Here is a 56814-nt window from a genome sequence, read left to right on the forward strand (position 1 = left end):
ACCTTGGCGGCCTTCAGCTGTATCCGGCCGGAATCCGTCAATGATTACCCACCATGATTGGGGAAGAGCCACTTCACTAAACGGGATATACACTATGCAAGCTGGGCAGCGAAGCATGGTGAATCGCCTAAAGCACGCCTGTTACTGCTGATGTTCGCAATCGCGTGGATATTGTTGTACCCAGTGTCTCTGATCCGTTAGCGGGACGAAACACTTTGGTACAACTATCGCGCCCAGCTTAAAAATATGGCTCTTCAGGAAAATATTTGGGTAAAACACAGCCCGATGCGGGCTGAGATTGTGCTAAAAACGGGTTAATAGAAAAGGTGCATCCTGCCCGCCAACTCTGTAATGATGTAAGTGCGGCCAAATAATTTGGAGGTAGGGGAAGGGGGCAAGGGAGCGGGATCATATCTGAGGAAACAGTTAAGTGGGGTGTATATGATTGCGAATGCAGTGCTGATCGTAGGAGGTACAGATTTGTTGATCCTGGGCGCAACTACAATGACCTCAGAGGAGTTCAAACGACGCTCTATCCTCCCAGGCAAACATCGGCCCCGTTCACCATAAACTTAGGAAGTCGTTTCCATTGATGTCGCTATGAAACTTTTATTGAAGCGTTCATAAATAATTATCCAACTGTGCCGGATCATTTACGTCCACCAGACGGGGGCTGAATTCAGTGCGTTCACTCATGAGCAGGCCGCTATTATTCTGGTCTAACTATGCATTGGTATTGGTAGTGTTGACTGCTTTCGCTCTCTTTGGCGGCTACGGCAGATTTGGTCATTATGTATTAAGTTGGTCGATATGGTCAGATTTGTATCAGGACGTAGGAACAGTTGTCTCGCTATTCGTCATTCCGTTGGTGGCAATGCTCGGTTTAAATGTCATGGGGATACAATTTTCGTCAGACTTCGGTAATTATGTATATTCTGGGTCTGGAGCTGCCTTCACCTGTTGGATGCTTGTGAGCAGCGCAGAGAATCCGTTTGAGGAATCAGTTTACCTGATGTCTATAGGATTATTGTCACTTGTCGCCGCCCTGCAGATATTAGGGCACATGGCCTTCTACGCAGTTTGAAAGTGACGACTGGTATATTGATCGGTCTGGTGAGGGTCGTCCAGTGAAAATATTTTATGGAAAGAATGCTCGCGTTCTTTGGAATGCTGATGGAGAGATTACTTCGATAAACCCACTGGAGCGTGCGGGCGTTAGAGGTAACCTGGAATGAAATCACTTGAGATGGGTGGAGCTGAATTTGAAGAATTAATTTCTCTTCTTTCTAGAGATGTAAAACTTGCTGAAAAGGTTAGGGCAGCTTCGAGGAAAGAGTCTCATAGAGTGTACTTGTCATTAAGTGAAAGCTGCTCTGAGAAGGTCGTAGATTTTTTGACGGAGGAACTTGCATTGGTTGGTTTTGACAAAGATTACAACCTGGGTCCTGCTGGGGGTACGACATTGCTATATAAAACATAGCCAGTCAGGACGGCAGGCCAATGAGGAACTGCATTCCCTGCAGCCCCACACCGCAGTGATTGCGCAACGTCTGCAATCCATACCGCCTCGTTTCCGCAAAGTGGTGCCAGTGGCACCGGTCGGCACAGTGGCATACGATCGGGTCTGTCTATTCACCTCTTATTGAGCGCTTCCACCAAGGAAATGGAAAATGGAGTTGGCGAGGATTCAGGTACTTCGATCAGAGAACCCGATCTCAGGGAGGCCGGAGGCCTTATATCTTGGCGCCTCTGTTCCCGGTGCCATATTTAACCGGAAAGCGTCTCCGCGGAGCCGTCACTGGGTGCCATGGACAGGTCCCACCCAAGGAGTATGATTCAACAATGGATACAAATCTCACGAAACTACCCGTCGAAGAGCGTATTCGGATTGTCGAAGATTTATGGGACAGTATTGCCCGAGATCGGAAGACTTTGCCGCTGACAGCAGATCAGAAGGCGGAATAGAAGATGCAGAGTCTTGGTATGAATCGCAGAGGTCCGGGGCAGCAGCGCACATAACAAGACAAGTATTCCTGGGTGTGCTTATTGCGCAGTGATCCGGCGGGCTTAGCTGGTCGCCCGGCGCCAGGTATTGCGCCCTGCGGCCTTGGCTTCATACATGGCCGCGTCCGCGCGCTTCACCAGAGCTGCAGCCTCCTCTTCATCGCGATTGTGCACCGCGATGCCGATGCTGACGCCTACCTTGCCCCTGGCGCCATCGGCCAGGCGCAGCGGGTGGTTCAGGCTGGCAATGATCTTGTCGGCAATGGCTTCCAGCGCCCGGTCGTCTGTGCTGCCATCCAGAATGATCGCAAACTCATCTCCGCCGAGTCTCGCCAGGCAGTCGCTACTGCGCAAAAGTCGCTGCAGGCGTTCCGCCACCTGGATCAGGGCCTGGTCTCCGGCCTGGTGGCCATGGGTGTCGTTGAGTTCCTTGAAATGGTCCAGATCCAGCATCATCAGGGCGATGTCACTGTCGGTGCGGCGCCGGCCGGATTCGAACATGGCGGCCAGCCTGCGGTCAAAGGCCAGGCGGTTGCCGATGCCGGTGAGGCTGTCGGTCGTCGCGTTCTTCTCAGCATCCTCTTGCGCAAGCTTGTGCTCGGTAATGTCGTTGGCGATTCCCTGAACCTCATCGTCGCTAACCGGGTTCACTAGCACCTGGTACCAGCGTTTGCCGGTCGGCAGATCGACCTCCAGTTCGGCACTCTGGGTTCGGCCACTGCTGATGACAGCGTCTACAAGTTCCCGCATTGCCTCACCTGAGTCGCCGAGCAGGCGGTAAAGGGAGCCGAACTGACCGCTGGCCTCGGCAGTCGAATCCAACGCCAGCGTGCGCGCAAAAGCCAGATTGAATGACTTTAGCGCGCCGTTTGGGTGTGCCAGGAAAATGGGCGAACCGGCGTTGTCGAAGATCGCCCTGAAGCGGGCCTCTTCCCGTTCCCGCTGCAGGCGCAGATCACGCTCCGTCGCCACCAGCGCCACCATACGGTCGATAATGCGGTTGACGTCACCCACCAGTGTGCCTATTTCGTTGCTCTCGTGATGCCGCGGTATCGCTATATGCTCGCCACCGGTGACGTCAACGCGGTGCAGGCGTCGGGAAATGGTCTGTATCGGCCGGGTTACCTGCCGATAGAGCACCACCAGCAGGGTGGCCCCTGTAACCACCAGAAAAATCAGGAAGAACAGGATCGCCGGGCGTATGCGATTGATGACCTGCAGTTCCAACTGCCCCAGATCCGGCGTCAACTCCACGCTGCCGATGGTTTCCTCAGGCGTAAACGGTGAGTTGATTGCCCGGAGCACGGCCCCGGCGGCCTTGACCTGCCCCGGAACCGCCGGCGCGCTTCCGGCGATCACCTGGCCCTGGTCGTCGCGCATGATCACTGCCAGTACGCTGCTGTTCTGCTCCAGCCCGGCCACCACCTCGGCGGCCAACTGGCTGTCCTGCAGGAACATGGCAACCTCCGCTGTGCGTTCCACAGTGTTGATCAGGCCCTGAATGGCGCTGGACTGGCGGTCGCGTTCGTTCTCAGCCAGCAACAGGATACCGACGCACAGGAACACGAGGCCAAGGCCGACAAGCACCGCGAGGATCAGGGCGGCGCTGCGCAGGGTCAGGCGCATCTGCGGTACCCCCGGCGCCCGGGCTTTTTTCTCGTTGTTATTGTTCACGGGCTGAAAGCATAGACCACTGCGACCCGTGCATCGAGCACCGACCGTTCCACATACCCGATAAGCCCCGGGTTCTGGCTGACCAGTTCGAGCACCTCCGCGGAATCGGCGATTTGTTGCGGTGGCGAGCCCCGGCCGGAGAACACCAGGCGCGCCCAGTAGGAATTGATTTCCGGCAGGGTCTTGTCGACCAGCCCGCGATAGAATTCTTCGCGACAGCATTGGCTGTCCACCGGTACGACGGCCCCGCCGCCGGGCAGCCGGAAGTGTCGCCCCATGAAGATGTTGACGATGGCCTGCCGGTCGAGTCTGGGCGGGGCGCTGTCGGGGTGCATGATGACCACCAGCTCGGCCCTGGCGCTGGCGCCCAGCAGGCACACGAACAGGCACAGCCAGGGGCCTGGTGAGGCCGCCCGGTGCCTGCGGTGAGCTACCCGGCTCAAAGGATGAAATCCAGGGTCAGGCTGATGACGGTGGCGTCGCCATTCCAGCCCGGACGACTCTGGCGCAGCAGGGCGCCCTCCGGGATGGGGGCATCGACCCGGTCGAGCTGCAGGGTCAGTGCAGCCTTGTTGGCGAAGTCGTAGCGGGCTCCCAGCTGCCAGCTGCGCTGCTCGTAAAGCGCGCTGCGAAAAATGAATTCCACCGGTTCAGGAAGCTCAAAGCCATAATTCCGGCGGGAGGATTCGCTGTCGGCAGTAACGTAGCCGATGAAGGGCGTGACAGCGCCGAACCGATAGCCGGCCAGAGCGTACGCCGAGTAGCCGTCAGCCAGGCCACGGCTCTCGGCCCGGCGCCGGTTGTAATGCAGCTCGGTTTGCAGGGCGCCCCTGTTCCAGGCCAGCGAGGTGCTCCAGTTGCGAATCCAGGTATTCTCGAGGGCGAGGTCGCCCGCCAGCCTGTCTGCCTCCGCTGTGCCCAGCGCCGAGAGCCCCGCCAGCAGCGGCACCAGGGCGGAGTTCTCCTGCTGCAAGCGGATGGAGGATATGCCGCTGCGCAGCCGCAGTTCCCCCCACTGCTGCTGCAGGTAGCCGCCCACCACCCTGGAATCGTCCAGCGAGTAACGCTGCTGCTCGCGGTCGACAATCTTTTCACCGGCGACGCCCGCGTAGGCCTTGGCGGTCAGTATTCCTCCAGCAAGGCTGGTGTTGAGGGTGAAATCGGCGCCCTCAATCCAGGTCAGTTCCAGCAAGCCGTAGTGCTCGATCGGACGGCGCGCCGGCAGGTAGCTGAACCCGACGTTGCGGGTGTCTGAATCCAGATAGCTGTCGACACCGATGCGCCCGAGCCGGAGGCTGCCGAGGGGGCTGGGGGAATAGCCGACGTAGGCCCAGCTGACGGTTGGAGTGGCCTTCTCGCGATAGTCGTACTTGCTTATGGCCTGCAACACCAGCTCCCACTGCGGCGAGGGCCGGTATTTGAGCTGGGCGCCCAGTATTGTGTCGGGCAACAGGCTGAAGCCGTCGCGGGCGCCGTCGGGTTGCGACAGGTTGCGTACGAATTCCACATCCCGGCTGGCGTTGTAGGCAATGCCCAGGGTGCCAAAAGCGGCCCCAGACACGTGGTCCGAAAGCGGCCTGTCGGAGGTTTCGCCCGCTACTGCCATTGGAGCGCAGAAGAGCACTGCTGCCGCCAGCCCTAACATCCCCGATTTGAGCTGGATCTCTTGGGACCCTGCCTGCAATTTCACATCAAGTTCCTTTTGCGGTGTTTCGCCGGCCGCGCCTCTGTCGGGCCCTCACCGGTGGCCGGAGCATTGCATAAAAGCCGCCAGGTAGCGAGTGGCAACCCGCAGGGAGAGCGTTCATCTCGCGCCTGCCGCGGCCTTGAAATTGCCCGGAAATACTCTATACATAGTTGTGTTCCAGAGTTAACCGCAAATTCAATGGAGGTGTCTGATGTCCCTGATTCAACGCAACAATCCGTTTGATCTGGACCGGTTCTTTGATAATTTTCTCGCGCCGGCCGCCAGCGACAATGAAATGGGGTCGTTCTTCGCCCCCAGGGTAGACGTCCGCGACAAGGACGACCACTACGAGATAACCGCCGAACTGCCGGGCGTGGACAAGAAGGACATTCAGGTTCACGTCAAGGACGGGGTGCTGACCCTGGAGGCGGAGTCAAGCCAGAACCAGCAGGAGGAGAAGGACGGGAGGGTGATCCGTCAGGAGCGGCGCTATGGCCGCTACCTCAGGAGCTTCGATCTCGGTGGCGATGTCAAAGACGAGGACGTCAATGCCTCGTTCAAGGATGGCGTGTTGACGCTGACCGCGCCGAAGGTGAAACAGGAAGAGCCTCAGCCCCGACGCATTGAGATCCAGTAACGGCTCTGCGCCGCCAGGCTAGGGTATACCGGCGCAGGGGTCGCCCCGATCCTGGGCGGCGGTGAATAGGGTGAAGTCAGTCCATGTCGGGCGCGCGGTAGCGTAGGCCCCGGGCTCCCGCCGATCGGCGGCGAGTTCGGTCAGGGTGATAGAGACGATTTTTGCCTCCGGGCGCAGTTGTTGCAGAAATAGCGGCACTCCCCAGTCCCGGCGGGCATGCCCATTGCCGGTGATGACCACGGCGCGTTTGTCGCTGGTTGCAAGGCGCCAGGCCATATGGGCGTCGCGGGCGATCTGCACATCCACCATCGCAGCCATGTGCTCAGACGGTATACGGCCGCAGTGGGAGTCCGCCATCAGCGCCTGCATCTCAAGCCGCTGCTCGGGGCTGAACAGGGCGTCGGGCTGCAGTTGTTCGATGACGTCGGAGCGGAGTGCCGCGTCGATGCCGCCGCTGAACACGGCGCGCACGGTGGCGGCGGGGAACATCAGGTCCAGGGGGCGCCAGCCACGGGCCAGGACTGCTGCGAACACCGGTTCGTAAAGAGCCCAGTCCGGCCAGCCTGACTGCTCCCAGTCCAGCGCTGTGTCCAGCCCCGAGGTCCCGTCCGGTGCGGACTGCAGCCACGCCTCAAGGGCAGTTGCCTGTTCGGTGTGTATCTGCTCAAAGCCCGCCACCGCAGGATCCGGCCAGGCCAGTGAGGCGATGATCTGTGCCTGCAGCTTATGGTGCGCCGGGTTGTCGTGGTTTTCGCCGAGGAGAACATAGTCGGCGTTGGCCAGCGCGTGCCGCAGCTCATCCATACCGATAAAGCCCTGTGCTGCGGTGGACCAGATCTGGTCCAGCAGAGGGTGGGCCGCAGGTTCCGCTGCCGTCCGCTGTCGGGTATCGACGCAGCCTGCAAGCAGGTAGCTCAGCAGCAGCCAGGTGATGGGGTGGCGCAGTACGGTCATGAGAATCCGGTCCGGGTGGCAACTCTCCCATTGTAACCAATCCTCTCTGTCTGCCAGGCGTGCGCTCCAGGCCGACCAGCTAGGCAGAAGTCGCTGCGATGTGCCAGAATGGGGTCAAGCTAACAGGTATTAGTTTATGGCCACACACACTGCTTACACCCTCGCCCCCGACTGCGGGGACCTGGCGCATCTGCCCGGGGAATTCGGCTGGCCCCTGCTGGGAATTACGCCCGAACTGCTGCGCGACCAGCTGGGCCTGGCGCGACGCTTCTATCGCCAGTACGGCCCGGTGTCCCGGATCCAGATGGCGCGCCAGCGCGGGGTGCTGGCGCTGGGCCCGGACCTCGCCCAGACCATTCTGCTCGACAAGGAGCAGAATTTCTCCGCCAAGATGGGCTACCAGTGGTCTCTGACCCCCTACTTTGGGGAGCACTACCTGCTCGGCAACGACTTTGACGAGCACAAGTTCCAGCGTCGGATCATGCAGACCGGGTTCAAGACCGCCGCCATGCGCGGCTATGTGGAGCTGATGAACCCGATTCTGGAGCAGGGTATAGAGCATTGGGATCAGCTGCCGGACTTCCGGTTTTTCCCGCAGATCAAGGAATTGCTGCTGGCGATGGCGCTGAAGGTGTTCTACGGCGTGGAGGGCGGCAGCGCGGTGGCGGGGGAGCTTTCGCGGGCATTCATCGACATCACCGAGGGCATGCTGGGCCTGTTTCATGTCGACCTGCCCGGATTCCGCTTTCGCCGCGGCCAGCGTGGCCGGCACCTGATCGAGGCCTACCTGTCCAGCCTGCTGCCCGCGGCCCGGGAGGAGGAGCGCAGGGACATGCTCGCCTACATGGCCAAGGAAACCCGCCCGGACGGCGAACTGTTCTCGGATCAGGAGCTGGTGGACCACGCCAACTTCCTGCTGTTTGCCGCCCACGACACGACCACCAGCACCCTGACCCACATGATGTACTACCTGGCGCGCTACCCCGAGTGGCAGCAGCGCATCCGCGAAGAGGGCAGGGCGGTCAACCTGGCAGGCCCGCTGGACTACGACGACCTGCCGGCGCTGCCTCTGCTGGAAGCGGCGTTCTTCGAATCCCAGCGCCTGCATCCCTCGGTCGGTGTCATGGTCCGGCGGACCATCCGCGACTGCAAGCTCGGTGAGGTCGACGTCCTCGCCAATACCCAGGTTTTCCAGTTTCCCATGTTCACCAACCGCATGCAGGAGTACTGGCGCGACCCGGACAGCTTCGATCCCGACCGCTTCCTGCCGCCACGGCAGGAGCAGAAGGGCCACCCCTTCGCCTTCATGCCGTTCGGCGGCGGTGCACACAAGTGTATCGGCATGCACTTCGGCAATATGCAGGCGCGACTGTTCAGCCACCTGTTTCTGCAGCGCTATGAAATCAGCCTGCCGCCGGGGCACAAGGCCAGCTTCCAGACTGTGCCCCTGCCAAAACTCCGGGACGACCTGCCCCTGCGTCTGCGCCGGCTATAGCAGCGGTTTCTTGCATTTGACAGGGGCTGAGCTTGCAAATTGCGATGCGGGGTATCACCCTTGCAGCCTGTGAATGGCCGCCGCCTGCCGCGTCGGTCGCCCCTGGGTCACAGTCGGTGAGGTACGCCCCATTGCGGTATCGGGTAGTCTGTTTGGTCCTGTCGTTTCATGCTCTTTTCCCGGCCTTCCCGCTGCAGGCAGCGGACCTGCCCCTGGCGCGCGAGGGCTATAGCGACGCGGTCCGCGCCATCAGTCGTGGGCAGTGGACGGAGTACCAGCGGCTGCGTCCGGGGCTGGAGGAATACCCGTTGGCCATGTATCTCGACTACTACGAACTCAGCCGCAAAACCCGGCAGGTGCGCCCGGGAGATGCCAATCTGTTCCTGCAGCGCAGCGAGGGCTCGCCGCTGCCCAACCGCTTTCTAGCAGGCTACCTGTCCCAGGCGGGCCGGGATGGCCGTTGGCGGGACTTTCTCGCGGTAATGGCCGACGAGCCCAACAGCATTGACCTCAAGTGCTACTACTTTCGCGCCCGCCTGGCCGAGGGCGACCCGCTGGTAGCCTGGGAGGGCGCCGAGCGCCTGTGGGTGCACGGCGAGTCCCGCCCCAAAGCCTGTGATCCATTGTTTGCTGCCTGGCAGAAGGCCGGCCAGCTGAGTGATGACATCGTCTGGGCGCGCCTGCTCAAGGCCTTTGAAGCGCGCCAGCGCTCGCTGATGAGCTACGTTGCCCGCAAGGGCAGTGACAGTCTGCGTCCCTGGTCAGAACGCCTGCTCGAGGTTTACCGCAGCCCGGACCGCATGCGCAGTCTGGTCCCGGTAACGAATGATCCCCGCACCGCCGATATCGTCGCCTACGGTACCGCCTACTTCGCGCGCTACAAGCCGGTGCCGGCCCTGCAGCAGTGGTTGCAGTACAAGGGCCAGATGCAGTTCAGCGAGCCGCAGCTGGCGCTGGCGGAGGGCGCTCTGGCGCTGCGCAGCCTGTTTGCCAAGTCCCCGGAAAACCTGCCCTGGGTGGAGGAAGCGCTGGCCCGCCTCGGCGATGACAGTCTGGTGGAAATTCGCCTGCGCTGGGCCCTGCAGGAGCAGGAGTGGGCAGCAGTGGCAGCGAACCTGCAGAAGCTGTCGCCGAGCGCCCGTGGGGATGCGGGCTGGCGCTACTGGCAGGCGGTGGTGCACCAGCGGGCAGGCGAGCGAGAGCTGGCGGAAGCCCTGCTGCGGGGTGTGTCCCAGGAGCGCGACTACTACGGCTTCCTGGCGGCGGAACGGCTGGGGCTGCCGCCCACCTTCAATCACCGGGTAACGGCTCTGGCGCCCGGGCGGACGGAGCCTCTGCGGCAGCTTCCGGTGGTGCGCCGCATCGAGGAGCTGTACCACCACAAGGAGGAGAACCTGGCACACTCCGAGTGGTACCAGGTTTTGCAAAGAACCTCGCCGCAGGAGCAGCAGGAGCTGGCGACGCTGGCCTCCACGCTGGGCTGGCACCGCATGGCCATCGATGCGGCCAACAAGGCCGAGGCCTGGGATGCCCTGAGCCTGCGCTTTCCCACGCCCTACCAGGACACCTTCAGCCGTCACGCCAGTACGCGTCAGGTTGCGGTTACCGAACTGATGGCCATCGCCCGCCGCGAGAGCGCGTTCTACGCCGGTGCCCGTTCGCCGGTGGGAGCCCGCGGCCTGATGCAAGTGATGCCGGCCACGGGCAAGCAGGTGGCGACGCAGATCAAGGCCAACCACTCTGACCAGGCTCTGTATGACGTCGAACACAACGTGTTGCTGGGCAGCGCCTATTACCGGCAGCTATTGGATCGCTACGGCGATAACCGGGTCCTGGCGATGGCGGCTTACAATGCCGGCCCGCACCGGGTGGATCGCTGGCGCAACAAACCGGAAGAGACAGTACCGGTGGACGTCTGGATCGAAACCATCCCGTTTCGCGAGACCCGTAACTACGTCAAGGCGGTGCTCGCCTACAACCTGGTGTTCAAGTATCTGCTGGGACAGGAGGGCACGCTGCTCACCGAGCAGGAACGCAGGTTGACCTACTGAGCATGCGCCAACGGTGAGCGGGCCCAGCCTGAGTTTTGTCATCCCGGTACTCAACGAGGCGGGGCGTATCGTCGAGTTGCTGGCAATGCTGCAACGGGATTTCCCCGGTGCCCAGCGCATTGTGGTCGACGGCGGCAGCAGGGATGCCACAGTGGCTGCGGCCATGCCGGGAGCTACCCAGCTGTTGTTGGGGGAGGCGGGCCGGGCGGCGCAGATGAATCTCGGCGCTCGCGCTGCCAGCGGGGATTATCTGCTGTTTCTGCACGCGGACAGCCGGCCGCGGTTTACCACCGCTGCCCTGTCCCGGGTGCTGGCAGTAGCGCCTGAATGGGGTTTTTTTCCACTGCGCCTGGACAGCCGCAAAGCGGTATTCCGGCTGCTCGAACGCGCGATCAGCTTACGCTCGCGCTACAGCGGTATTGGCACCGGTGACCAGATGTTGTTTCTGCGCCGGGATCTGTTCCTGGCCTGCGGCGGCTTCGCCCCGATTCCCCTGATGGAAGACGTGGAACTCTGCAAGCGCCTGCGGCGAACGGCCGCGCCCCTGGTGCCGGACCTGGCGGTGGAAACCTCCAGTCGCCGCTGGGAGCAGCGGGGCGTGCTGCGCACCGTGCTGCAGATGTGGGGCCTGCGCCTTGCCTATGCCCTGGGTGTGGCCCCGGAACGGCTGCGGCGGATTTACTATGGCCCCCGTGGCTGAGCGCGTCATTCTGCAGCAGTTTGCCAAGGTCCCCGAGCCAGGCCGGGTGAAGACCCGCATGCTGGTGCAACTCTCGGCCGAGGATGCCTGCGCCCTGCATGAGGAACTGGTGCGCTGGACCTGCGAGACCCTGCACGAATCCGCGCTCGGTACGGTAGAGCTGTGGGTGGCGGGCGATGCCGGTCACCCGCTGCTCCGCGACTGCGCGTCCCTGGGGCAGCTTACCCTGCGGCGCCAGTCCGGGGCCGATCTGGGGGAGCGTATGCGCCTGGCGCTCAATGACGGCCTCGCCCGCGCCGATCGCGTACTGCTGGTGGGCAGCGACTGTCCGGCGTTGACCGGTTCCTATCTGCAGAAGGCGCTGGCGGCGCTGGATGACGCGGACCTGGTGCTGGGCCCCGCCCTGGATGGCGGCTATGTCTTGATCGGGGCGAGAAAGCCCGTGGATGCGGTTTTTGTCGATGTTGGCTGGGGCAGTTCCCGGGTGCTGACCGAAACCCGGGAGCGGGCGCGGGCGGCGGCAATCACGGTGACAGAGCTGCAACCGCTGCGAGATATAGACCGTCCCGAAGACCTGCCGCACTGGCAGGCCCTGCGACAGCGCGGCCGGGTCAGGCGGTAGCGGTGGCGACTGCTTCCCGTGCCGGGGTGTCGATGTCCGCGCGCGAGCGTTGGTACAGCAGCCAGGCTATGGCGGTGCAGTAGCTCAGGTTGGTCTGCAACTCGCTGTCCGGGTCGCTGAGGAATGCGCGCTGGCTGGCAAGACCTCGCACCCGGCTGGCCATCTCGGGCTTGAAGGCCAGATAGCGATCCCAGATGTCCCGGTGCTGTGCGGTGGTGATGTGGAACAGGCCGAGGCCGGTGTTGCGGGCCGAAAACAGTCCCAGTTCAGGTGCACAGACCGCTGACTGCAGCAGGAAATCCTCGCTGGCAGGGGTCCAGACACCCAGATAATTGAGGGTCGGCCGGATGACCTGTTCCCTCAGATGCTCCGCGGTGACATACATAGGCGGTTTCTCCTGATGATCCGCGCGGCGGGGTTTTTCTTGTCTGCACCCGGTTACGGCTTCCGGTGCCGGCAGTTCCCTCACTCACAAAACAGTTTTAGCATAGGAAATAAATAAAGCCAATTAAAATAACAGCTTGCAGCGTACTATTTACTAAATATCTGGAAAGTGGCTGTAACTGGGATTATTTGAGGTGCGATCGAATACATTGGCGCGGAGTAAAGGTAGCTAAAAACAGCGAATGAGCGGACATTTGGGTCTAAAATCTATAAAAAACTAGCCGCCGGCAATTTTCACCCGATAACCCTGGCGCTCCAGCTCTGGCTGCAATATCTGCCGCTGGTCGCCCTGGATTTCGATTTCTTCGCCCTTTACGGAGCCGCCGACGCCGCATTTTTGTTTCAGCACCTTGGCCAGCGCTTTCAATTCGGCGGGCGCCAGCGGCAGGCCCCGAACGATGGTGACCGCCTTGCCGCCGCGGCCCTTGGTTTCCCGGTACAGGCGCACAACGCCGTCGCCGGTCGCCGCCGGACGTGCGTTGCCGCAGACGCAGGCCGCCTCCGGTCGCTGGCACTGGGGGCAGAGGCGGCCGCCGTCAGTGGAGTAAACCAGGCGGGTGTTTGTGCGGTCACTTTTGGCCATGACGGTTCCAGAGGATTGAGCGATGCCGCGGAGTATATTAGCCTCCGCGCTGCATTTGAATCGCATGCCAGCCCCGGCCCCTGAAGAAGACAGCCCCGGATGAAGAAAAAAGAACTGCAAAACCTGCTCGAGGAACTGCAGAGTCAGGTGGCGTTCCAGGACGATGCGCTGCATGCACTGCAGTCAGCGCTGGCAAACCAGCAACAGGATCTGCTGACCCTGCAGCGCCAGCTCACACTGCTCAAGCAGCGCCAGGACGAGCAGGCGCAGCAAGCGGAAGAGGGGGCAACAACGCCCTCCCAGGAAGCACCACCCCACTATTGAGGCAAAAATAATGTCAGAGGAATCCGCCCGCAAGGACACGCCGGAACAGGCCGAATTTCGTACTTACTGCCGGCAATGGCTGCAGGCCAACAAGCCCGGCGAGCCGACGGTGCGCCTGCCCCAGTCGCCCCTGGAAATCATGACCCCCGAGCAGCTCAGCTACCTGCAGGCCTGGCAAAAATCGGCCTACGATGCCGGGCTCATCGGCTGCGACTATCCGGTCGAGGTCGGCGGCGGCGGGCGCAAGGACTGCCAGAAAGTGGCCAACGAAGAAATGCTGGCGGCGCGGACTCCCTTTCTGCCCAATGTCATCGGCCTGGGCATGGCGGCGCCGACCGTGTTCTATCACGCCCGGGAGGAGGTCAAGGCCGAGCTGCTGCCGCGCCTGTTTTCCGGTGAGGACATCTGGTGCCAGGGCTTCAGCGAGCCGGGTGCCGGTTCCGACCTCGCCAACGTGCAGACCTTTGCCGAGCGCAAGGGCGACAAGTGGGTGGTCAACGGCCACAAGGTCTGGACCTCCCTGGCGCACTTCGCCGAGTGGATGATCATCCTGCTGCGCACCGACAAGTCTCACAAGTACGACGGCCTGTCCTATTTCGTGGTGCCGATCCGCGCCGCCCTGGGCAAGGGCGTGACCGTGCGACCGCTGATCAAGATAACCGGTGAGACCGGTTTCAACGAAGTGATCTTCGACAATCTCGAAGTCGACGACCGCTACCGTCTCGACGAACTGGGCAAGGGCTGGCAGGTGGCCATGACCACGCTGCTGCACGAGCGCGGCGCCGGCGAGCTGCAGACACCCCGCGCCGGCGGCATGAAAAACAAGTCCAGCCACACCATCTCCTCCAGCGCGGTGATTGATCTGGCGAAGACCACCCGGCGCGGAGCAGGCGCCGCCGCGGACGACCCGATTCTGCGCGACAAAATGATGCAGCAGTTGATCCGGGAGGAAGGGCTGAAGCAGAACCAGCGCCGCTCCCGGGTACCGGCCCTGCTGGACCACCCCATGCGCCTGCTGCTGCAGAACAAGCTGCTGGCCAGCGAGATCGCCCAGTCCCTGGGCTCTCTGGCCCTGGAAGTGGAGGGCATGAGTTCATCGCTGTACCTGGCGGATCCTAACGCGCCCGCCGGCGGCCAGTGGCCGCTGGCGTACATGAACTCCTACGGCATGACCATTGCCGCGGGTACCAGCGAGGTACAGCGCAATATCCTGGGCGAGCGCGTGCTCGGCCTGCCGAAATCCAAATAAGCTGACGCCCGCACAACAGGAGCAAGAACATGGCACAACCCAACAATTACGGCTTCGGCGAAGAGGCGGCCCTGCTCAAGGAATCCGCGCGGAAGTTTTTCCGCGAGCATTTCCCTGCCGACAAACTGCACGCCCTGGTCGCCGCAGACCACAACCCGGACCGGCCGCCGGTCTGCCAGTGGGACCGCGAACTGTGGCAGCAGCTGGTGGATCTGGGCTGGACCATGCTGGCGGTGCCGGAATCCGCCGGTGGTGTCGGCATGCCGGTCGCCGCCGTGGCGGGCCTGGTGGAAGAACTGGGCCGCGCGGCGTTTCCCTGCCCGCTGCTGGGAACCCTGAGCGCAACCTATGCCCTGGTCGCCTGCGGCGCGGGCGGCGAAGCGGCGCTGGCGGATATTGCCGCCGGCGAGGCCGCCACCCTGGCCCTGACCAATCAGCACGGGGACTGGAACCCGGCCGCGACCGAAGTGGAATATCGCGACGGTGCCCTGCACGGCACTGCCTGGTTCGTGCAGGATGCTGCCAAGTGCGACAAGCTGCTGGTCTGCGCCAGCACCGCCAGCGGCTTTGGCCTGTTCTGGCTGCCGGCCGGGGCCCAGGGTGTGACCCTGGAGGCGGACGCCATTGTCGATTTGACCCGCGACCAGGCCCACATCCGCTTTGACGGCGCGGCGGCGACCGAGGTCAGCGGCAATGCGCTGACGGCGCTGGACAGTGCCTTCCCCGCGATCTGGACCCTGCTCGCAGCAGACATGGTTGGCGCGGCAGAGTGGCAGCTGCAAACCACGGTGGAATATGTCGGCACCCGCAAGCAGTTCGACCATCCGCTGGGTTTCTTCCAGGCGATCAAGCATCCGCTGGTGGAGGTGATGGTGCAGATTGATGCGGCCAAGTCCCTGGTCTACAACGCCGCCTGCGCCTGTGACACCGAACAGGAGAAGGCCGCCCAGTACGCGCACATGGCCAAGGCGGCCGCGAGCGACATGGCCGCCTACGCCTGCAGCCGCTCGGTGCAGAGCCACGGCGGTATCGGCTTTACCTGGGAGTGCCATGTGCACCTGTACTTCAAGCGCCAGAAGCACTCGCAGATGTTGTGGGGGGATGGCAGCTGGCACCGGGCGCGGCTGGCAGACATCGTGATTGGCGCTGCCGCATGAACTGGAAAACCTGGCTGGCGGTAGCGGTGGCTCTGGTCGCCGGCCTGGCCACGCTGTTCTCGATTGCCACCCGCCTGCCGGTAGCGCCCGAGCATCAGGTGTTCGTCAATGGAGAGGTGCTGACCATGGACGCGGACAACCGGGTGGTGCAGGCCCTGTCCGTGCGCTCGGATCGTATCCAGGCACTGGGCAGCAACGAGGAGATCATGGCACTGGTGACCGACCGCACCGAGATCATTGATCTCGGCGGGCGCACATTGCTGCCCGGATTCATCGATGCCCACGGCCACTTTCCGGCCTCCGGCCTGGATACGGTCGCGGCGGACCTGAACAGCCCGCCACTGGGCACAATCACCGATATCGACAGCCTGCTCGGCGCCCTGCGGGAGCGAGCGGCGGTAATGCAGGAGGGTGAGTGGGTCACCGGCTTCGGTTACGATGACACCCTGCTGGCGGAGGCGAGGCACCCCACCCGCGAGGAGCTGGATTCGGTGTCCGCGGAAAACCCGGTGGCGATCCTGCACATTTCCGGGCACATGGTGGTGGCCAATAGCGCGGCTCTGGCAGCTGCGGGCATCGACGCCGGGACGCCGGATCCCGAGGGCGGAGTAATCTCCCGCAGGCCCGGCTCCCGGGAGCCCAACGGCCTGCTGGAAGAGACGGCGCGCCTGCCGGTAGTGGCGAAGATGCTGGATCTGGGGGCGCTGGATTTCCTGGGCATGATCCGCTCGGCAGTTCGCGAGTATGCGCAGTACGGCGTTACCACCGCCCAGGCCGGTGGCGTGGCGCCGGATATGGCGCGGGGCTTTGCCCTCGCCAGCCGCCTCGGGGTGATACCCCTGCGCCTGCAGGTGTTTCCCATGGAGGAGGATTTCCGCGAGCTGATCGCCGCCGGCGACTACGCCCCGGCCGACTACGAGCGCGGGCGGCTGCAGATGGGCGCGGTGAAGATCATCGCCGACGGCAGCATCCAGGGGTTCACCGGCTACCTGACCCGGCCCTATCACACGCCCTACCACGGCGACGCAGAGTATCGCGGTTACCCCGCCGTGGTGCGCGAGCGCCTGTTCGAGCAGGTCCGGGCCCTGCACCGCGAGGGCTACCAACTCGCGATACACGGCAACGGCGACGCCTCCATCGACGATATCCTCGATGCGTTCGCCGCGGCCCAGGCTGCGTACCCGGTAGCGGACCCGCGCCTGATCCTGATTCACTCGCAGATGGCGCGCCAGGACCAGATCGAACGGATGGCGGAACTGGGGGTAACCCCGAGCTTCTTCTCGGCGCATACCTGGTACTGGGGCGACCGCCACCGGGATATCTTTATCGGCCCTGAGCGCGCGGCACAGATCAGCCCCGCGGCCTGGGCGCAGCAGGCGGATCTCCGGTTCAGCGCGCACATGGACACACCGGTGACGCCCATGCGGCCCCTGCAGGCCGTCTGGAGCCTGGTCCACCGGGAAACCTTCGGCGGCGATGTGCTGGGCCCGGAGCAGCGGGTGGATGTGATGACGGCCCTGCGGGCAGTGACGATCGATGCCGCCTGGCAGATCTTCCAGGAGGACAATCGCGGCTCCCTGGAGCCCGGCAAGTACGCTGACCTGGTGCTGCTGAGCGGCAGCCCGCTGCGGGATACCCATGCCCTGCGCGAGTTGCAGGTTGACGGCACCTGGGTCAGCGGCGCGCGGATTTACCGGCGGCGTTGAGCGCAGGCCGGGGGCGCGTGGACAGCGCGCGCCCGATCCGATATAAAGGCGCTGCGAGGGTGTCACAGCCGCCCGGGTCAGCGCACAGGAGGGAGCCGCGCCGCATGTATCGCTACAGTGTCGACAGCACGATCACCTACACCTCCGAAGACCTGGTCCTGTTCAAGGAATCCCCGTTTGCCGCCTGGATGGAACGCCTGACCCTGGAGAATCCGGGCCACGGGCTTGTGCCGGACGCGGGCAGCACGCCACCCGACAACAGCATGCTGCGGCAGGACGATGTCGCGGCCATGCTGCGCTCGGAAGGGCGCAAGGTGGTGCTGGTCGATTGGGAGGAATCCGAACCGGTGCGCCGCAGTGCCACCCTGTCGGCCATGCGTGACGGGGCGGATTTCATTGTCAATGGCCAGCTGGCGGTGGGGCCTCTGGCGGGCTCCAGCAACCTGTTGCTGAAAACCAGCGGTTATTCGGAGCTGGGTGACTATCTCTACGTCCCCTGTGACACCCAGGGCAAGACCAACCTGCACTCGGCTTTCCGCCTGTGCTTTACAGCGGACCTGCTGCACAGCCTGCAGGGGGTGTTGCCGCCGCGCATGCTGATCATCCGCGGCGGGGCGGATTTGCTGCCGCTGCAGACAGAAGACCACGTCTATCACTACCGCGCGGTGAAACAGCGGTTCATGGAAGCGCAGCGCAAATTCCGCAAACACCGGATGCCCGACCCGTCTCTCTCGGCGCACTTCGGGCGCTGGTCCGACTGTGCCAATGAAGTGCTGAAGCAGCGTGCACTGCAGCCGGAAAAGGCCGCTGAGCCAGTACAGGAAGAGCTGGACGTCGCAGTACCGGAACGGGCAGTGCAGCAGGAATCGCCGCCACTGCAGGTGCTGGAACGTCGCCGGCGGCAGCCGCCGCCGCCCGTTTACGGCGACCCTGAGCCCGCAGTGGCGCGGGATCCCCGGCCCCGTGATTCGCACCCGCTGGATCCCGCGGGATTCAGCTTCGGCAAGCGTGCCGCGGTTACTGCGCCGCTCCCGGCACCTGCTCCGGCGGCACCCGTGCAGACGCCGTTGCATGTTTCTGGCAGCGCCGTGGACCGCGACGACGACAGCGCCGACCGCTTTACCCCGGTGCCATTCTCCGCCAGCCTCAATACCCGGGACTCGCTGGACGATTGAGCGCGCCGCTGGCTGCCCGGGGGGCAGTCAGAACTTCTGCAGCAGGGACGCCTGCGGCCGCACAAACAGGCACTCACAGCTCGCGGTGAGAATGCCGTCCGCGTGCATTTCCCCCTTGACGGTGGTTTTCCGGCCCACGCTCTCGGTCAGCTGGGCGCTGAGGTCGAGGTCCGTGTTCAGCGGCGTGGGTCGGTGGTAGCGCACGGTCAGGGTCCCGGTCATGCCCGGGTTGTTGCCCGCCAGCTGTGCCATCCCCAGGAACTGGTCGAAGATCGCGGCGATAAACCCGCCGTGGATGTAGCCGGGCGGGCCCTCGTAGGCGTAGCCGCAGCGCACGGTGCCAAAAGCCCGGTCGTCCTGCAGCCACATGTTCAGCTGCGGCGACAGGGGGTTGCTCCAGCCTCCCAGGGCATTCAGCTCATGGTTTACCTCGCCGTGGCCGCCGTGCTTGCCGTCGCGCAGGAAGGCCAGCAGCCCGTGCAGCCGCGGCCCTGCGGCGAGTGTCGCTGCCTGCGCCTCCAGTTGGCCGGCCAGGGCGTCGATGTCCGCGGTAGTGCCATCGCTGGTGATCAGCGCTTCGATCAACTCGCGCAGGGCCTGGGCCGCGCGCCGCTTGGCCTCCCAGTGGGGTGAAAACGGCGGTGAGATTTCCTCGGAAGCGAAGGGATTGAAGACGGACGCATTGCCGTCGGCATCTGGAAACATCGGTTTATCCTGTCTGGTAGTAGTGTTCAGCGCAGCTTGCGGAAGCAGTCACGCAGCTCGCCGATCATCAGTTGCGGCTGTTCCAGGGCGGCGAAATGGCCGCCGGCGGGTAGTTCATTCCAGTGAATCAGCTGGGTGAAGCGCTTCTCCGCCCAGCGACGGCTGCTGCGGAAAATCTCCTTGGGGAAAATGGAGCAGCCCACGGGCATGCTGATCGGGTCGAAGTTGGGGCTGCCAAAGCTTTCCCAATACAGTCGGGCGGAGCTCGCGCCGGCGTTGTTGAGCCAGTAGACCATCACGTTGTCCAGCAGCTCGTCGCGATCGATCACCTGCTCCGGGTGCTTGACGCCGTCGCGCTCGCAGTCGGTCCAGGCATGGAATTTTTCGATTATCCAGGCCATCTGGCCCACCGGTGAATCCGCGAGCCCGTAGCCCAGGGTCTGGGGCCGGGTCGCCTGCTGTTTGGAATAGCCCGAGTCCCACTCAGCGTAAAAGCCCATCGACTCCAGCGCGCCCTGCTCCTGGGGCGTGAGCTTGTCCATGGTGTCCGGATCGGGGGCCACAATCGGCATGTTCACGTGGATGCCGGCGCAGTGGGTGGTTTCGGTCTGGCCCATGCTCTGGGTAATCATGCTGCCCCAGTCGCCGCCCTGGGCAACGTAACGCTCGTACCCCAGCCGCGCCATCAGCTCGCCCCACATGCGTCCTATGACCTCCACCGAAGTTCCGGTGGCGGTGGGTTTGCCGGAGAAGCCGTAGCCGGGCAGGGACGGGATCACCAGGTGGAAGGCATCGGCGGCGTCACCACCGTGGGCGACCGGGTCCACCAGGGCGTCAATGATATGGCGGAACTCGAGGATGGACCCCGGCCAGCCGTGGGAGATGATCAGCGGCATGGCCTCCGGGTGCGGCGAGCGGCAGTGGAGAAAGTGGATATCCAGCCCCTGGATGCGGGTGGTGAACTGGGGTCGCGCGTTCAACTGCGCCTCGCAGCGGCGCCAGTCGTAGTCACTGGCCCAGTATTCGGCCAGTTCCCGGGTGTAGGCCAGGGGCATGCCCTGGCTCCAGTCAGCGCAGGTTTCCCGGTCTGGCCAGCGGGTCATTGCCAGGCGTTGCCGCAGGTCGGCGAGGACTGCGTCGGGTATGGCTACTGTATAAGGTGAGATGTTGTCGGTCATGGTCAGCGTCCCCGGTGTGGACACTTACCGTAGCTACAGCCGCCACCCAAAGCAAGCGAGGGTGGCGCTAGCAGCGGTGGCGGTTCAGCTGCTCAGCCCGTGGCGGCAGTCGCCCTGGCCTTGCGTCCGCCAGCCACGCGCCGCGCGGGCTTGTATGCGGGCGTGCTGAAGTCACGCAGGAAGGGTTGCAGGGCCTGACGCTCCGCGGGCTCGTCCCGGGTCTTGCTGAGCAGATGCGTGGTGCGTGGTTCGCGGTCGAGAAACAGTTTGCCCGAGATCTTGCCCGCTTCGGTCGCTACTGCCAACCAGATGATGGTGTCCGCACCTTCCTCCGGGGTTCGCAGGATCCGGCGGGTGAGCTTGTGGAAGCCGGGCAGGGAGGATTCCACCCCGGGTGTGTCCGCCCAGCCGGGGTGCATGGCGTTGACGACGATGCCGTCTTCCGCCCAGGCCGCTGCCCACTGCTCGGTCAGCACCATCAGCGCGCGCTTGCAGCGGGCGTAGGCGACGCTACCGGAATAGCCTTCCTCGCGCGCGACCAGTTTGTGCACCTGCAGGGGCTGCGAGTACATGCCACCGGAAACGACATTGATTACCCTGCCCTGTGGCGCCGCCGCGAGCAGCGGTCGCAGACCCTCGGTAAGCCGGTAAGGGCTCAGCAGCAAGAGGGCGAAGCTTTGTTCTATGCCCTCCGGGGTTTCGTCGCGCGGGTTGAACAGTGCCCCGGCGTTGTTCACCAGGACATCAATCGGCCTGCCCTTGCGCAGCAGGCGCGCAATGAGGCGCTGCACCTCCTCCATCAGGCTGAGATCGGCGACCTCGACGAAGATCGCCGTGTTGCCGGTTTCCCGTTGCAGTTCATTCACCAGCGCCGTCGCCTTGGCCTCGTTGCGGATCACCAGGGTCAGGGACGCCCCGCGTTCGGCCAGGGCGCGTGCGGTGGCCAGCCCCAGCCCCGAGCTGGCGCCGGTAATGACCACGTGCTTGTCGCCCATCCACGCCGACATCGGGTTCCAGTGGCGCCGCCCCAGCTTGTACCCGCGCCGGCTGAAGTGGGCCATGCCGGGCAGGACCCAGCGATCGGCACGGGCGTTGCCGGCGGAGATGGACGGCGCCGGGTAGTTGTCCTCCAGCGCCCGTTTCATGCCCTGCACCGAGGCGTAGCCCATTTTCTCCATGCCCTTGCGCAGCGCACCCAGAGCCGGGCCCAGGGGAAACCTGAAATTGAAGCTGGCGCGGTAGTCGATGTGGGTACCGCTGGCGGTCTCGGAAAGGTGAATCACGTCGGTGACTTCGAACAGCCGACAGGTGCCGTGCAGCTCAATGGCCTTGTCCGGTTCCAGATGGGTGACGGTGTACAGCAGATCCACCGAGCCCACCGGCATTTCACAGGTGACATTGAACCGGGTGCCGACGATTATGGGCCCCGCGCTCAACTTTTCGGCGGCGATGGCGGTGGCGTCCCACTCGGCGGTGGTACGGAAATCCTTGATATAGTCGAAGGCTTCCCGGATGGGGCGCGGCACATCGATTTTTTCATGCAGCACGATCATGTGCTCTCAACCTCAATAACTGTGTCAACTCTGTATACGCCGGGGCCCTGGCTATAGATTCCCGCAGAGTTTTTTTCCAGTATAGACCCTGCGTTCGCGCTGTCCCGGGGCCACCTTCGCACTGGCACGGTTCAGGGTATAGAATCGAAGCTGACCGGGACATAGATCACCCCCGGAGACCAACAGCGGAGTGCGCGATGTACATTTTCTCCGGACAATTCATGCGGCAGGCACTGCTGGTATTGGTGGTCCTGGCGCCGCCGGCGCTGGCCCAGTTCGACATACAGACCCGGCTGCCGACCTGTGCCACCCTGAACTGGTCCGAGGCGGTGCACCGCAGCTACCCGGACATCGACGAAATCTGCCAGGGCGTGTATCAGAAGGACGGGGTGCTTTACGCCAGGGCCGAGGTGGAAGTGTTGCGCGTGAGCGGCAATCGCCTGACCCTGCGCACGCTACACACGGACGGCAGTCGCGGCCACCAGACCAGCATGCGGGTGGGGCCGAACTGGCGTGCGCGGATAGATGGCCGGGAGTACCGGGTGGGAGAGCTGGTCGGGGGGCAGCGCTTGTCGGTTTACATTCCCGAGGACCGGTTCGCCTTTGCCCTGGACGGGGCCAGTGGTGTGGCCGAGCACGATACCAGCCCGGAGCCGGAGGGCGGTAGCGACGACTAATCCTCCACCCACACCCGGCGCAGAGGCTCGCCAAAGTCGTCGTAAACCGTCTTGCGGCGGGGCTGCGGCCGACGGCTGCGCCTGGGGCCGGGATTGCGCTTGAGCAGGGCCTTGCGGCGCTGCTCAATGGCGGCCACGACTTCCGGCACCAGCGTGCGTTCAACCCGGGGCTCCAGGAACAGGCGCCGGGTCAGATACAGCGGTGCCGCCAGCGGGTCCTTGCCGCTGATGCCCTGGGGCACGGATTCAACTTCTCCGCCCTTCTGCAGGAAGCGCTGGGTCTCGTTCTCCAGCGCCGCACGCAGCTCTGCCTTGCTCGGTAGCTTCTTCACAGTGGTGAATGCCTGCAGATAGTCCTGACCGACAGCCCAAAATAGTTCAGTATAGCGCCCCCGGCGCAGAATCATAGGCCAGCAGCCGGGGCGGGCGGCAAGCCATGCGAGCGCGTTGTGCTGCGCGCCGGCATTCTGGTTTAATGCAGGCCTCTTTTTCCCCGGAGCGTGTCCATGGTTTGGTTTATCCTGGCGGTTGTGCTGTTTTTCGCCATCAGCTTGCTGTATCTGCGCGGCGAGGATCTGTCCCGCTACGATGCACCGCCATTGCCAGCACCTCAGGGCAAGCCCAGTCCGGAACACGGCGCGGTGCTTGCGCGGCTGGGTGAGTTTGCCGCAACGGGGCAAACTCTCAACGGCCGCGCCCGGCTGCGGGCGGTGCGCGAGATGATGGACGCACTCAGCGACGGGGTCGACTTCGGCTCTCGCTTCGAAACGGTCGACGAAGGTCAGTTGCGCGGGGAATGGGTGCTGGCACCGGGCTTTGATCCGCGCCGGCGCCTGCTCTACATTCACGGCGGCGCCTGGTTTGCCGGCAGCCCGCGCAGCCACCGCGCGATCACCGACCGCCTGGCGCGCCTCACCGGCGCCGCCGTGTTTGCCCTCGACTACCGGCTTATTCCTGAACACCGCCGCCGCGACGGTATCGAGGACTGCCGCAGTGCCTGGCGCTGGCTGCTGGTCAATGGCCCCGCAGGCCCCGAGCCGCTGGACCATGGCCTGGTGGCGGGGGACTCTGCCGGCGGCAGCCTGACCCTGGGCCTGCTGGCCTGGGTGCGGGACGAGGGGCTGCGGGCGCCGGACGTGGCGATCGTTTTCTCGCCTTCCACCGATGTCACCATGAGCGGCCCCAGCATGCGCGGCAACCTGGCGACGGACCAGATGCTGGGCCCGCTGTTCGGCAAGCTGGCGCGGGTCCCGACAGTCCTGTTGCTGTGGCTGACCTGGTTCAACAATCGCATCCTGCCTTCGCATCCCGATGTGTCGCCCCTGCGCGGCGATCTCGCCGGTCTGCCGCCGGTTCTGATCCAGGCCAGTGAGCAGGAAATGCTGCTCGACGACGCCCGGCGCTATGTCGCCAAAGCCCAGGAGGAAGGTTCCCCGGTGGAGTTGCAAACCTGGCCGCACATGGTGCACGTCTGGCAGATGTTCACCCCGGACCTCCCCGAGGCCGAAGAGGCCTACGTCAGCATTGCCGAATTCCTGGCCAGCGCCGGCGTGCCCGTGGCCGAGGGTGGCGAGCTGTGAATGCGATCCGCTCCACGCTGGTTTTCCTGTGGATGGTGGTCAGTATCATTCCCATGGGTCTGGGTCTTATCGTCTGCTCGCTGTTCCTGAGTGATACCCGGGTGTGGTGGTTGTTCGCCGTGCCCTGGCTGCGCGGCTCGGTTGTCGCCGCCAGAATCGTTGGCGGCGTGCAGTACCGTATCCACGGCGCGGAGAATCTGCCCAAGGCCGAGGACATGCGTCGGATCGTGCTCTGCCCCAAGCATCAGTCAACCTGGGAAACCTTCTTTTTCCCGAGCATGACACCCCATCCGCTGGCCTACGTGTTCAAGCGGGAGCTGCTGCAGATCCCGATTTTTGGCTGGTGTCTGGCGCGTCTGAAAATGGTCCATATCGATCGCAGCAAACGCAACGAAGCCTGGGGCAAGGTCGCGACCCAGGGCAGGGTGCTGATGGACCGGGGCAAGTGGGTCATCATGTTCCCCGAGGGCACCCGCACCGAGCGCGGCGCCAAGGGCAGCTACAAGTCCGGCGCCACGCGGCTGGCAGTTGCCACCGGCGCCAGCGTGATCCCGATCGCGGTCACCTCTGGACGCTGCTGGCCGCGGCGCTCCTTTGCCCTGCGGCCCGGCGTGATCGACGTCTCCATCGGCACGCCGGTGTCGGCACTGGACCGCCAGCCCGGCGAGCTGATGGACGAGATTGAACGCTGGATTGAGACCGAAATGCGGCGCCTGGACCCGGAGGCCTATTATGCGTGAACGCCATGCCCGAGTGGCCATAGTCAGCGCTGATTCTGAATTTGCCGCAGGCCTGGTGGCCGAGCTCAATCGCTGTGCCGCGGGAGAACAGCGTGCCCCCCAGCACTGTGAACTGCAGTTTGTGCACGCCCGCGACAGCGCGGAAGCGCGACGCCTCGCCAGCGAGGATGGGATCCTGCAGGCACTGGTGTTTGACGCATCCACCCTGGCGGAGGCCGGGCAGGCCATTGCCGGCGTGGCGCAGCTGCGCCCGGAGCTGGACCTGTACCTGATGCCGGAGCCGGGTACGGATTACGGCCAGTTGCAGGTGGAACTGCTGGACCGCCTGGACAGCAAGCCGGCACATCTATACCGGCAGGTGAGGACCGCGATCCAGCGTCGCGCCCGCACACCCTTCGCCGACACTCTGCGCGACTACGTCTACAGCGCCAAGGATGCCTGGCACACGCCCGGGCACTCCGGTGGCGACAGCCTGCGCGACAGCCCCTGGGTCAGCGACTTCTACCAGATGATGGGCGAGCATATTTTCAATACCGATCTGTCGGTTTCCGTGCAATCGCTGGACTCGCTGCTGGAGCCGCACAGCGTGATCCAGGAAGCGCAGGAACTGGCGGCCCAGGCGTTCGGTGCGCGCCATACCTTTTTCGTCACCAACGGCACCTCCACTGCCAACAAGGTGATCATGCAGCAGCTGCTGGGGGCCGGCGGCAAGGTCATCCTCGACCAGGCCTGTCACAAGTCGGTACACCACGCGGTGGTGCTGTTTGGCGCCGAACCGGTGTATCTGGCGGCGTCACTGAATCCGCGCTTCGGCTTCTACGGCCCGGTACCCGTGCAGCGGGTGCTGGCGGCGATTGATACGCATCCCGACGCCCGTCTGCTGGTGCTCACCAGCTGTACCTACGACGGTTTCCGGTACGACCTGGCGCCGATCATCGCCCACGCCCACGCCGCGGGGATCAAGGTCCTGGTGGACGAGGCCTGGTACGCCCACGGCCGCTTCCACCCGGAACTGCGTCCCTGTGCGCTGGACTGTGGCGCGGATTACGTCACCCAGAGTACGCACAAGATGCTGTCGGCGTTTTCCCAGGCCAGCATGATCCATGTCTCCGACCCGGACTTCGACGAGCACCGGTTTCGCGAAAACCTCAACATGCACACCTCGACCAGCCCCCAGTACGCGATGATTGCCAGCCTGGACGTGGCCCGCAAGCAGATGAGCATGGAGGGTTTTGCCCGGCTCCAGGCCTGCTTCGACATCGCGGCCCAGCTGCGCCAGGGCATCAATGGCACGGGCGTGTTCCGGGTGCTGGAGTTGGCGGATATGCTGCCGGAGGAGCTGGCCGACGACGGTATTCGCCTGGATCCCTGCAAACTGAGTGTGGACGTGTCCGCCTCCGGTTACTCGGCCCGCCAGCTGCAGCTCGCGCTGTTCGAGGACCACGGTATCCAGATCGAGAAGGTCACCCACAATACCCTCAGTATTCTGGTGACGCTGGGGGCGACCGACAGCAAGGTGTTACGCCTGCTCAACGCCCTCAATAAACTGGCCCAGAAGGCACCTGCCAGCAAGGGCGTCGCCAGCCCGCGCCGCAGCGTGACCCCGTTGCCGGCCCTGAGTGACTTTGCCTGTCTGCCGCGGGATGCCTATTTCGGCCCGTCGCGGCTGGTGCCGCTCAACGCCAGCGATCGCGGGATCAACGAAGCTCTGATTGGGGCGGTCATCGCCGACCAGATTGTGCCCTATCCGCCGGGTATTCCGGTACTGGTGCCCGGCCAGTTGATCACCCGGGACATCGCTCATTTCCTGTATGACCTGCACCACGGCAATACCGGCATCGAGATTCACGGCCTGCTCGAGGAGGGGGAAGAACCCTGCCTGCGGGTACTTGAGGGGCTGGCCTGACAACGGCGCATGGTCTAGGCTATGCGTTTTCGCGCGCAAGGAGACAGTATGGCTATCCAGACACGAAAGATCGCTTACCAGCACGCAGGGCTGGACTATGAGGGGCTGCTGGCCTGGGACGATGCGGCCAGCGAGCAGCGTCCCGGGGTCGCGGTGGCGCATACCTGGGCCGGGCGCAGCGAGTTCGAAGAGGGCAAGGCCATGGAGCTGGCCGAGCACGGCTATGTCGGCTTCGCCCTGGATGTGTTCGGCAAGGGCGTGCGCGGCGAGGGGACTGAGCAATGCCAGGACCTGATCGCACCGCTGTTGGCCGACCGGGTCCTGCTGCAGGACCTGGTGACGCTGGCGGTCAGTGTCATGAGCGAACAGGCAGAGGTGGACTCCACCCGTGTCGCCGCGATGGGCTATTGCTTCGGCGGCCTGACCGTACTGGACCTGGCGCGCACCGGCGCCGATGTGCGTGGCGTAGTCAGCTTCCACGGGCTGTTCAACGCGCCCGACAACACCGCCGGCACGCAGATCAAGGCCAAAGTGCTGTGCCTGCACGGCTACGACGACCCGATGGCCACGCCGGAAAACCTGCAGCAGCTGGCGCAGGAGCTGAGCACCGCCGGCGCTGACTGGCAGGTGCACGCCTATGGCAACACCATGCACGCCTTTACCAATCCGCAGGCCAATGACCCCGGTTTCGGTGCCGTCTACAGCGCCGCCGCAGATCGCCGCTCCAGCCGGGCGCTGTACAACTTCCTCGAAGAAGTACTGGTCTGACTGCCGTGCAGCTCTATGACTACTTCCGCTCCTCCGCGGCCTTCCGGCTGCGGATCGCGCTCAACCTCAAGGGGCTGGGCTACGAATCCATAGCGGTCAACCTGGTTGCCAACGAACAGCGCGACGCGGGCTACCTGAAACTGAACCCCCTCGGCCTGGTGCCGGCGCTGGCAACCCCCGAGGGCGAACTGCTGACCCAGTCAGTCGCCATTCTCGAGTGGCTGGAAGAGGAGTATCCGGAGCCGCCACTTCTGCCCGCGGACGCACTCGGCCGGGCCCGGGTCCGGGCCATGGTGCAGACCATCGCCTGCGACATCCACCCGCTGAATAACCTGCGGGTGCAGCGCTATCTGATGGACACGCTCGAGGTATCCGAGGAAGCCAAGCTGGCCTGGTACCACCACTGGATCGCGCTGGGCTTTGCGGCGCTGGAACAGCAGGTGGCGGGTGATCGCTACTGCCATGGTGACAGCCCCACCCTGGCCGATGCCTGCCTGCTGCCGCAGATGTTCAATGCCCGCCGCTTCCAGCAGGACCTCGAGCCCTATCCGCGGCTGCGGGCCATCGCCGCCCACCTGGAGCAACTCCCGGCCTTCGCCGCCGCCAGCCCGGAGGCGGTCGCCCCGGCCTGAAACCCTGATCTGAAAAAGCAGTCCCGCCCCTCTGAGCAAGTGAGCCGCAATGTTTGACAGCCAGCCCATTCTGATCGCCCATGCCCAGCAAACCTGGCGCGATCGCGACGTCGCTCGCAGCCCCCTGGACGCTCTGGAGGCTGTTTCCCGCGCCGCTGTGGACAATGCCGATTGTGCCGGCCTGGCGCCGTGTATCGACACCGTGGCCACCATCCCGTTCCTGGCGACCCAGGTGCCAGATCTGGCCGGATTGATGCCGGCCCATCCCGGATCCGCGCTGTGCCAGCGCCTGGGATTGCAGGCACAGACCTTCAGTACCGATGTCGGCGGCAATACCCCGCAGCTGATGGTGAATTTCTTCGCCGACCGCCTGGTGGCCGGTACCTCGCGGGCGGTGCTGCTGACCGGCGGCGAGCTGTTCGCAACCCTGTTTGCAGCGCTGTCCTCGGGCCAGGATATCAGCCACTGGCAACAGCGCGGCGAGCAGCCCGCAATCCAGCTGGGTTCGCCGAAGGAGCCCTGCACCGAGCTGGAACGCGCCCACGGCATGTTCGAACCCATCAATACCTACCCCCTGTTCGAAAGTGCACTGTGTCACGCCCGGGGCTGGGATCGCGCCACCCACCTGCAGCGCCTGGGCCAGCTGGTGAGCGGCATGAGCGCGGTGGCGGCGCAGAACCCCCACGCCTGGCGCGGCGATTTTCTTACCCCGGAACAGGTGCTCGACACGGGCGGGGGCAACCGCATGATTACCTGGCCCTACACCAAGGTCATGAACGCGGTGCTGGCGGTGGATATGGCGGCGGCTGTGATCATGACCACCGTGGGCGAGGCGCGACGGCTGGGCATCGACCCGGCGCGCTGGGTCTACCTGCGCGGTGGCGCGGAGGGCAACGATATCTGGAACGTCAGCGAGCGGCCCACACTGCACCGGTCCCTCGCGCTGGCTGCCTCCGCTGACGCCGCCCTGCGGATGGCCGGCCTGTCGCTGGCCGCGCTGGACCGGTTTGACTTGTACAGCTGCTTTCCCTCGGCAGTGCAGGTCGCCTGCGACGCCATCGGCCTGGCGGCAGACGATCCGCGGGGGGTTACGGTCACCGGCGGCCTGACTCTGTTCGGTGGCCCGGGCAACAACTACTCGCTGCACGCCATTGCGGAGATGGTCGGGCAACTGCAGGCGGGCAACGGTCGCCACGGCATGGTGACTGCCAACGGCAACTACCTCACCAAGCACGCGGTGGGAATCTACTCCCTCGATCCGGGGGCAACCCCCTGGCCGCTGGCGCGCCCGGACCTGCAGACAACGCTGGACGCAGCGCCACGGCTGCAGGTCGACGCCAACGCCAGCGGTACGGGCAGTATTGACGCCTGCGCCGTGGTCTTCGGCAAGGAAGGCCCCAACAGGGGGATCGTCCTCGGCCGCATGGGCGACGGCCGGCGCTTTATTGCCAACACGCCCCAGGGCGACGCCGCCGCGCTGGAGTCCCTGCTGGCGTCAGACCCGGTAGGCGAGCAGGGCAGGGTAACCCCCGGCGACAAGGTGAACTGTTTTGAATTCTGAACCAGCAGGCAGCGGTGAGTCCGCGGTCAGCGCCACCACTCTGGCAGCGGCGCTCAGCGCCAATGGTGCCAGTGGCGCCGAGAGTATCACCGGGCTCAGGCGCCTCTCCGGCGGCGCCAACATGGAAACCTGGGCTTTCGACCTCGAGAACGCTGGCAGCAGCAGGCCCCTGATACTGCGCCGCTCGCCGCTCGGGTCTGCTGTGGCAGAACCTGATTCCCCACTGTCGCAACTGCCCCTGACCGCAGAGGCGGCACTGCTGCCGCTGGCGGCGGAGCAGGGCGTGCCGGTGCCCTCGGTACTGCGCGTGCTGGCGCCGGATGAGCCGCTGGGGCCGGGCTACATCATGAGCCGGGAGCGGGGCGAGGCGTTGCCCGGGCGTATCCTCGCGGATGATCGCTACAGCAGCGCGCGCAGGCACCTCGCCCGGCAGTGTGGCGAAACCCTGGCACGAATCCATCGGGTCAGCCCGGCACAGCTGCCAACCGAGGTTCCCAACCAAACCCTGCAGCAGCGGCTGGCACAGCAGCAGGCTCTGCTGGATCGCTATGGCAACGACTCGCCGGTACACCAGCTGGCGCTGAACTGGCTTGCCGACAATGCGCCGGCGCCCAGTCGCCACTGTCTGCTGCACGGCGATTTTCGCAACGGCAACCTGCTGGTGGATGAGCAGGGCCTGGTGGCCGTGCTGGACTGGGAGCTGGCCCACTGTGGCGACCCGGCGGAGGACCTGGGCTATCTCTGTGGCAATGTCTGGCGTTTTGGTCGCGCCGACAAGCCGGTGGGCGGCTTTGGCGAGTATCGGGACCTGCTCGCGGGCTATCACGCAGTGGCAGGCTGGGCGCCGGACATGGCGACCCTGCGCTACTGGGAGGTTTTCTGTGCCCTGGGCTGGGGCCTGGTGTGTCTGACAATGATTGATCTTTACCGCAGCGGTGCCGATCCGACCCTGGAGCGCGCGGCGGTTGGCCGCCGGGTTTCCGAGTCGGAGATGGACCTGCTGCTGTTGCTGGAGGAGTGAGCCGTGAGCCAGACCGACCCGACTGAATTGCTGGCGGCGGTACAGGCCTTCCTGCGCCAGCAGGTACTGCCGCAGCTGGAGGGCTTCGACGCCTACACCACTCGCGTCGCCGCCAACAGCCTTTCCATTGTCAGCCGCGAACTGCGCGGCCGGGATGCCATCAGCGTGTTGGATGCGGCAGCCGGGGCGCGCTGGCTGCAAGACGGCAGCAGCGACAATCCGGCCCGCGCTATCAGCCTCGCCCTGCGGGAGCGCAGCCTGGCACCGGACGCCGACCTGCAGGCCTGGCTGCGGGAACGCACCCTGCGCCAGATGGCCATCGACAACCCGCGCTATTCCGGCTTCCGCCTGGGCTGCGAGCGCTGGCCCGAGCTGGCGGCTGCTGCGGGCTTGAGCGCCCCGGAGGCAAAACGATGAGCGGCCTGATCCCCGCACATATCGGCGAATTGCTCGAACGCCTCGACGCCTTTATCGAAGCAGAGCTGCAACCCCTGGAAGCGGCCGGCGACAACCGGCGCTTCTTTGACCATCGGCGCGAGTACGCGCGCACGGACTGGGAGCGGGAAGGTTTGCCCCACGCGGACTGGGAGGCGCTGCTGGGGCAGGCCCGGGCCCTGGCCCGCGAGGCGGGCTTCCTCGGTTTCGCGCTGCCCGCAGAATACGGCGGCGGCGACGCCAGCAACCTCGACATGGCGGTGGTCCGGGAGCACCTGGCAGCGAAGGGCATCGGCCTGCACTGCGACCTGCAGAACGAGCACAGCATCGTCGGCAATTTTCCCACCACCCTGGCCTTTCGCGACTTTGGCAGCCAGCAACAGCGCGATGCGTTCATCCCGGGCAGTATCGAGGGCAGTATCGGCGTCGCCTTCGGCCTGACCGAACCCGAACACGGTTCCGATGCGACCTGGCTGGAAACCACTGCGGTGGCGGAATCCCGGGAGGGAGTGGCTGGCTGGCGCCTGAATGGCACCAAGATGTGGACCACCGGCATGCACCACGCGACCCATGTGCTGGTATTTGCCCGCAGCGATGGCAAGCAGGGCAGCGCCCGCGGCATCACCTGTTTTGTGGTGCCCAACCCAAGCGAAGGCCTGCGCATCGAGGAGTGGCTGTGGACCTTCAACATGCCGACCGATCACCCCAGGGTGGCGGTGGACAATGTCTGGGTGCCGGACTCGGCAATCCTCGGCGAACCGGGCCTGGGCTTGGCGGTGGCGCAGCACTTCGTGCACGAGAATCGCATCCGCCAGGCCGCGTCCAGCCTCGGTACCGCGCGCTACTGCATTGCCGAATCCGTTGCCTACGCCCGCGAGCGGCACACCTTTGGCAAACCACTGGCGGGCAACCAGGCGATCCAGTTCCGCCTCGCCGAGCTGCATGCGGACTACGAACTGGTCAAGGCCCTGACCTTCCAGGTGGCGGGGGAAATGGACCAGATATCGAAGCGGGAGGTGGCGGAGCGGCTGTCGGACAAGGTGGCAATCTGTAACTACCGGGCCAACAAGCTGGCCTGCGACGCCGCCGACGCCGCCATTCAGGTGCACGGGGCCATGGGCTATTCACGCCACAAGCAGTTCGAGCACCATTATCGGCACCATCGCCGCTACCGCATTACCGAGGGTTCCGACGAGATACAGCTGCGCAAGATCGCCGGCCATTTGTTCGGCTTTATCGGCACGCGCTAGCCAAGCGCCCGCGCCGTGGCCCCGATGACGCGGTCAATGGCGGCGGCCGACACGTCCAGGTGCGTGACCAGGCGGATCTTCCTGCCCCCGGCTATCAGGATGCCAGCGGCCTTCAGCTGGGCCTGTAGTTCCAGCCCCTGTTCCGCTGAGCCCAGGTCGACATAAACCATATTGGTATTCACCACGCAGCCGGCAACGCCCGGCAGCCCGCGCACGCCTTCGTACAGCCGCAGCGCATTGGCGTGGTCCTCCGCCAGCCGCTCGACGTGGTGGTCCAGGGCATGGTCGATTGCCGCGGCAAAGATGCCGGCCTGGCGCATGCCGCCCCCGACCATCTTGCGCCAGCGTCTGGCGTCGCGGATAAACGCGCTCGATCCCACCAGCACCGAGCCCAGCGGTGCGCCCAACCCCTTGGAGCAGCACAGGCTGACACTGTCGGCGTTGGCGGCTAGCTGCACCAGGCTCCTGCCGCTGGCGACTGCGGCATTGAACAGGCGGGCGCCGTCCAGGTGCACACGCAGGCCGTGGCGGTCCGCGAGCGCCCGCACCTGGGCCTGATACCCATCGGGCATCACCCGCCCGCCGTGGGTGTTCTCCATCGCGAGCAGCCGTGAGCGGGCGAAGTGCACATCGTCAGCCTTGATCGCCGCCTCGATATCTTCCAGGGCGAGGGTGCCATCGGCCTGTACCGGCAGCGGCTGGGGCTGGATGCTGCCCAGCACAGCGGCGCCGCCGGCCTCGTAAAAATAGGTGTGGTAGTGCTGGCCCACGATGTACTCGTCACCGCGCTGACAGTGGCTCAGCAGGGCGACCAGGTTGCTCTGGGTGCCGGTGGGCAGCAGCAGCGCCGCTTCCTTGCCGGCCAGGGCGGCCATCCGCGCCTCCAGGGCATTGACACTGGGGTCGTCGCCGAACACATCGTCGCCCACGGGCGCCGCCGCCATCGCCGCGCGCATCGCGGAGGTAGGCCGGGTCACGGTGTCGCTGCGCAGATCTATGCTGGTATCCATGGGGTTCCTTTTGCTCCGGTGTCACTTTCGGTCAATTTTTTTGCCAGCTGGCATCATTGCCTTCAGCGGCGGCAGCTTACACTATGCGTGCTCATTTTTTGTCTCAATCAGTCATGAGGACCCCTATGACACATAGCGCCTATATTTACGATGCTGTCCGCACGCCGCGCAGCAAGGGCAAGGCGGGCGGCAGCCTGTACGAGGTGAAGCCGGTGGACCTGGGCGCCGGCCTGCTGCGCGCGCTGCAGGCGCGGCACGATCTGGATACGTCCTACGTCGACGATGTGGTCATGGGCTGCGTCACCCCGGTGGGCGAGCAGGGGTCTGACATCGCCAAGATGATCGTGCAGAACGCGGACTGGGACGAGTCCGTGGCCGGTGTACAGCTGGACCGATTCTGTGCCTCCGGCCTCGAGGCGGTCAATATCGCGGCGCAGAAAGTGGCATCCGGCTGGGAAGACCTGGTGGTTGCCGGCGGCGTTGAATGCATGTCGCGGGTGCCCATGGGCAGCAACGGCGGCCCCATGGGCGGCGACCCGGCCTTCAGCCTGAAGAGCGGCTTTGTGCCCCAGGGTATCGGCGCCGACACCATCGCCACCCTGGAAGGCTGGAGCCGTGAGGATGTGGACGCCTTTGCCCTGGAATCCCAGCGCCGCGCCGCCCACGCCAGGGACAGCGGCTACTTCGACCGCTCCGTCATTCCGGTGCTGGATCGCAACGGCCTGACCATCCTCGAGCGCGACGACTTCATCAAGCCCGACACCACCATGGAAGCCCTCGCCGGCCTCAAGCCCTCCTTCGTCCTGCCCGGACAAATGGGCTTCGACGATGTGATCCTGGCCAAGTACACCACCCTGGAGAAGGTCAACCACGTGCACACCCCCGGCAACTCCTCGGGGATTGTCGACGGCAGCAGCGCGGTGCTGATCGGCAGCGAAAAGGCCGGCAAGGATCTGGGCCTGACCCCGCGCGGCCGCATCGTCGCCACCGCGGTGTTGTCCACCGACCCCATCATCATGTTGACCGGCCCCGGTCCGGCGGCGAAGAAGTGCCTGCAGAAAGCGGGTTTGCAGGCCCCGGACATCGACCTGTGGGAGATCAACGAGGCATTTGCCTCGGTCGCCCTGCGCTACATGAAGGATCTCGGCATCGAGCACGCGGTGACCAACGTCAACGGCGGCGCCATCGCCATGGGCCATCCGCTGGGCGCCACCGGCGCGATGCTGGTCAGCGTCATGCTGGACGAGCTCGAACGCCGTGGCCTCAAGCGCGGCATGCTGTCGCTCTGTGTCGGTGGCGGCATGGGCATTTCCACCATTATCGAGCGCGTCTAAAGGAATCAAGTGACAATGAGTGTATTCAAGTACGAGAAAGACGCCGACGGCATCGTGACCGTCACCATGGACATGACCGGTCCGGTCAATGCCATGAACGAAGAGTATCGGCTGGCCATGGACGAAACCCTGGACCGCCTGGAAGCGGAGCAGGGCCTGACCGGGGTGGTCCTCGCGTCGGCCAAGAAAGTCTTCTTCGCCGGCGGCGATCTGAACGACCTGCTGGCGGCCAAACCCGGTGACGAGGCCGCCTTCATGGCCGAAGGCCAGCGGGTGAAGTCCGGCCTGCGGCGGTTGGAGAAATTGCCGGTGCCGGTAGTGGCGGCCATCAACGGCGCAGCCCTGGGCGGCGGCTTCGAGATCGCCCTGGCCTGCAACTACCGGGTCGCCTGGAACGACCGTAGCGTGCAACTGGGGTTGCCGGAAGTGAGCCTGGGGCTGTTGCCCGGCGGCGGTGGCGTGGTGCGCATGGTCAATCTGGTGGGCCTGGAAAAGGCGCTGCCCTATCTGCTCGAGGGTACCCGGCTGGAACCTGCTGCCGCCCTCGACGCCGGTCTGGTGCACGAGCTGGTAGAGTCGCAGGACGCGCTGGTTCCCGCCGCCAAGGCCTGGATCAGGGCACAGCAAGGGAACGCCGACGCGGCTCTGCAGCCCTGGGACCGCAAGGGATTTCGCCTCCCCGGCGGCAATGCCTCCAGCCCGCAAGTGGCCCAGCTCATTACCATTGCGCCGGCGATGCTGCGGAAGAAGACCCGCGGCCTGATGCCGGCGCCGGAAGTGATTCTGGACTGCGCGGTGGAAGCCGCGCGGCTGGACTTCGATACTGCCCTGAAAATCGAGTCCCGCGGCCTGACCTGGCTGGCCATGACCCCGGTGGCGAAGAACATGATCTCCACGTTCTTTTTTGCCATGAACCGCAGCAACCGCGGCGGCAGCCGGCCCCAGGCGGTGCCGCCCCAGAGCGTCGCCAAGGTGGGCGTGTTGGGCGCCGGCATGATGGGCCAGGGCATCGCCTATGTCTCTGCCATGGCCGGAATCCAGGTCGTGCTCAAGGACATTTCACTGGAGGCCGCGGAGACGGGCAAGGCCTACAGCGAGGCGCTGCTGGCCAAGCGGGTGCAGCGCGGCAAGATGAGCGAGGAGAAGAGACAGCAGGTGCTGGAGCTGATTCTCCCCACCGCCAGCAATGACGATCTCGCCGGCTGCGACCTGATCGTCGAGGCCGTGTTCGAGAACATGGCGCTGAAACACAAAATCACCCGGGAACTGGAAGGCCAGCTGGCCGCGGGGGGCGTGTGGGGCTCCAACACCTCCAGCCTGCCCATCACCCAGCTGGCGGAAGGCAGCAGCAAGCCGGAGAATTTCATCGGCATTCATTTCTTCTCCCCGGTCGACAAGATGCCGCTGGTGGAAATCATCTGCGGCGAGAAGACCAGCGACGAAACCCTGGCCAAGGCCTATGACTACGCGCGCCAGATCAGGAAAACCCCGATCGTGGTCAACGACTCACTCGGCTTCTTTACCTCCCGCACCTTCGGCACCTACCTGGACGAAGGTGTGCGCATGGTGCAGGAAGGCCTGCACCCGGTGCTGGTGGAAAACATGGGCAAGGCCGTGGGCATGCCCGTAGGCCCGCTGGCAGTCTACGACGAGGTGAGCCTGGAGCTGACCATCAAGGCCCAGGCCACCTGGGAGGAGATGGGCGTACTGGACAAATTCGGCGACGGCAGCATTACCCGGGCTGTGATCAATACGCTGGTGGGTGAGCACGGTCGCGGCGGTCGCTACCACGGTGGCGGCTTCTACGAATACGCCGCCGATGGCGGCAAAACCATCTGGCCCGGCCTGTTGGACCTGTACTACCAGCCGGCGGTTTCGGTACCGGAACAGGATTTGCGCGACCGCCTGCTGTTCCGGCAGGTAATCGAATCCCTGCGCTGCCTGGAGTCCGGTGTCCTGCGCACGGTCGATGACGGCAACATCGGTTCGATCATGGGCATCGGCGCACCGCCCTGGACCGGCGGCTTCATCCAGTTCGTCAACACCTACGGCGTGGACCGCTTTGTCGCTCGCTGTGAGGAGCTGGCCAGCCGCTACGGTGAGCGCTTCGAGCCCCCGGCCATTGCCCGGGAGAAGCTGGCAGCCGGCGAACTGTTCGAGTAGGCCTGCACCGGGGCAACTGTTCTCGCGGGACGCGGCAAGGGGTATCATACCCGCTGTTTTCCCGAGACTGTTGCCCCCTGATGTACGATTTTCGATTGTTCTCCGCGCGCGTCCTGCTGGTCGCGCTCGGCTTTTTGCTGCTGCCCGCAACCCTGCAGGCAGAAACAACCCCGCCCGCCAGTGCCGCAAGCGGCTTTTATCCCTTGCCGGAGAAGGAAGAGCACCTGGTGGGCCACCCCCGCACCACGGTAGCCTCGGAAGATGACACCCTGGTCCTGATCGGCCGCCGCTACCGTACCGGCTACGGTGCCATTCGCGCCGCCAATCCGCTGGTGGATTCCTGGATGCCCAGGGAGGGGACCGAGGTTCTGCTACCGACGTGGCATATCCTGCCGGAAGCGCCGCGGCAAGGGATCGTGATCAATACCGCGGAAATGCGTCTGTACCATTTTGAGGCGGCCAGCGGAGACCACCCGGCCAGGGTGGGGGTCTATGCCATCAGTATCGGCCGCGATGGCCGGGAAACCCCCCTGGCCGGTGCCCGGGTAACGCGCAAGGCGGAAAACCCCACCTGGTACCCCACGGAGACCATCCGCGAGGAGCGTGCGCAGCGGGGCGAGCCGGTACCCGCGGTGGTGCCCCCGGGGCCGGCCAATCCGCTGGGAACCCGCGCCCTGTACCTGAACCTGCCGACCTATCTGATCCATGGCACCAATCGCGAGCTCGGCATCGGTATGCCGGTAACTGCGGGCTGTGTGCGCATGTACCCGGAGGATATCGAATATCTCTACGAACAGGTGCCCGTGGGCAGCAAGGTGGAGATTGTGCACCAGCCGGTAAAAGCGGGCTGGTCCGGTGATGTGCTGTATGTGGAATCCCACGATCCGCTGCAAGAGTTGCAGCTGACCCAGGAAGAACGACTGCAACAGCTGCGCGCGGCCATTGCCCGTACGGTGAGTGACCGGGCGGATTTTACCGTGGACTGGGACAAGGTGCGGGAAGCGGTACTGGAGTCGACCGGCGTACCAGTGCCGGTGGGGCCAATCTGGCTGGTGGATGAAGCGCTGGGGCAGGTGGACGATGCTGCGACACCGGCAGGCTGACAGCCGCTACGAGAGAGCAGCCCGGCGGAGGACCAGCCAGCCGCAGGGCAACCCACTGGACTTACTTCTGCATTGAGGTCTGGAAAGCGCGGTCGATCTTGCTGTTGGCTTCGTCAGCGCTGCGCTTGGCTTCTTCGGCGATGCGCTTGGCCTCATTGGCGGTGCGCTCGGCACTGGCCGCGGTCCGCTTGGCTTCGTCGGCAGAGCGCTGCGCAGCTTCGGCCGTGCTACGGACTTCGTCGGTTTGCGAAGTGTTGGCACAGCCGGTGGCCAGAGTCGCGAATGCAGCAATGGCTACAGCCTTGATAAGCGTGGATTTCATGATATTACTCCTTGAACAGGGCTGGCCTGTCAGTCTAAGAAGCCACAAAGTGGCGGGTCACGTGCAAACTTCGAACTCCCGACCTCAGGTCCTGTGAGTCCAACTTGTATAAATTAACATTGCCGGAGTATCGCAAACCAGTGAGCAGAGCATCGTTTTTATTGATTTGTGCATTTTTGCTGAATTTTTCGCTTACCCAGGCGGCCCTGGCCTTCATCCCGGTCGATACGGTGCTGGTGATCAAGTCAGAACGGATGCTGTACCTCAAATACGAAGGCGAGATATTGCGGCGCTACCCGGTGTCGCTGGGGCCGGTGCCCTGGGGACACAAACAACAGGAGGGAGATGAGCGCACGCCCGAAGGCCGCTATGTTCTGGACTACAAGAACGCAGGCAGCCGTTTCTACAAGTCCATTCGCGTCTCCTATCCCAATCTTCGCGACCGCCTGCGGGCGGAGGAACTGGGGGTCGATCCCGGAGGCAACATCATGATTCACGGCCAGCCCGAGGGTGCGGAGGAGGGGGCCCAGCTGTTCAACTGGACCGACGGCTGCATCGCCGTCAGCAATGAACACATGGATGAAATCTGGCAACTGGTGACAGTCGGAACGCCGATCGAGATCCTGCCCTGACAGCGCGGGCCAGGGTGCTGCTGGCCAGGTCTGCGTTGAACGCTTAACTGGCCATGGTCATCAGCGAGGCGTTGCCGCCCGCGGCGGTGGTGTCAATGCTCACGGATTTTTCCACCAGGGTCTGGTGCAGCAGCGTGGTCGGCGCCACGCAGCTGATCAGGGGCAGGATCGGGCCGTCACGGGTTGCCAATAGCTGCGCCACGGCGTGCAGATGGCGGCTGCGTGCGTGAACCATGACACCGCCCAGGGCCGGATCCAGCAACAGTCCGCTGGCGGCGGCCAGCGGCTGCAGGGGCAGCAGCGAGGCGGGGAAACCCGCGTCCACCATCGCGGCTACCAGCGCTTGCCACTCCGGCAGCAGTTCTTCCGTTGCCACGGCGGTGACGCTGTTGCCGGCCACCAGCGCGGAGATCGCCGCCATCAGATATTCCCCGTTGTAGCGATCGTCATCCAGCACCAGCAGCAGGCAGCCGCGAGGTTCCAGGCGCAGGCTGTTGGATTCGCCGGTCGGCCCCGGCAGGATTTTCGGTGCCGCCAGCAGTGCGGCCGCGTAGCGCAGTTGGTCGCGCACAGCGGTGAGGGTGTGCTCGAGGATCAGCGGATTGTCTTCCGGTCGCCGGGCGTAGCTGGCGAGGAACTGGCGCAGGGTCGACACGCGCTCGTGCAGGCCGCGCCGGGCCCAAACCCGGCCGGCCTTGTGGGCCGTATCCAGGGCGCGGCCAACATTGGCGTGGCCGTTCTCTGTCGGCAGCGGGCACTGGCCGGCAGCATTTTCCGCCTCCTCACCGGTGGTCACCAGACGCGACAGGTACTGCGGCCCCCCGGCCTTGGGCCCGGTACCGGACAGGCCGCGGCCGCCAAAGGGCTGCACCCCGACAATGGCGCCAATCATGTTGCGGTTGACGTAGATATTGCCCGCCTGGACCCGCTCCGCGGCGCGGTTGCAGGCCTCCTCGATCCGGCTGTGGATGCCGAAGGTGAGGCCAAAGCCGGTCTGGTTGATCTGCTCCAGCACCTCGTCGAAGGCCTCGGCCCGGTAGCGTATGACATGCACAATGGGGCCGAAGACTTCCTGCTCCAGCAGCGACAGGTTGCTGATTTCGTAGAGGCGCGGGGCGAAAAAGCTATGTTCCCCGGGCCCGGGAATGGTGCAACAGTGGAGCAGGCGACCGGTGGCATCCAGATAGCGCACATGGTCCTCGAGGCCGCGCAGGGCTTTGTGGTCAATCACCGGCCCGATGTCGGTGGCGAGCAGCGCGGGGTCTCCCACCCGCAGCTCGCGCATGGCGCCGATGATCATCTCGATGACCTTGTCGGCAATGTCCTCCTGCAGGAACAGCACTCGCAGCGCCGAGCAGCGCTGGCCCGCACTCTGGAAGCCTGAGGTGACCACATCCCGCACCACCTGCTCCGGCAGGGCGGTGGAGTCCACCAGCATGCAGTTCTGGCCGCCGGTTTCCGCCACCAGCGGCACCGGCGCGTCCGGCCGCGCCGCCAGCTGCCGCGCGAGCCAGGAGCCGACCGCGGTAGATCCGGTAAACATCACCGCCTTGATCCGCGGGTCCGGTACCAGCTGTTCGCCGACGGCCTTGCCCTCTGCCACCAGCAGCGCCACCACGCCGGGTGGAAAGCCGCAGTCCCGCATCAATTCCAGCGTGCGCAGGGCGATCAGGCTGGTCTGTTCCGCGGGCTTGGCGACCACCGTGTTGCCGGCGGCGAGCGCGGCGCTGACCTGGCCCAGAAAAATCGCCAGGGGGAAATTCCAGGGGCTGATGCAGAGCACCACTCCGCGCGCTGCAAGCCCGTGCTCGGCGAACTCTGCCTCCTCGGCGCGGGCGGCGTAATAGCGCAGAAAATCCACCGCTTCGCGCACCTCGGCAACGCCGTCGGGCACGGTTTTGCCGGCCTCCTTGCAACAGATGGCGATCAACTCGTCCCGCTGTTGCTCCAGCGCCGTGGCGAGCGCGCGCAGCAGCTTGGCTCGCTCCGCGACCGGGGTCGCGGCCCAGCCAGCGAAGGCGGCCTGGGCCGCGGCGGCGGCTGCTTCAATGGTAGCGGCGTCGGCGAGCGCAATGGTGCCGACCAGTTCGCCATGGTCGGCCGGGTTGCGCACCTCCTGGCTGGCGCCGGCAAGCGCCGGGCTCAGGGGCAGGGTATCCAGCCATTGCTGCATGGCGTCGCGGGCGGCGGTCAGGGTGGCGGGGTGGCTGAGGTCCATGCCGGCGGCGTTGGCGCGCTCGTCCCCGTACAGGTCTGCGGGCAGGGGTATATTGGGGTTGGTTTTGTGACGCCAGCCGCGGACGGTTTCCACCGGGTCTTCCAGCAGTGCCTCCACCGGAATGTTCTCGTCGACGATGTTGTTGACGAAGGAGCTGTTGGCGCCGTTTTCCAGCAGTCGCCGCACCAGGTAGGCCAGCAGATCCGAATGCACGCCCACCGGCGCGTATACCCGACAGGGCACCTTCGCCTCTGTGACCACCTGGTCATAGAGAGTTTCACCCATACCGTGCAGACGCTGGAATTCGTAGCCCCTGCGCTCACTGTCGAGCTCCAGAATGGTGGCGACGGTGTAGGCGTTGTGGGTGGCGAACTGTGGATACAGGCTGTCGCGGTAGGCCAGCAGGCGCGCGGCGCAGGCCTGGTAGGAGACATCGGTAGCGGCCTTGCGGGTGAACACCGGGTAGCCTTCCAGGCCCTCCACCTGGGCCAGTTTGATCTCGGTGTCCCAGTAGGCGCCCTTCACCAGCCGCACCATCATCCGGCGCCCGACGCGCTGCGTCAGCGCCCGCAGCCATTCAATGACGAACAGGCTGCGCTTCTGGTAGGCCTGTACCGCGATGCCAAAGCCCTGCCAGGTGCCTAGCTCCGGGTCCACAAACACCGCCTCGATGATGTCCAGTGACAGCATCAGCCGGTCGGCCTCCTCGGCGTCCACGGTGAAGCCGATGTCGTGGCGCCTGGCCGCCAGTGCCAGTGCCTTGAGCCGCGGCACCAGCTCTGCCATGACCCGTTCGCGCTGGGCGAACTCATAGCGCGGATGAATCGCCGACAGCTTTACCGAGATGCCCGGGCTGGTTTCCGGCCCGCGTCCGGCGGCGGCCTTGCCGATGGCCTCGATGGCGTTCAGGTAGCTGTCGAAATAGCGCTGGGCATCGGCGGCGGTGCAGGCCGCTTCCCCCAGCATGTCGTAGGAGTAGCGGTAGCCGCGCTCCTCGGGGCCGCGGGCGCGTTCCAGAGCCCGCTCGATCGTCGTGCCCATGACAAACTGGGTACCCATGATCTGCATCGCGTAGCGCACGGAAGCGCGGATCACCGGCTCCCCCAGCCGGCCCATGGTTTTTTTCAGCAGGCCGAACTGGCGCGGGTTGTCCTCGTCGTTGTAGTTGACCACCTTGCCGGTCAGCAGCAGGCCCCAGGCGGAGGCGTTGACGAACAGGGATTCGCTGTTGCCGAGGTGAGAGCTCCAGTCGCCGTCCGCCAGCTTGTCGCGGATCAGGCGGTCCACCGTGAGCCGGTCGGGCACCCGTAGCAGGGCTTCTGCCAGGCACATCAGGACAATCCCTTCCTCGGTGGAGAGGGCATACTCCTGCAGCAGGGCGTCGACCCCACCCTTGCCCTGTTGCGCCTTGCGGATTTTGATCACCAGCGTGCGGGCGCGCTCCCAGGCCCGGCTGCGGGCGGCCTGGCTGATGTCGGCGATGGGCAGCAGGTGTGCCAGTACCTCCGCTTCATCCCGGCGGTAGAAGGTTGCCATCTCCCGACGAATGGGATCGTCAGTCTCGAGTGAACCCGCAAACAGCATCTAGGCGGCCTCGAAGCGGTTGGCGGCCACATTCTTGACCACCTTGTCGGCATCGAACACCTCGCCATTCATGGCGATGTAGACTCCGGGTGGTTTGCTCTGCACCGCGCCGATGGCGCAGCCGATGTTGAAGATGGCGTCGGATTGGGCGAAAGCGGCGGGCTGCAGGGCGCCGGTGAGGACGATGCACTTGCCGGGAATCCCCGCCAGGGCGCGCGCGCTGCTGACCATACCGTCGGTGCCGTGGGTAATCAGCACGCACTGCTCGGAGCAGCGCTCGGCGGCCGCGCGGATGGCGGCGCGGTCCGCATCGGTCAGGTCGAGGCTGTCCTTGCGCATCGCGGATTCCACCGTCCAGGCGAAGCCCGCGCCCATTCGTTGCAGCAGCTCGCCGATCACGGGCGCACCCACCTGGTAGTCACTTTTGGCATCGAAGTAGATCTTGTCGATGGTGCCGCCGGTGGTGATGATATGTAACTTCATGTATTCGGGGCCGAGGTCTGGAAGCGGTCGCTCATTATAGCGGCAGGCTCCGGTGCTGGGTACTCGCCCCCCAGCGCCTGGTTCAGCGCCTGGCACAGGGTTCGCAGGATTTGCACGCGCGCGTAGCGCTTGTCGTTGCCTGCAACCAGGGTCCAGGGAGCGAAGCTGGTACTGGTGTGGGCAACCATATCTTCCACCGCATGCGCGTAGTCGTTCCAGTGCTCCCGATTGTGCCAGTCGTCCTCGGTAATCTTGTACTGCTTGTGGGGTTTTTTCTGGCGATCCTCGAACCGCCGCAACTGCTCCTCCGGGGTAATGTGCAGCCAGAATTTCACCACAATACAGCCGTGGGCGACCAGCTGGCCCTCGAACTGGTTGATTTCGTGGTAGGCCCGACGCCAGGCCTCCGGGGGCGCGAACCCTTCCACCCGCTCCACCAACACCCGACCGTACCAGGACCGGTCAAAGATGGTTGCCCGACCGTCCCGCTCCAGTTTGCGCCAGAAGCGCCACAGGTAGTGGTGCGCGCGCTCTTCATCGGTCGGCGCCGCATACTGTACGACCTGGTACAGGCGCGGGTCGATGGCGGCGGTGACGCGGCGAATTGCAGAGCCTTTGCCGCCCGCGTCCCAACCTTCAAACACGGCAACCAGCGAACGGCGCTGGCGGTGAGCCAGCCAGGCCAGGTCCTGCAGGTGGCGCTGATACTGTTGCAACCGGGTCTTGTACTCGCCCTTGCCCAACTCCAGGTCGGTGGGCACCGCCGCAAGTATCGTGGGCTGGTCCTGCACACCGGGTTTGTCGCGGTGTTTTTTCTTCCGCGGCGCGGGTTTTTCCGCACGACTGGCGCGTTCCTGGAGAGCCCGCAGGATGAACTCGCCGCCGGTGATCTCCCGGTACAGGCGGTCCTCGGCCTCGATCAGGTGCCAGGGTGTGTGGCCGCTGTCGCTGCCGAGAACGATCTGCTCTGCCGTCGCCAGGGCGCGCGGATACTGGTCCCACCAGTGCCCGGCGTAGGCGTGTACCCGGGGGTTTTGCTGCAGTCTTGGCGCTTCCTCATTGAGCTGGCGGCGCTGGGTCTCGCGGGTGACGTGTAGCCACAGCTTGATCACCAGGGCGCCATCGTCGTACAGCATGCGTTCGAAGCCGTTGATTTCCTCCAGCTGTACCTGCAGGTCGCGCATGCCCAGCTTGCCCTCGGTGGCATCGTGCAGGGGGCGGGTATACCAGGAGCCGAGAAAGATGCCGGTTATCCCTTTCGGCGGCAACTTGCGCCAGAAGCGCCAGAAGAAGGGGCGCTCCTCCTCCTCGTCGGAATGCATCCAGATGGCGCTGGTCTCGATGCGGCGCGGATCCATCCACTCATTGAGACGGTGGACCAGGGTGCCTTTACCAGCCCCGGGGAGGCCCGCGACCACAATGATCACGGGGTAGTCGCGCTCGGCCTGAGCGAACTGCGCCTGCAGCAATTCCTGGCGCAGTCTCAGCTCCCGTGCCTTGTAATCGCCCGGCGAGAGGAACTTGCCGGTCTCCAGCGCCTCAAACATGTTTATAGATGCTCCTTATACGAGCTGCTGCGATAGCGTAGGCTTGCGCGCCTCACCCCGTTATAATCATACGCACTTCAGGGAGATAGTCAGCATGGGCTTTTATGAACGGCATATACTGCCGTACTGCATCAACTGCGCCTGTGGCAGCAAGCCGATCATGCAGCAACGGCAGAAAATCGTGCCCAGGGCGCGGGGAACGGTGCTGGAAATCGGTATTGGCACCGGGCTCAACCTGCCGTTCTACGACCCGGCCCAGGTCGACCGTGTGATCGGCCTCGACCCCTCGGAGAAATCCTGGGAGCTGGCCGGCAAGCGGGCGGCGCACGTGGACTTCGAGGTGGAATTTATCGGTCTGCCCGGCGAAGAAATTCCGCTAGCTGACAGCAGCGTTGACACCGTCCTGGTGACATTCGCCCTGTGCACCATCCCCGACCCTGTCGCCGCCCTCCAGGGCATGGCCCGGGTGCTGCGCAGCGGCGGCGAACTGCTGTTCTGTGAGCACGGCAGGGCGCCCGATGCGGACGTGGTGCGCTGGCAGGACCGCCTCAACGGTTTTTGGCGGACAATGGCTGGCGGCTGCAATCTGAACCGCGACATTCCCGCGCTGCTGACGGCCGGGGGCTTTGCGGCGGAGGTCGTGGAAACCATGTACCTGCCCGGCACCCCGCGCTTCGCGGGCTACAACTACTGGGGTCACGCGCACCTCGTCGACGGCCCCTGACGGTCGCCCGGTATGCAGCTCTTGCGCGCCTGGACCCTGCCACTGATATTACTGCTGGCCTCCGTTGAGGGCCATGCGGAACCGGTCCTCGAGTACCGGATCGAGGGTCTGAAGAGCGCTCAGCGGACCAATGTTGAAGCCTGGTTGGGGCCCGCGCCGGAGACCAGCGCGGCCAGAGCCAACTTCATGACCTCGGTGCGGGACCGGGTGGAGCGCAGCCTCCAGGCCCTTGGATACTACCGTGCCGATGTCGATCTCAGCGTCGACCGGGAGCGCGACCCCTGGCGCCTGCTGATCGAAGTCGACCTCGGTGAGCCCGTCACTGTCACTTCCCTGGACCTGCAGCTTGTTGGCGGGGCCGCATCCGATCCGGCCTTTGAGCGCCTGCTGGCCAACAAACCGCTGAACGAAGGCGATGTCCTGCACCACGGCCATTACGAATCCCTGCGCGATTCGCTGCTCAGTCTGGGCCAGCGGCGGGGCTACTTTGATGCGGAACTGGTGGTGCGGTCGGTGGAAGTGGAACCCGGAGCCGGCGAGGCGCGGGTCCGGCTGCACTACGCCAGCGGCGAGCGCTACCGCATCGGTGAACTGCGTCTGGACGAGGAGATCCTTACCCGGGAGCTGCTGGTAAAGCTGCAGAACTTCGAGCCGGGCGCGCCCTATGAACTGGGTACCCTGCAAAGCCTGCAGACGCAGTTGCAGCGCACCGGTTATTTTTCTGCCATCACCCTGCGGCCTGTCCTGGACGAGCGGGCGAACGGCGAAGTTCCCCTGGACCTGGAGCTGTTTCCGGCCAAGCGCCACACCATTGACGTCGGTATCGGCTATAGCACGGACACCGAAGAGCGGGTATCCCTCACCTGGCGGACACCGAAGATCAACCGCCATGGTCACAGCCAGGAAACCCGCCTGGAGTACTCCGCGATCAATCCCAGCGGGCGCTTTATCTACAATATCCCCCTCACGCACCCGCTGAACGACGTCCTCCAGTTCGGGTTGCGGGTGGAGCAGAACGAGTTTGGTGACCTGGAGAGTCGCCAGCAAGAGGCGCTGGTGCGGCGGGAGCAGCGCTACGGCAACTGGATCCTGAGCTATCACCTGCGGCTGCTCAATGAACAGTGGGACGCCGGACCGGTGGACGGCAATGAGGACTATCTGCTCCCCGGTGTATCCATATCCCACAAGCGGCGCGAGGGCCCGCTGGTCAATCCGACGTGGGGCTTCAGTCAGCTGTATTCGGTCGAGGCGACATCCAGCCAAATGGGTTCCAGCGTCGATATGACCCGGCTTTACGCCAACTGGATTTACGTCCTGCCCCTCGCCGAGCGCCACCGGATGGTGGCACGCGCCGAGGCTGGCGCCGCCCTGCTCGGCGATGGCCAGCGGGATGACCTGGCGCCGTCCCTGAGTTTCTTTGCCGGCGGCTCCCAGAGCCTCCGCGGCTTCGCCTATCAGTCCATCGGCAACGAAGTTGATTTGTCGCTGAGCGATGGCGAGGAGCGCGAATTCGTATTGGGCGGCAACCGTCTGGCGGTCGCCAGCCTGGAGTACCAGTACACGTTTCTCAAGGATTGGCGGGGTGCGTTGTTTGTCGACGCTGGCGACGCCTTCGACGAGGGCGAGTTCGAGGCCAACTATGCCGCCGGCGTTGGTGTCCACTACATGACCCCGGTAGGCGCCATCAAACTCGAAGTAGCGCGCAGCATCAGTGAGGATGAGCCAAGCTGGCGCCTGCATATAAACATAGGAGCTGAGTTTTGAAGCGGCTGGCGCAGGGCATTGTGCTGTTGCTGGTGCTGCTGTTGGCACTGCTGGCGGCAGCGCCGTTCACCGCCCCCGGCACCCGGCTGCTGCTGGCGCTGGTGCCGTCGTCGGTGCCCCTGCAGGTGGAGTACGAGAGTGGCCGTCTCGCCGGGGAACTGCGCCTGCGGCGGCTGGTGTTGGCCACGGAGGGCTTTGAACTCGAGTTGAAAGACCTGCACATGGAACTGGAGCGGGGCTGCCTGTGGCAGAGCCGTTTCTGTTTCACCCGGCTTGACTTGGGCAGCCTGGCCTTTGCGGTAGTTCCCGCCGAGGGGGAGGAGACCGACACGGCGCCGACTGCCAGCGAACCGCTGGAGCTGCCGGTCAGTGTAGTTGCACCTCGCGTACGGATTGCTGCATTGCAGGTGCGCTGGCCGGGTGGAAGTTGGGAGCAGCAGCAGGCGAGCCTGGCAGTGCAGGTGGATGAATCCGGTATTGTTCTGGATGAGGTGGCTGTCGCCGGCGGGCTGTTGACCCTGGAGGCCGACCCCGAGGTCGCCCCGAGCGCTACCCCAGAGCCGCTGCTGCTGCCGGAGATTGGCCTGCCCCTGCTGCTGGTGGTGGAAAGCCTCGAGCTGCAGGCTCCGCGTCTGCGCCTGGGCGAAATCGAACATGGCCTGGAGCGGCTGGCCCTGGCCCTGAGCTGGCAGGGCACTGAGCTGACACTGGCCAGGCTCGAAGCCGATAGCGCCGAGTGGGGCTCCCTGAGCGCAGAGGGCGAACTGGATCTGGCCGGTGCCTGGCCAATGGGCCTGCAACTGGATGCCAGGCCAGCCAATGCCGTGCTGCCAGAAGCCCTGCAGGGTCGCTCCCTGCAGCTGGGGCTGAACGGACCGGCTGACGCCCTGGTCATTGCGCTAACGGTGCCGGGTGAGCCGGCCCTTGAACTCAGCGCAGACGCTAACCTGTTGGATCCGGCGCTGCCGTTCGCGGCCGAGGCGCGCATCCTGGGGCCAGCGGGCTTTGCCCTGGCGCAACTGCCCGGGTGGCCGCCGGAACTTGCCGACGCCAGCCTGACCCTGCCACTTGTGGTGGCTGCGGAGGGCAATCTCCAGGCTCAGACAATAACCCTGCAGGCGGAACTGGTGGATGCCGGCTACCCCCTGCTGGCTGTGCGCCTGGCGGCTGCGCACAGTAACGGTAGCGTAGAGGTACAGGAACTGCGCATCACCGATGTGGCCGGTGAGGGCCGTGTGAACCTGGCGGGAACGCTGGCCTACGGCGACCCACTGCGCTGGCAGGCTACACTCGAATCGCCGGGCATGGTGCTGCCGGCACTGAACGATTACCTGTTCGGGACCCTGCAGGGCAGGCTGGCAACCACCGGAACCCTGGTGGACGGTCACTGGCAGGCAACTCTGGACGAGGTCGCGATCAGCGGCGAGATCAACGGCCTGCCCGCAACCCTGAGCGGGGATCTGGCGCTGGCCGCGGGCAGCTACATCACCGCCGGGGAACTGCTGGGCGAGGCCAACGGTGCTCGCCTGCGCCTGCATGGCGGCAGCGGAAGTGAGACTGACGCGGTGGTGGAACTGGCCATTGCGGATCTGGGGCGCTGGCAGCGGAGCAGTCGGGGCAGCGCGCAGCTGCGGGGCGAATGGCGTGCGGAGGATGCCAGGGTAGACCTGCAGGGCAGCCTCAGCGGCGTGCGCTGGGACAACAACCGGATCGACGAGGGTACACTTTCCGGCCAACTGGAACTGGGCGCGAGCGGGGTTCTCGATGCCGAATTGAGCCTGCAGCAGGTAACGGTGGTCGAGGTTTTCCTGGGCACGGTTGCGGCGCAGGTCACTGGCACCCGGGAGGAACCCAGGCTGGTGCTGTCCTCCGGCGGCAGGTTGGCGGGTGAACTGCAGCTTGCAGCGCGTCAGGAGGGCGACAGCTGGACAGTGCAGGTGAATACCGACGGTGTCCAGACGCCCCTCGGGCCACTGACCCTGGAAACTCCGTTCACCGTGCGCTACGGACCCGACGGCAGCAGCATGGAGGCGCACTGCTGGCGGCTGCCCGAGAGCACCCTGTGCGCCTCGGAGTGGATCCTCGGGGCAAGCGGCGGCGGCACTGCGGCGCTGGACGGCGACCTCGCCCTGTTTGGCGCTCTGCTGCCCCAGCAATTGCAGGTGGCTGGCCCACTGACCGCCTCCGTACGCGCCGAGTGGCAGCCGGATTCCGCGCTGCGGGCAACGGCCCAGATCCTGAGCCCCGAGGGCACCATTACCCAATTTTATCCGGAGGGAGAATCCGCCACCCTGAGCTGGGATTCACTGACCGCGAATCTGGAACAGGGCGCGGACGGGTTGGTACTCGATGCCGCCATGCAGCGGGAGGGCGCCAGAGTCATATCCCTGGCAGTGCGGCTGCCTGGAGATCGCGCCGGGGCCCTGGAGGGCAGCCTGGACCTGGAGCAGCTGCAACTGGCGGCGCTGCGCCCCTTTCTGCCCCAGCTGTCGCGGCTGGAAGGCGAGGTCAGCGGCGCCCTGCGTCTCGCCGGTACCCAGGCGGAGCCCGAGGTCCTGGGTGAACTGAAATGGTCCGGGGGCGCGCTCGAGGCCCACGCCAACCCCACCGAATTACGCGCTGTGGAACTGACGGTGAATCTGTTCGGTGAGCGCGCGGAACTCGCGGGTACGGCCCGGCTCGGGGGCGGGGAACTGGCGATCAGCGGCGATGCCAGCCTGCGGCCCGAGTTTGCACTGAGCCTGGTTCTGCGGGGTGAGAACAATCGCCTGTTGTACCCGCCCAGCACCGAGGCCGTGGTAAGCCCGGACCTGCGCCTGCGGGCGACTGCCGATGGCGTCGTGGTCGGGGGCGAAGTGCTGGTGAAATCCGGCATCCTCGCCTATGAACAGTTACCCGCCGGCAGCGTTTCCCTGTCGCCCGATGTGGTGGAAGTGGACTACGCCGGCAACGTGGTTGCCCCGGAGAGCCCCTTCAACCTGGACGCGGAAGTCCGGGTACGGATCCGGGACAAGTTCCGGGTCCAGGGTCGCGACCTCAATGTCACCGTGGGCGGCGACCTGTCCCTGCAGCAGGTGTCCGGGCAGCCGCTGCAGGTATTCGGCAACCTGAATATCGTCGGCGGCGAATTCCGCGCCTACGGCCAGCGCCTGCTGGTGCGCCAGGGCCGGATTTCCTTTACCGGGTTGCCGGAAAATCCGGATCTCAACCTGCGCGCGGAGCGTGAGATTCCCGCCGATGAGGTACGCGCGGGGGTCATGGTCAGCGGTACCCTGGAGGAGCCCCGGATCACCCTGTACTCGGACCCGGCGCTGTCGCAGACCGAGACCCTGTCCTACCTGGTGCGCGGGCGCGGCATGGACAGCGGCGCGGGCGCGGACGGCACCGCGATGGCACTGTCGGTGGGTACCGGGCTGGTCAATCAGAGCGGGATCGTGGAGGGGCTCAATAGCCTGCCCGGCCTGCGCAATGTGGAATTTGGTGCCGAGGGCTCGGAAGACGAGACTGCGGCCACAGTCAGCGGCTATATCGGTGAGCGCATTTACCTGTCATACGGCGTCGGCCTCTATGAACCGGTCAACACGCTAACCGCGCGCCTGTACCTGCAGGCACGCCTGTGGCTGGAAGTGGTGAGCCGCCTCGAGAGCTCGGTCGATCTTTACTACAGCTTCGATATCGACTGAGCCCGCGGGCTCGCTCAGGTCTGTGGCAGTATGTGGAGCTCGACCCGGCGATTCCGGGCGCGGCCCTGTTCGCTGCTGTTGTCCGCGACGGGCTGATCGAAGGCCATCCCCTGCGACAGTATCCGCGAGCGGCTGACGTCCCGGGTGACCAGATAGTCGGCGACGCTGCCGGCGCGGCGCTCGGACAGTTGCTGATTGTGCTGGCGACTGCCGGTGTTGTCGGTGTGACCGGTCACCCGGAGGGTGGTCTCGCCGTACTTGGCAAGCACCTCGCCGACGGAGTTGAGCGTGGGATAGAAGTCGTCGCGGAGGTTGTAGGAGTCGGTCTGGAAAGTGATGCTGCCGGGCATGACCAGGCGGATGTTGTCGCCCTCGCGGACTACCTGGACGCCCGAGCCCTGCAGCTGCTCGCGCAGCTTGGCTTCCTGCACGTCCATGTAGGCACCGACGCCGGCACCGACCACCCCGCAGCCCAGCGCCGCATTGCGGGCGTGCTTGCTGGAATCCATGGAACCGACAATGCCGCAGACCGCCGCAGCGCCCGCTCCGTAGGCGGCGGCCTTGCTCGCCTGGCGCTCCCCGGTATAGGGATTGGTGGTGCAGGCGCCCAACAAAACGGTGGCGGCGGCAATGGATGCAATCTTCAAGCGCATGTAAAGTCTCCTCGTCCGGATACTGCCCGGCAGCGTAACAGGTGTAAGTCAGGACCCATTCTCAGGGGTCAGGGGATGCATTGTACCCTAGAGTCTACAGTGGGCATGTTAACTATTGTAAGCAAGGAGTAACGCCAGGCTCATGCCGATAAATTCCTTTTCAGTGTCCGGGGCGGGCCGGTGTGCCCGGGAGGCCTGCCTGTGGACCCTTTGACCCAGGGTGCCCTGGGCGCGGCCCTGCCGCAGGCCGCGGCCACGCGTCGCCAGGTGCTGGCGGCCGGCGCGCTCGGCTTCCTGTCCGGGATGGCGCCGGATCTCGACGTTCTCATCCGCTCGGCGGAAGACCCGCTGCTGTTCCTGGAATATCACCGCCAGTTCACCCATGCGCTGCTGTTTATCCCGGTCGGAGGGCTGCTTTGCGCGCTGCTGTTGCATCGCCTGATCGGGCGCCGGGCAGGGCTGGGGTTCGGGCGGACCTACCTGTTTTGCACCCTGGGCTATGCCACCCACGGCCTGCTGGACGCCTGTACCACCTATGGCACCCTGCTGCTGTGGCCGTTCAGCGACCAGCGCTTTGCCTGGAACACCATCTCCATCATCGACCCCCTGTTTACCCTGCCGATCCTGGCGCTGATCATATTTGCCGCCGTGCGTCGCCGACCCGCCTGCGGCAGGGCGGCAGTGGTCTGGGGGCTGATTTACCTGGCCCTGGGCGCCTGGCAGCGGGACCGGGCCGAAGTGATGGGCGAGGCGCTGGCCGCCGAGCGCGGGCACTTGCCGCTGCGGCTGGAGGCCAAGCCCAGCTTTGCCAATATCCTGGTGTGGAAGGTGGTGTACGAGACCGCGACTGACTTCCACGTTGACGCCGTGCGTAGCTGGCCCTACGCAGTGGTCTATCCCGGGAGTTCGGTTCCCCGGCTGGATACCGCCAGAGACCTGCCCTGGCTGGACCCGGCCTCGCAGCAGGCGCGTGATGTCGAACGGTTCGCCTGGTTCAGCAATGATTACGTGGCCAGCGACCCGCTGATTTCCGGGCGGGTGATCGATGTCCGCTATTCGCTGCTGCCCAACGAGATCGATTCCCTCTGGAGCATCCAGCTGACGCCGGAGGCGGGGCCGGAGGAGCACGTCAGCTACACCATGCACCGCAACCGCCGCGACGGGCAGTTGCAGACGCTGTGGCAGATGTTGCTGGGGCAACCCCTCTCAGGCGGCGGCGAGCACAGCGTCAGCGGCCTCTAGCGCCGCCCCGGCATCCAGCCGCAAGCCCTGCCGGGCGAGGGTCGTGGCCAGCGCCGTGAGGCACAGGGTGACATTGGCCGCGGTACAGGCGTGGCCCATGAGGCCGATGCGCCAGGTCTTTCCTGCCAGGGCGCCGAGGCCGGCACCGATTTCCAGGTTGAAATCCTCAAGCAGAGTCTTGCGCAGGGCGGCGTCGTCAACGCCCTCGGGGATCCGCACCGCATTCAGCTGCGGCAGGCGGTACTCCGCGGCCACCGCCATTTCCAGCCCCAGTGCTGCAAGGCCCGCTACCAGTGCATCGTGGTGCCGCCGGTGGCGCGCGTGGGCCGCCTCAAGGCCCTCTTCCCGCAGCATCAACAGGGCTTCGTGCAGGGCGTAGAGCAGGTTGATCGGTGCCGTGTGGTGGTAGGCGCGCTTGCTGCTGCCGCCCCAGTAACCCATCACCAGCTGCATGTCGAGAAACCAGCTCTGCACCCGCTCGCTGCGGGCCTGGATCCGTTCCACCGCGCGCGGGCTGAACGTTACCGGCGACAGCCCGGGGATGCAGGACAGACATTTCTGGGTGCCGGAATAGACCGCGTCGGCACCCCAGGCATCGACCTTGAGTTCAATGCCCCCCAGGGAGGTCACCGTATCGACAATGGACAGGGCACCGTGCTCCCGGGCCAGCGCGCACAGGGCCTCGGCGTCACTGCGCACCCCGGTTGAGGTTTCTGCGTGGACCAAGGCGAGCAGGGAAGCCTCGGGGTGGGCCTTGAAAGCAGCGGCAACCTTGTCCACGCTCACCGGCTGGCCCCAGTCGTCCTCCACCAGGATGGCGGTGCCGCCACAGCGCTCCACGTTTTCCTGCATGCGCCCGCCGAAGACACCGTTGCGGCAGACAATGACCGTATCACCCGGCGACACCAGGTTGACAAAACAGGCCTCCATGCCGGCGGAGCCGGGGGCGGAAATCGGCAGGGTCAGGGCGTTTTCGGTCTGGAAGGCATACTGCAGCAGGCCCTTGACTTCGTCCATCAGGGCCACGAACAGCGGGTCCAGGTGGCCGATGGTAGGGCGCCCCAGGGCGCCGAGGACGCGGGCGGAAACATCCGAGGGCCCGGGGCCCATGAGAATACGGCGCGGCGGGAAAAAACTCTGGTTCATTTGTGGGGTCCTTGTGTCAGGAGCGACGGGTTTCGGTTTCCCGGCGCACTTTGGCCTGGGCCGCGGCGATACGCGCCACCGGCACCCGGAACGGGCTGCAGGACACATAGTCCAGGCCCAGGTCGTGGAAGAACTGGATCGAACGGGGATCGCCGCCGTGTTCACCGCAAATGCCGTACTTGATGCCGGGTTTGCGCGCCCGGCTCTCGGTCACCGCGATCTCCAGCAGGCGGCCGACGGCGCGCTGGTCCAGGGTGACGAAGGGGTCGCTCTCGACCAGTTTTTTCTCCAGGTACATGGGCAGGAACTTGCCGACGTCGTCGCGGGAAAAGCCGTAGGTCATCTGGGTCAGGTCGTTGGTGCCAAAGCTCATGAATTCCACTTCCGCCGCCAGCCGGTCTGCGCCGAGGGTGGCGCGCGGGGTTTCCATCATGGTGCCGATCTTGTAGGGCACGGAAACCTGCTTCTCCTTCAATACCGCCTGGATGCCGCGGTCGATGATCTCGCTGATCAGGCGGATCTCGCGCACGTTGACCACCAGCGGAATCATGATTTCCGGCAACGGCTTCAATCCCTCTTCAGTCGCCCGCACCGCGGCGCTGATTATGGCCTTCACCTGCATCTCGGTGACCTCCGGATGCACGATGGACAGGCGGCAGCCGCGGAAACCCAGCATCGGGTTTACTTCCTTCAGGCTATCGCTCATCGCCCGGATCTTCTCCAGCGGCTTGTCGATGCGGTGGGAGAGGGCGATCATGTCCTCTTCCGTGTGGGGCAGGAATTCGTGCAGCGGCGGGTCCAGCAGGCGCACCGTCACCGGCAGCCCGTCCATCACCCGGAACAGGGCCAGCATGTCCTCTTCCTGGAACTGCAGCAGCTTGTCCAGATAGCCCTGGCGCTCTTCGCGACTCTCCGAGAGGATCATGCCGCGCATCTGGTCAATGCGTTCGGCATCGAAGAACATGTGCTCGGTGCGACACAGACCGATGCCCTCGGCGCCGAGTTCGCGGGCCTTGGCGGCATCTTCCGGGGTTTCCGCATTGGCCCGCACCTTCAGCCGCCGATGCTCATCGGCCCAGGACAGCAGGATCTGGAAATCCTCGCTGCTGCTGGCTTCGGTCTTGGGCACATCACCGAGCATCACCTCGCCGGCGGTGCCGTCCAGGGTGATGACATCGCCGCGGCGGATGACCACGCCGCTGGCGGTGGTCGCGGTACCCGCGGCGTAGTTGATACTCAGGCCAGTGCAGGCCGTGATGGCGCAGACCCCCATGCCGCGCGCAACCACTGCCGCGTGCGAGGTCATGCCGCCCAGTTCCGTGAGAATCCCGGCGGCAACCTTCATGCCGTGGATATCTTCCGGCGTGGTCTCCCGGCGCACGAGCACGACGCTGTCACCGGTGGCCGCAACTTCCACTGCTTCCTCCGCCGAGAACACCACCCGGCCGGTGGCGCCGCCGGGGCTGGCGGGCAGGCCGGTGGCGACAATCTGGGTTTTCTGCTCCGGGTCCACCATCGGGTGCAGAAAGGATTCCACGTGCTCCGGTGACACCCGCATCAGGGCTTCGCTCTCGGTAATGAGGCCCTCGCGCACCATGTCCACGGCGATCTTCACCGAAGCCCGGCCAGTGCGCTTGCCGCTGCGGGTCTGCAGCATGTACAGCTTGCCTTCCTGCACCGTGAATTCCAGGTCCTGCATGTCGCGGTAGTGCTTTTCCAGCTGCGCCTGGGTGCGAAACAGCTCGGCGTACACTTCCGGCAAGCGCTCATCCAGGGCGGACACCGGCAGCGGTGTGCGGGTGCCGGCCACCACGTCTTCACCGGCGGCATTGAACAGGAACTCGCCGAAAAAGCTGTGCTCGCCGTTGGAGGGGTTGCGGGTAAAAGCGACGCCGGAGCCCGAGGTGTCGCCGAAATTGCCAAACACCATCGCCTGCACATTCACCGCCGTACCCAGCGTCTCCGGGATGTTGTTCATCTCCCGGTAGACATAGGCCCGCGGCGTATGCCAGGACAGGAACACCGCCTCCACCGCCAGCTTGAGCTGGACAAAGGGGTCCTCCGGGAAGTCCACCAGGGTCTTGTAGATGCGGATGATTTCCAGCCAGTCCCCGGCGTTCATTTCCACATCAGTGCGCTTGCCGTGGGCGGCCTTGTACTTTTCGATCTCGTGCTCGAACTGCTCGCCATCGGCACCCAGCACCACGTTCGCGAACATCTGGATAAAACGCCGATAACAGTCGTAGGCGAAACGCGGATTGTCGGTCCTGCGCGCCAGGCCCGCGGCAATTTCATCGTTCAGGCCCAGGTTGAGGATGGTGTTCATCATGCCCGGCATCGACACCGCCGCCCCCGAGCGCACCGAGAACAGCAGCGGATTCTCCGGGTCACCAAAGCGCGCGCCCATCTTCTTTTCCACCAGGTCCAGCGCCACCCGATACTCCTGCTCCAGCAGTGGCGGCAGCTTGTTGCCGAACTCGAAGAACTCGCGGCAGGTAGGGGTAGTGATGATGAAACCGAAGGGCACCGGCAGGCCCAGCGCGGTCATTTCACAGAGATTGGCGCCCTTGCCGCCGAGCAGGTCGCGGTCGTCCTTGCTGCCCTCGTTGAACAGATATACGCGCTTGGCCATGGGCCCCCCGGGTCAGGTTGTGGTTGCTGGTTTTAGCAGCGCGCGAGTATAGCGGAAAAGGGGGCGGGTCGGGAGCACTGCCCACCGTGCCGGGTTCACTCCGGGT

General features: G+C 64.9%; 49 protein-coding genes. 31 read left to right on the forward strand and 18 right to left on the reverse strand.

Annotated elements, in window-relative coordinates:
• Positions 1 to 694: 694 nt before the first annotated feature.
• The 3 genes from Q6D67_RS14000 (at position 695) to Q6D67_RS21830 (ending at position 1965) form a co-directional block, all read left to right on the forward strand.
• Positions 695 to 1084 (forward strand): hypothetical protein, encoded by a 390-nt coding sequence (locus Q6D67_RS14000; protein ID WP_304706282.1) that lies wholly within the window; start codon positions 695 to 697, stop codon positions 1082 to 1084.
• 147 nt (positions 1085 to 1231) lie between these two features.
• The gene (locus Q6D67_RS14005; RefSeq protein ID WP_304706283.1) at positions 1232 to 1480 is read left to right on the forward strand and encodes a hypothetical protein; all 249 of its coding nucleotides are present in this window, start codon (positions 1232 to 1234) and stop codon (positions 1478 to 1480) included.
• A gap of 362 nt (positions 1481 to 1842) precedes the next feature.
• On the forward strand, positions 1843 to 1965 hold the full coding sequence (locus tag Q6D67_RS21830; RefSeq protein ID WP_370551968.1) for an addiction module protein: 123 nt from the start codon (positions 1843 to 1845) through the stop codon (positions 1963 to 1965).
• A 102-nt stretch (positions 1966 to 2067) separates the two neighbouring features.
• Here Q6D67_RS21830 and Q6D67_RS14010 read toward each other — a convergent pair whose 3' ends face one another.
• From Q6D67_RS14010 to Q6D67_RS14020, 3 genes are read right to left on the reverse strand one after another with little or no spacing between them, the layout of a single operon-like run.
• Complete coding sequence (locus tag Q6D67_RS14010; protein WP_304706284.1) at positions 2068 to 3678, reverse strand: diguanylate cyclase domain-containing protein; 1611 nt, start codon at positions 3676 to 3678, stop codon at positions 2068 to 2070.
• A complete protein-coding gene (locus Q6D67_RS14015; RefSeq protein ID WP_304706285.1) occupies positions 3675 to 4121 on the reverse strand; it encodes a hypothetical protein in 447 nt (148 codons plus the stop codon). Before Q6D67_RS14015 ends, Q6D67_RS14010 begins: the two co-directional genes overlap by 4 nt.
• Positions 4118 to 5368, reverse strand: coding sequence for a hypothetical protein (locus Q6D67_RS14020; RefSeq protein WP_304706286.1), 1251 nt, complete (start codon positions 5366 to 5368; stop codon positions 4118 to 4120). The genes Q6D67_RS14015 and Q6D67_RS14020 overlap by 4 nt, the downstream gene beginning before the upstream one ends.
• A gap of 208 nt (positions 5369 to 5576) precedes the next feature.
• Here Q6D67_RS14020 and Q6D67_RS14025 point away from each other — a divergent pair, with 208 nt between their 5' ends.
• A complete protein-coding gene (locus Q6D67_RS14025; protein ID WP_304706287.1) occupies positions 5577 to 6002 on the forward strand; it encodes an Hsp20/alpha crystallin family protein in 426 nt (141 codons plus the stop codon).
• A gap of 18 nt (positions 6003 to 6020) precedes the next feature.
• On the opposite strand, the gene Q6D67_RS14030 is transcribed toward Q6D67_RS14025, so the two are convergent.
• Complete coding sequence (locus Q6D67_RS14030; RefSeq protein WP_304706288.1) at positions 6021 to 6956, reverse strand: ChaN family lipoprotein; 936 nt, start codon at positions 6954 to 6956, stop codon at positions 6021 to 6023.
• Between the two features lie 136 nt (positions 6957 to 7092).
• On the opposite strand from Q6D67_RS14030, the gene Q6D67_RS14035 reads away from it, so the two are divergent.
• The 4 genes from Q6D67_RS14035 to Q6D67_RS14050 all read left to right on the forward strand — a co-directional run bounded on the left by Q6D67_RS14035 (position 7093) and on the right by Q6D67_RS14050 (position 11824).
• Positions 7093 to 8451 carry a cytochrome P450 gene (locus Q6D67_RS14035; RefSeq protein ID WP_304706289.1) on the forward strand — a complete coding sequence of 453 codons (1359 nt, stop codon included), beginning with the start codon at positions 7093 to 7095 and terminating at the stop codon, positions 8449 to 8451.
• Between the two features lie 152 nt (positions 8452 to 8603).
• Positions 8604 to 10502 (forward strand): transglycosylase SLT domain-containing protein, encoded by a 1899-nt coding sequence (locus Q6D67_RS14040; protein WP_304706290.1) that lies wholly within the window; start codon positions 8604 to 8606, stop codon positions 10500 to 10502.
• 13 nt (positions 10503 to 10515) lie between these two features.
• Entirely contained in the window at positions 10516 to 11202 is a 687-nt protein-coding gene (locus Q6D67_RS14045) for a TIGR04283 family arsenosugar biosynthesis glycosyltransferase (RefSeq protein WP_304706291.1), read from the forward strand.
• Entirely contained in the window at positions 11186 to 11824 is a 639-nt protein-coding gene (locus Q6D67_RS14050) for a TIGR04282 family arsenosugar biosynthesis glycosyltransferase (RefSeq protein ID WP_304706292.1), read from the forward strand. Before Q6D67_RS14045 ends, Q6D67_RS14050 begins: the two co-directional genes overlap by 17 nt.
• Here Q6D67_RS14050 and Q6D67_RS14055 read toward each other — a convergent pair.
• Entirely contained in the window at positions 11814 to 12209 is a 396-nt protein-coding gene (locus Q6D67_RS14055) for a hypothetical protein (RefSeq protein ID WP_304706293.1), read from the reverse strand. The two genes, Q6D67_RS14050 and Q6D67_RS14055, sit on opposite strands and share 11 nt — an antisense overlap.
• 276 nt (positions 12210 to 12485) lie before the next feature.
• Positions 12486 to 12851, reverse strand: a complete 366-nt coding sequence (locus Q6D67_RS14060) for a translation initiation factor Sui1 (RefSeq protein WP_304706294.1) — start codon at positions 12849 to 12851, stop codon at positions 12486 to 12488.
• 99 nt (positions 12852 to 12950) lie between these two features.
• On the opposite strand from Q6D67_RS14060, the gene Q6D67_RS14065 reads away from it, so the two are divergent.
• The 5 genes from Q6D67_RS14065 (at position 12951) to Q6D67_RS14085 (ending at position 18462) form a co-directional block, all read left to right on the forward strand.
• Positions 12951 to 13175, forward strand: a complete 225-nt coding sequence (locus tag Q6D67_RS14065) for a SlyX family protein (RefSeq protein WP_304706295.1) — start codon at positions 12951 to 12953, stop codon at positions 13173 to 13175.
• A gap of 10 nt (positions 13176 to 13185) precedes the next feature.
• Entirely contained in the window at positions 13186 to 14424 is a 1239-nt protein-coding gene (locus Q6D67_RS14070; RefSeq protein ID WP_304706296.1) for an acyl-CoA dehydrogenase family protein, read from the forward strand.
• A 29-nt stretch (positions 14425 to 14453) separates the two neighbouring features.
• Positions 14454 to 15581, forward strand: a complete 1128-nt coding sequence (locus Q6D67_RS14075; RefSeq protein ID WP_304706297.1) for an acyl-CoA dehydrogenase family protein — start codon at positions 14454 to 14456, stop codon at positions 15579 to 15581.
• Complete coding sequence (locus Q6D67_RS14080) at positions 15578 to 17287, forward strand: amidohydrolase (RefSeq protein ID WP_304706298.1); 1710 nt, start codon at positions 15578 to 15580, stop codon at positions 17285 to 17287. The genes Q6D67_RS14075 and Q6D67_RS14080 overlap by 4 nt, the downstream gene beginning before the upstream one ends.
• 104 nt (positions 17288 to 17391) lie before the next feature.
• Positions 17392 to 18462 (forward strand): hypothetical protein, encoded by a 1071-nt coding sequence (locus tag Q6D67_RS14085; RefSeq protein ID WP_304706299.1) that lies wholly within the window; start codon positions 17392 to 17394, stop codon positions 18460 to 18462.
• 27 nt (positions 18463 to 18489) lie between these two features.
• Here Q6D67_RS14085 and Q6D67_RS14090 read toward each other — a convergent pair whose 3' ends face one another.
• The 3 genes from Q6D67_RS14090 to Q6D67_RS14100 form a co-directional block, all read right to left on the reverse strand.
• Positions 18490 to 19167, reverse strand: coding sequence for a PaaI family thioesterase (locus tag Q6D67_RS14090; RefSeq protein WP_304706300.1), 678 nt, complete (start codon positions 19165 to 19167; stop codon positions 18490 to 18492).
• A gap of 26 nt (positions 19168 to 19193) precedes the next feature.
• Positions 19194 to 20345 (reverse strand): epoxide hydrolase family protein, encoded by a 1152-nt coding sequence (locus Q6D67_RS14095; protein WP_304706301.1) that lies wholly within the window; start codon positions 20343 to 20345, stop codon positions 19194 to 19196.
• A gap of 92 nt (positions 20346 to 20437) precedes the next feature.
• On the reverse strand, positions 20438 to 21898 hold the full coding sequence (locus tag Q6D67_RS14100) for an SDR family NAD(P)-dependent oxidoreductase (protein ID WP_304706302.1): 1461 nt from the start codon (positions 21896 to 21898) through the stop codon (positions 20438 to 20440).
• A 197-nt stretch (positions 21899 to 22095) separates the two neighbouring features.
• Between Q6D67_RS14100 and Q6D67_RS14105 the strand changes: the two genes are divergently transcribed.
• Complete coding sequence (locus Q6D67_RS14105) at positions 22096 to 22575, forward strand: hypothetical protein (RefSeq protein WP_304706303.1); 480 nt, start codon at positions 22096 to 22098, stop codon at positions 22573 to 22575.
• On the opposite strand, the gene Q6D67_RS14110 is transcribed toward Q6D67_RS14105, so the two are convergent.
• Positions 22572 to 22907, reverse strand: a complete 336-nt coding sequence (locus tag Q6D67_RS14110; RefSeq protein ID WP_304706304.1) for a hypothetical protein — start codon at positions 22905 to 22907, stop codon at positions 22572 to 22574. The genes Q6D67_RS14105 and Q6D67_RS14110 overlap by 4 nt on opposite strands.
• 174 nt (positions 22908 to 23081) lie before the next feature.
• Here Q6D67_RS14110 and Q6D67_RS14115 point away from each other — a divergent pair, with 174 nt between their 5' ends.
• From Q6D67_RS14115 to Q6D67_RS14155, 9 genes are read left to right on the forward strand one after another with little or no spacing between them, the layout of a single operon-like run.
• Positions 23082 to 24155 carry an alpha/beta hydrolase gene (locus tag Q6D67_RS14115; RefSeq protein WP_304706305.1) on the forward strand — a complete coding sequence of 358 codons (1074 nt, stop codon included), beginning with the start codon at positions 23082 to 23084 and terminating at the stop codon, positions 24153 to 24155.
• Positions 24152 to 24895, forward strand: coding sequence for a 1-acyl-sn-glycerol-3-phosphate acyltransferase (locus Q6D67_RS14120; RefSeq protein WP_304706306.1), 744 nt, complete (start codon positions 24152 to 24154; stop codon positions 24893 to 24895). The genes Q6D67_RS14115 and Q6D67_RS14120 overlap by 4 nt, the downstream gene beginning before the upstream one ends.
• Positions 24888 to 26801, forward strand: a complete 1914-nt coding sequence (locus Q6D67_RS14125) for an aminotransferase class I/II-fold pyridoxal phosphate-dependent enzyme (RefSeq protein WP_304706307.1) — start codon at positions 24888 to 24890, stop codon at positions 26799 to 26801. Before Q6D67_RS14120 ends, Q6D67_RS14125 begins: the two co-directional genes overlap by 8 nt.
• A gap of 48 nt (positions 26802 to 26849) precedes the next feature.
• Positions 26850 to 27569, forward strand: a complete 720-nt coding sequence (locus tag Q6D67_RS14130) for a dienelactone hydrolase family protein (protein WP_304706308.1) — start codon at positions 26850 to 26852, stop codon at positions 27567 to 27569.
• 5 nt (positions 27570 to 27574) lie between these two features.
• Positions 27575 to 28201: a maleylacetoacetate isomerase gene (gene maiA / locus Q6D67_RS14135; protein WP_304706309.1), complete on the forward strand. Its 627-nt coding sequence runs from the start codon at positions 27575 to 27577 to the stop codon at positions 28199 to 28201.
• 49 nt (positions 28202 to 28250) lie between these two features.
• The gene (locus Q6D67_RS14140; protein ID WP_304706310.1) at positions 28251 to 29762 is read left to right on the forward strand and encodes an acetyl-CoA acetyltransferase; all 1512 of its coding nucleotides are present in this window, start codon (positions 28251 to 28253) and stop codon (positions 29760 to 29762) included.
• On the forward strand, positions 29752 to 30783 hold the full coding sequence (locus Q6D67_RS14145; protein ID WP_304706311.1) for a phosphotransferase family protein: 1032 nt from the start codon (positions 29752 to 29754) through the stop codon (positions 30781 to 30783). Before Q6D67_RS14140 ends, Q6D67_RS14145 begins: the two co-directional genes overlap by 11 nt.
• A 3-nt stretch (positions 30784 to 30786) precedes the next feature.
• The gene (locus Q6D67_RS14150; RefSeq protein WP_304706312.1) at positions 30787 to 31200 is read left to right on the forward strand and encodes a DUF6285 domain-containing protein; all 414 of its coding nucleotides are present in this window, start codon (positions 30787 to 30789) and stop codon (positions 31198 to 31200) included.
• Positions 31197 to 32468 (forward strand): acyl-CoA dehydrogenase family protein, encoded by a 1272-nt coding sequence (locus tag Q6D67_RS14155; protein WP_304706313.1) that lies wholly within the window; start codon positions 31197 to 31199, stop codon positions 32466 to 32468. The genes Q6D67_RS14150 and Q6D67_RS14155 overlap by 4 nt, the downstream gene beginning before the upstream one ends.
• On the opposite strand, the gene ltaE is transcribed toward Q6D67_RS14155, so the two are convergent.
• Positions 32465 to 33478: a low-specificity L-threonine aldolase gene (gene ltaE / locus Q6D67_RS14160; protein ID WP_304706314.1), complete on the reverse strand. Its 1014-nt coding sequence runs from the start codon at positions 33476 to 33478 to the stop codon at positions 32465 to 32467. The two genes, Q6D67_RS14155 and ltaE, sit on opposite strands and share 4 nt — an antisense overlap.
• Positions 33479 to 33603: 125 nt before the next feature.
• Here ltaE and Q6D67_RS14165 point away from each other — a divergent pair, with 125 nt between their 5' ends.
• From Q6D67_RS14165 to Q6D67_RS14175, 3 genes are all read left to right on the forward strand, one after another.
• A complete protein-coding gene (locus Q6D67_RS14165; RefSeq protein WP_304706315.1) occupies positions 33604 to 34812 on the forward strand; it encodes an acetyl-CoA C-acetyltransferase in 1209 nt (402 codons plus the stop codon).
• A 15-nt stretch (positions 34813 to 34827) separates the two neighbouring features.
• Positions 34828 to 36975: a 3-hydroxyacyl-CoA dehydrogenase NAD-binding domain-containing protein gene (locus tag Q6D67_RS14170; protein ID WP_304706316.1), complete on the forward strand. Its 2148-nt coding sequence runs from the start codon at positions 34828 to 34830 to the stop codon at positions 36973 to 36975.
• 80 nt (positions 36976 to 37055) lie between these two features.
• Positions 37056 to 38078, forward strand: coding sequence for a L,D-transpeptidase family protein (locus Q6D67_RS14175; protein ID WP_304706317.1), 1023 nt, complete (start codon positions 37056 to 37058; stop codon positions 38076 to 38078).
• A 61-nt stretch (positions 38079 to 38139) separates the two neighbouring features.
• Here Q6D67_RS14175 and Q6D67_RS14180 read toward each other — a convergent pair whose 3' ends face one another.
• The gene (locus Q6D67_RS14180) at positions 38140 to 38400 is read right to left on the reverse strand and encodes an Lpp/OprI family alanine-zipper lipoprotein (RefSeq protein ID WP_304706318.1); all 261 of its coding nucleotides are present in this window, start codon (positions 38398 to 38400) and stop codon (positions 38140 to 38142) included.
• Positions 38401 to 38576: 176 nt separating this feature from the next.
• On the opposite strand from Q6D67_RS14180, the gene Q6D67_RS14185 reads away from it, so the two are divergent.
• Positions 38577 to 39032 carry a murein L,D-transpeptidase family protein gene (locus tag Q6D67_RS14185; RefSeq protein ID WP_304706319.1) on the forward strand — a complete coding sequence of 152 codons (456 nt, stop codon included), beginning with the start codon at positions 38577 to 38579 and terminating at the stop codon, positions 39030 to 39032.
• A gap of 43 nt (positions 39033 to 39075) precedes the next feature.
• Here Q6D67_RS14185 and putA read toward each other — a convergent pair whose 3' ends face one another.
• The 3 genes from putA to pap are packed head-to-tail and all read right to left on the reverse strand — an operon-like array spanning position 39076 to position 44864.
• Positions 39076 to 42834: a bifunctional proline dehydrogenase/L-glutamate gamma-semialdehyde dehydrogenase PutA gene (gene putA, locus Q6D67_RS14190; protein WP_304706320.1), complete on the reverse strand. Its 3759-nt coding sequence runs from the start codon at positions 42832 to 42834 to the stop codon at positions 39076 to 39078.
• The gene (locus Q6D67_RS14195; protein ID WP_304706321.1) at positions 42835 to 43317 is read right to left on the reverse strand and encodes an asparaginase domain-containing protein; all 483 of its coding nucleotides are present in this window, start codon (positions 43315 to 43317) and stop codon (positions 42835 to 42837) included.
• Positions 43314 to 44864 carry a polyphosphate:AMP phosphotransferase gene (pap, locus tag Q6D67_RS14200; protein WP_304706322.1) on the reverse strand — a complete coding sequence of 517 codons (1551 nt, stop codon included), beginning with the start codon at positions 44862 to 44864 and terminating at the stop codon, positions 43314 to 43316. The genes Q6D67_RS14195 and pap overlap by 4 nt, the downstream gene beginning before the upstream one ends.
• 94 nt (positions 44865 to 44958) lie before the next feature.
• Here pap and Q6D67_RS14205 point away from each other — a divergent pair, with 94 nt between their 5' ends.
• Genes Q6D67_RS14205 through Q6D67_RS14215 form a run of 3 tightly spaced genes read left to right on the forward strand, consistent with a single transcriptional unit; the run spans position 44959 to position 51035 of the window.
• Positions 44959 to 45588 carry a class I SAM-dependent methyltransferase gene (locus tag Q6D67_RS14205; RefSeq protein ID WP_304706323.1) on the forward strand — a complete coding sequence of 210 codons (630 nt, stop codon included), beginning with the start codon at positions 44959 to 44961 and terminating at the stop codon, positions 45586 to 45588.
• A gap of 12 nt (positions 45589 to 45600) precedes the next feature.
• Positions 45601 to 47352 carry an autotransporter assembly complex family protein gene (locus Q6D67_RS14210; protein ID WP_304706324.1) on the forward strand — a complete coding sequence of 584 codons (1752 nt, stop codon included), beginning with the start codon at positions 45601 to 45603 and terminating at the stop codon, positions 47350 to 47352.
• A complete protein-coding gene (locus Q6D67_RS14215) occupies positions 47349 to 51035 on the forward strand; it encodes a translocation/assembly module TamB domain-containing protein (protein ID WP_304706325.1) in 3687 nt (1228 codons plus the stop codon). The genes Q6D67_RS14210 and Q6D67_RS14215 overlap by 4 nt, the downstream gene beginning before the upstream one ends.
• A 14-nt stretch (positions 51036 to 51049) precedes the next feature.
• Here Q6D67_RS14215 and Q6D67_RS14220 read toward each other — a convergent pair whose 3' ends face one another.
• Positions 51050 to 51688, reverse strand: coding sequence for an OmpA family protein (locus Q6D67_RS14220; RefSeq protein ID WP_304706326.1), 639 nt, complete (start codon positions 51686 to 51688; stop codon positions 51050 to 51052).
• A 201-nt stretch (positions 51689 to 51889) separates the two neighbouring features.
• On the opposite strand from Q6D67_RS14220, the gene Q6D67_RS14225 reads away from it, so the two are divergent.
• Positions 51890 to 52930 (forward strand): metal-dependent hydrolase, encoded by a 1041-nt coding sequence (locus tag Q6D67_RS14225; protein WP_304706327.1) that lies wholly within the window; start codon positions 51890 to 51892, stop codon positions 52928 to 52930.
• Here the strand turns inward: Q6D67_RS14225 and Q6D67_RS14230 are convergent.
• Both Q6D67_RS14230 and ppdK read right to left on the reverse strand, forming a co-directional pair.
• On the reverse strand, positions 52895 to 54076 hold the full coding sequence (locus Q6D67_RS14230; protein ID WP_304706328.1) for an alanine--glyoxylate aminotransferase family protein: 1182 nt from the start codon (positions 54074 to 54076) through the stop codon (positions 52895 to 52897). The genes Q6D67_RS14225 and Q6D67_RS14230 overlap by 36 nt on opposite strands.
• A 16-nt stretch (positions 54077 to 54092) precedes the next feature.
• Complete coding sequence (ppdK, locus tag Q6D67_RS14235; protein WP_304706329.1) at positions 54093 to 56708, reverse strand: pyruvate, phosphate dikinase; 2616 nt, start codon at positions 56706 to 56708, stop codon at positions 54093 to 54095.
• Positions 56709 to 56814 lie beyond the last annotated feature (106 nt).

Origin of the sequence: Haliea sp. E1-2-M8 (assembly GCF_030649675.1) — a bacterium.
Taxonomy (GTDB): Bacteria; Pseudomonadota; Gammaproteobacteria; order Pseudomonadales; family Halieaceae; genus Haliea.

Excerpts from the sequence above, each read along its gene's own strand:
- Q6D67_RS14080 (WP_304706298.1), top strand. The coding sequence starts at position 15,578 with ATGAACTGGAAAACCTGGCTGGCGGTAGCGGTGGCTCTGGTCGCCGGC.
- Q6D67_RS14065 (WP_304706295.1), top strand. The coding sequence starts at position 12,951 with ATGAAGAAAAAAGAACTGCAAAACCTGCTCGAGGAACTGCAGAGTCAG.
- Q6D67_RS14205 (WP_304706323.1), top strand. The coding sequence starts at position 44,959 with ATGGGCTTTTATGAACGGCATATACTGCCGTACTGCATCAACTGCGCC.
- ltaE (WP_304706314.1), bottom strand. The coding sequence starts at position 33,478 with ATGGATACCAGCATAGATCTGCGCAGCGACACCGTGACCCGGCCTACC.
- Q6D67_RS14130 (WP_304706308.1), top strand. The coding sequence starts at position 26,850 with ATGGCTATCCAGACACGAAAGATCGCTTACCAGCACGCAGGGCTGGAC.
- Q6D67_RS14090 (WP_304706300.1), bottom strand. The coding sequence starts at position 19,167 with ATGTTTCCAGATGCCGACGGCAATGCGTCCGTCTTCAATCCCTTCGCT.
- Q6D67_RS14100 (WP_304706302.1), bottom strand. The coding sequence starts at position 21,898 with ATGATCGTGCTGCATGAAAAAATCGATGTGCCGCGCCCCATCCGGGAA.
- Q6D67_RS14155 (WP_304706313.1), top strand. The coding sequence starts at position 31,197 with ATGAGCGGCCTGATCCCCGCACATATCGGCGAATTGCTCGAACGCCTC.
- pap (WP_304706322.1), bottom strand. The coding sequence starts at position 44,864 with ATGTTTGAGGCGCTGGAGACCGGCAAGTTCCTCTCGCCGGGCGATTAC.
- putA (WP_304706320.1), bottom strand. The coding sequence starts at position 42,834 with ATGCTGTTTGCGGGTTCACTCGAGACTGACGATCCCATTCGTCGGGAG.
- Q6D67_RS14025 (WP_304706287.1), top strand. The coding sequence starts at position 5,577 with ATGTCCCTGATTCAACGCAACAATCCGTTTGATCTGGACCGGTTCTTT.
- Q6D67_RS14095 (WP_304706301.1), bottom strand. The coding sequence starts at position 20,345 with ATGACCGACAACATCTCACCTTATACAGTAGCCATACCCGACGCAGTC.
- Q6D67_RS14060 (WP_304706294.1), bottom strand. The coding sequence starts at position 12,851 with ATGGCCAAAAGTGACCGCACAAACACCCGCCTGGTTTACTCCACTGAC.
- Q6D67_RS14030 (WP_304706288.1), bottom strand. The coding sequence starts at position 6,956 with ATGACCGTACTGCGCCACCCCATCACCTGGCTGCTGCTGAGCTACCTG.
- Q6D67_RS14000 (WP_304706282.1), top strand. The coding sequence starts at position 695 with ATGAGCAGGCCGCTATTATTCTGGTCTAACTATGCATTGGTATTGGTA.
- Q6D67_RS14210 (WP_304706324.1), top strand. The coding sequence starts at position 45,601 with ATGCAGCTCTTGCGCGCCTGGACCCTGCCACTGATATTACTGCTGGCC.
- Q6D67_RS14050 (WP_304706292.1), top strand. The coding sequence starts at position 11,186 with ATGGCCCCCGTGGCTGAGCGCGTCATTCTGCAGCAGTTTGCCAAGGTC.
- Q6D67_RS14005 (WP_304706283.1), top strand. The coding sequence starts at position 1,232 with ATGAAATCACTTGAGATGGGTGGAGCTGAATTTGAAGAATTAATTTCT.
- Q6D67_RS14105 (WP_304706303.1), top strand. The coding sequence starts at position 22,096 with ATGTACATTTTCTCCGGACAATTCATGCGGCAGGCACTGCTGGTATTG.
- Q6D67_RS14035 (WP_304706289.1), top strand. The coding sequence starts at position 7,093 with ATGGCCACACACACTGCTTACACCCTCGCCCCCGACTGCGGGGACCTG.
- Q6D67_RS14180 (WP_304706318.1), bottom strand. The coding sequence starts at position 38,400 with ATGAAATCCACGCTTATCAAGGCTGTAGCCATTGCTGCATTCGCGACT.
- Q6D67_RS14070 (WP_304706296.1), top strand. The coding sequence starts at position 13,186 with ATGTCAGAGGAATCCGCCCGCAAGGACACGCCGGAACAGGCCGAATTT.
- Q6D67_RS14085 (WP_304706299.1), top strand. The coding sequence starts at position 17,392 with ATGTATCGCTACAGTGTCGACAGCACGATCACCTACACCTCCGAAGAC.
- Q6D67_RS14195 (WP_304706321.1), bottom strand. The coding sequence starts at position 43,317 with ATGAAGTTACATATCATCACCACCGGCGGCACCATCGACAAGATCTAC.
- Q6D67_RS14165 (WP_304706315.1), top strand. The coding sequence starts at position 33,604 with ATGACACATAGCGCCTATATTTACGATGCTGTCCGCACGCCGCGCAGC.
- Q6D67_RS14115 (WP_304706305.1), top strand. The coding sequence starts at position 23,082 with ATGGTTTGGTTTATCCTGGCGGTTGTGCTGTTTTTCGCCATCAGCTTG.
- Q6D67_RS14125 (WP_304706307.1), top strand. The coding sequence starts at position 24,888 with ATGCGTGAACGCCATGCCCGAGTGGCCATAGTCAGCGCTGATTCTGAA.
- Q6D67_RS21830 (WP_370551968.1), top strand. The coding sequence starts at position 1,843 with ATGGATACAAATCTCACGAAACTACCCGTCGAAGAGCGTATTCGGATT.
- ppdK (WP_304706329.1), bottom strand. The coding sequence starts at position 56,708 with ATGGCCAAGCGCGTATATCTGTTCAACGAGGGCAGCAAGGACGACCGC.
- Q6D67_RS14075 (WP_304706297.1), top strand. The coding sequence starts at position 14,454 with ATGGCACAACCCAACAATTACGGCTTCGGCGAAGAGGCGGCCCTGCTC.
- Q6D67_RS14055 (WP_304706293.1), bottom strand. The coding sequence starts at position 12,209 with ATGTATGTCACCGCGGAGCATCTGAGGGAACAGGTCATCCGGCCGACC.
- Q6D67_RS14140 (WP_304706310.1), top strand. The coding sequence starts at position 28,251 with ATGTTTGACAGCCAGCCCATTCTGATCGCCCATGCCCAGCAAACCTGG.
- Q6D67_RS14220 (WP_304706326.1), bottom strand. The coding sequence starts at position 51,688 with ATGCGCTTGAAGATTGCATCCATTGCCGCCGCCACCGTTTTGTTGGGC.
- Q6D67_RS14170 (WP_304706316.1), top strand. The coding sequence starts at position 34,828 with ATGAGTGTATTCAAGTACGAGAAAGACGCCGACGGCATCGTGACCGTC.
- Q6D67_RS14230 (WP_304706328.1), bottom strand. The coding sequence starts at position 54,076 with ATGAACCAGAGTTTTTTCCCGCCGCGCCGTATTCTCATGGGCCCCGGG.
- Q6D67_RS14175 (WP_304706317.1), top strand. The coding sequence starts at position 37,056 with ATGTACGATTTTCGATTGTTCTCCGCGCGCGTCCTGCTGGTCGCGCTC.